Source organism: uncultured Maribacter sp., from assembly GCF_963974015.1.
Classification (GTDB): domain Bacteria; phylum Bacteroidota; class Bacteroidia; order Flavobacteriales; family Flavobacteriaceae; genus Maribacter.
Genome location: NZ_CAXBBZ010000011.1, coordinates 1 through 57,671, shown reverse-complemented (window position 1 = coordinate 57,671; position 57,671 = coordinate 1). Strand labels below are relative to the sequence as shown.

The 57,671-nt window shown below is 35.3% G+C and carries 56 protein-coding genes and 1 riboswitch (1 of these 57 running past the window's edge); of the genes, 37 read left to right on the top strand and 19 right to left on the bottom strand.

Features of this window, described 5'->3' with window-relative positions:
• Together thrA and AACZ41_RS13565 are read left to right on the top strand one after the other, a co-directional pair.
• On the top strand, nucleotides 1-468 hold the end of the coding sequence (gene thrA / locus AACZ41_RS13570; RefSeq protein WP_339629067.1) for a bifunctional aspartate kinase/homoserine dehydrogenase I. It extends 2,919 nt beyond the left edge of the window; the window shows 468 of its 3,387 coding nt (coding positions 2,920-3,387); its start codon lies off the left edge, out of view; the stop codon is at nucleotides 466-468.
• A 69-nt stretch (nucleotides 469-537) separates the two neighbouring features.
• Nucleotides 538-1,710: an aminotransferase class I/II-fold pyridoxal phosphate-dependent enzyme gene (locus AACZ41_RS13565; RefSeq protein WP_339629066.1), complete on the top strand. Its 1,173-nt coding sequence runs from the start codon at nucleotides 538-540 to the stop codon at nucleotides 1,708-1,710.
• Between the two features lie 71 nt (nucleotides 1,711-1,781).
• Here the strand turns inward: AACZ41_RS13565 and AACZ41_RS13560 are convergent, their stop codons facing one another.
• Nucleotides 1,782-2,309, bottom strand: a complete 528-nt coding sequence (locus tag AACZ41_RS13560; RefSeq protein WP_339629065.1) for a hypothetical protein — start codon at nucleotides 2,307-2,309, stop codon at nucleotides 1,782-1,784.
• Between the two features lie 89 nt (nucleotides 2,310-2,398).
• On the opposite strand from AACZ41_RS13560, the gene AACZ41_RS13555 reads away from it, so the two are divergent.
• The 18 genes from AACZ41_RS13555 (at nucleotide 2,399) to AACZ41_RS13470 (ending at nucleotide 23,294) form a co-directional block, all read left to right on the top strand.
• Nucleotides 2,399-2,809: an Rrf2 family transcriptional regulator gene (locus AACZ41_RS13555; protein ID WP_339629064.1), complete on the top strand. Its 411-nt coding sequence runs from the start codon at nucleotides 2,399-2,401 to the stop codon at nucleotides 2,807-2,809.
• Nucleotides 2,810-3,011: 202 nt separating this feature from the next.
• Entirely contained in the window at nucleotides 3,012-3,275 is a 264-nt protein-coding gene (locus AACZ41_RS13550; RefSeq protein WP_091626714.1) for a DUF2061 domain-containing protein, read from the top strand.
• A 15-nt stretch (nucleotides 3,276-3,290) separates the two neighbouring features.
• Nucleotides 3,291-3,914 (top strand): phosphoadenosine phosphosulfate reductase family protein, encoded by a 624-nt coding sequence (locus AACZ41_RS13545; protein WP_339629063.1) that lies wholly within the window; start codon nucleotides 3,291-3,293, stop codon nucleotides 3,912-3,914.
• Between the two features lie 48 nt (nucleotides 3,915-3,962).
• Nucleotides 3,963-4,913: a sulfate adenylyltransferase subunit CysD gene (gene cysD, locus AACZ41_RS13540; RefSeq protein ID WP_339629062.1), complete on the top strand. Its 951-nt coding sequence runs from the start codon at nucleotides 3,963-3,965 to the stop codon at nucleotides 4,911-4,913.
• A 105-nt stretch (nucleotides 4,914-5,018) separates the two neighbouring features.
• Nucleotides 5,019-6,266, top strand: a complete 1,248-nt coding sequence (locus AACZ41_RS13535) for a GTP-binding protein (protein ID WP_339629061.1) — start codon at nucleotides 5,019-5,021, stop codon at nucleotides 6,264-6,266.
• A gap of 116 nt (nucleotides 6,267-6,382) precedes the next feature.
• Complete coding sequence (locus tag AACZ41_RS13530) at nucleotides 6,383-8,473, top strand: nitrite reductase (protein WP_339629060.1); 2,091 nt, start codon at nucleotides 6,383-6,385, stop codon at nucleotides 8,471-8,473.
• A 43-nt stretch (nucleotides 8,474-8,516) separates the two neighbouring features.
• Nucleotides 8,517-9,320 carry a uroporphyrinogen-III C-methyltransferase gene (gene cobA / locus AACZ41_RS13525; protein ID WP_339629059.1) on the top strand — a complete coding sequence of 268 codons (804 nt, stop codon included), beginning with the start codon at nucleotides 8,517-8,519 and terminating at the stop codon, nucleotides 9,318-9,320.
• 118 nt (nucleotides 9,321-9,438) lie between these two features.
• Nucleotides 9,439-10,500 (top strand): NAD(P)/FAD-dependent oxidoreductase, encoded by a 1,062-nt coding sequence (locus AACZ41_RS13520; protein ID WP_339629058.1) that lies wholly within the window; start codon nucleotides 9,439-9,441, stop codon nucleotides 10,498-10,500.
• Nucleotides 10,501-10,657: 157 nt separating this feature from the next.
• A riboswitch (SAM riboswitch) is annotated at nucleotides 10,658-10,765 on the top strand.
• A gap of 79 nt (nucleotides 10,766-10,844) precedes the next feature.
• Entirely contained in the window at nucleotides 10,845-11,846 is a 1,002-nt protein-coding gene (locus AACZ41_RS13515) for a homocysteine S-methyltransferase family protein (RefSeq protein ID WP_339629057.1), read from the top strand.
• Between the two features lie 14 nt (nucleotides 11,847-11,860).
• Nucleotides 11,861-14,572, top strand: a complete 2,712-nt coding sequence (metH, locus tag AACZ41_RS13510) for a methionine synthase (protein WP_339629056.1) — start codon at nucleotides 11,861-11,863, stop codon at nucleotides 14,570-14,572.
• A 183-nt stretch (nucleotides 14,573-14,755) separates the two neighbouring features.
• A complete protein-coding gene (metF, locus tag AACZ41_RS13505) occupies nucleotides 14,756-15,709 on the top strand; it encodes a methylenetetrahydrofolate reductase [NAD(P)H] (RefSeq protein WP_339629054.1) in 954 nt (317 codons plus the stop codon).
• Between the two features lie 122 nt (nucleotides 15,710-15,831).
• Nucleotides 15,832-16,929: an acyloxyacyl hydrolase gene (locus AACZ41_RS13500; protein ID WP_339629053.1), complete on the top strand. Its 1,098-nt coding sequence runs from the start codon at nucleotides 15,832-15,834 to the stop codon at nucleotides 16,927-16,929.
• Nucleotide 16,930: 1 nt separating this feature from the next.
• Nucleotides 16,931-17,764, top strand: coding sequence for a head GIN domain-containing protein (locus AACZ41_RS13495; RefSeq protein WP_339629052.1), 834 nt, complete (start codon nucleotides 16,931-16,933; stop codon nucleotides 17,762-17,764).
• Nucleotides 17,761-18,882, top strand: coding sequence for a serine hydrolase domain-containing protein (locus AACZ41_RS13490; protein ID WP_339629051.1), 1,122 nt, complete (start codon nucleotides 17,761-17,763; stop codon nucleotides 18,880-18,882). Before AACZ41_RS13495 ends, AACZ41_RS13490 begins: the two co-directional genes overlap by 4 nt.
• Nucleotides 18,883-19,366: 484 nt before the next feature.
• The gene (locus AACZ41_RS13485; protein WP_339629050.1) at nucleotides 19,367-20,194 is read left to right on the top strand and encodes a prephenate dehydratase; all 828 of its coding nucleotides are present in this window, start codon (nucleotides 19,367-19,369) and stop codon (nucleotides 20,192-20,194) included.
• A complete protein-coding gene (locus AACZ41_RS13480; protein ID WP_339629049.1) occupies nucleotides 20,191-21,336 on the top strand; it encodes an aminotransferase class I/II-fold pyridoxal phosphate-dependent enzyme in 1,146 nt (381 codons plus the stop codon). Before AACZ41_RS13485 ends, AACZ41_RS13480 begins: the two co-directional genes overlap by 4 nt.
• Before the next feature lie 4 nt (nucleotides 21,337-21,340).
• Nucleotides 21,341-22,201, top strand: a complete 861-nt coding sequence (locus AACZ41_RS13475; RefSeq protein ID WP_339629048.1) for a prephenate dehydrogenase — start codon at nucleotides 21,341-21,343, stop codon at nucleotides 22,199-22,201.
• Between the two features lie 10 nt (nucleotides 22,202-22,211).
• Nucleotides 22,212-23,294, top strand: coding sequence for a bifunctional 3-deoxy-7-phosphoheptulonate synthase/chorismate mutase type II (locus tag AACZ41_RS13470; protein ID WP_091626675.1), 1,083 nt, complete (start codon nucleotides 22,212-22,214; stop codon nucleotides 23,292-23,294).
• A 45-nt stretch (nucleotides 23,295-23,339) separates the two neighbouring features.
• On the opposite strand, the gene AACZ41_RS13465 is transcribed toward AACZ41_RS13470, so the two are convergent.
• The 3 genes from AACZ41_RS13465 to AACZ41_RS13455 form a co-directional block, all read right to left on the bottom strand.
• On the bottom strand, nucleotides 23,340-23,972 hold the full coding sequence (locus AACZ41_RS13465) for a hypothetical protein (protein ID WP_339629045.1): 633 nt from the start codon (nucleotides 23,970-23,972) through the stop codon (nucleotides 23,340-23,342).
• A 59-nt stretch (nucleotides 23,973-24,031) separates the two neighbouring features.
• On the bottom strand, nucleotides 24,032-24,472 hold the full coding sequence (locus AACZ41_RS13460; protein WP_339629044.1) for a hypothetical protein: 441 nt from the start codon (nucleotides 24,470-24,472) through the stop codon (nucleotides 24,032-24,034).
• A 191-nt stretch (nucleotides 24,473-24,663) separates the two neighbouring features.
• Complete coding sequence (locus AACZ41_RS13455; protein ID WP_339629043.1) at nucleotides 24,664-25,476, bottom strand: hypothetical protein; 813 nt, start codon at nucleotides 25,474-25,476, stop codon at nucleotides 24,664-24,666.
• Nucleotides 25,477-25,576: 100 nt separating this feature from the next.
• Here AACZ41_RS13455 and rsgA point away from each other — a divergent pair, with 100 nt between their 5' ends.
• The 13 genes from rsgA (at nucleotide 25,577) to AACZ41_RS13390 (ending at nucleotide 40,692) form a co-directional block, all read left to right on the top strand.
• Complete coding sequence (rsgA, locus tag AACZ41_RS13450; RefSeq protein WP_339629042.1) at nucleotides 25,577-26,530, top strand: ribosome small subunit-dependent GTPase A; 954 nt, start codon at nucleotides 25,577-25,579, stop codon at nucleotides 26,528-26,530.
• The gene (dtd, locus tag AACZ41_RS13445; RefSeq protein ID WP_339629040.1) at nucleotides 26,527-26,979 is read left to right on the top strand and encodes a D-aminoacyl-tRNA deacylase; all 453 of its coding nucleotides are present in this window, start codon (nucleotides 26,527-26,529) and stop codon (nucleotides 26,977-26,979) included. Before rsgA ends, dtd begins: the two co-directional genes overlap by 4 nt.
• A gap of 79 nt (nucleotides 26,980-27,058) precedes the next feature.
• Nucleotides 27,059-28,951 carry a DUF3857 domain-containing protein gene (locus tag AACZ41_RS13440; protein ID WP_339629039.1) on the top strand — a complete coding sequence of 631 codons (1,893 nt, stop codon included), beginning with the start codon at nucleotides 27,059-27,061 and terminating at the stop codon, nucleotides 28,949-28,951.
• Between the two features lie 6 nt (nucleotides 28,952-28,957).
• Nucleotides 28,958-30,979: a DUF3857 domain-containing protein gene (locus AACZ41_RS13435; protein ID WP_339629037.1), complete on the top strand. Its 2,022-nt coding sequence runs from the start codon at nucleotides 28,958-28,960 to the stop codon at nucleotides 30,977-30,979.
• A 76-nt stretch (nucleotides 30,980-31,055) separates the two neighbouring features.
• On the top strand, nucleotides 31,056-33,032 hold the full coding sequence (locus AACZ41_RS13430; RefSeq protein ID WP_339629035.1) for a DUF3857 domain-containing protein: 1,977 nt from the start codon (nucleotides 31,056-31,058) through the stop codon (nucleotides 33,030-33,032).
• Between the two features lie 38 nt (nucleotides 33,033-33,070).
• Nucleotides 33,071-33,397, top strand: coding sequence for a nucleotide pyrophosphohydrolase (locus AACZ41_RS13425; protein WP_339629034.1), 327 nt, complete (start codon nucleotides 33,071-33,073; stop codon nucleotides 33,395-33,397).
• Between the two features lie 37 nt (nucleotides 33,398-33,434).
• On the top strand, nucleotides 33,435-34,664 hold the full coding sequence (gene aroA, locus AACZ41_RS13420) for a 3-phosphoshikimate 1-carboxyvinyltransferase (RefSeq protein WP_339629032.1): 1,230 nt from the start codon (nucleotides 33,435-33,437) through the stop codon (nucleotides 34,662-34,664).
• A gap of 78 nt (nucleotides 34,665-34,742) precedes the next feature.
• Entirely contained in the window at nucleotides 34,743-35,792 is a 1,050-nt protein-coding gene (gene queA / locus AACZ41_RS13415) for a tRNA preQ1(34) S-adenosylmethionine ribosyltransferase-isomerase QueA (RefSeq protein WP_339629030.1), read from the top strand.
• 99 nt (nucleotides 35,793-35,891) lie between these two features.
• Nucleotides 35,892-36,935, top strand: coding sequence for a 23S rRNA (adenine(2503)-C(2))-methyltransferase RlmN (gene rlmN, locus AACZ41_RS13410; RefSeq protein ID WP_339629029.1), 1,044 nt, complete (start codon nucleotides 35,892-35,894; stop codon nucleotides 36,933-36,935).
• A gap of 168 nt (nucleotides 36,936-37,103) precedes the next feature.
• Nucleotides 37,104-38,081: a polyprenyl synthetase family protein gene (locus AACZ41_RS13405; RefSeq protein ID WP_339629098.1), complete on the top strand. Its 978-nt coding sequence runs from the start codon at nucleotides 37,104-37,106 to the stop codon at nucleotides 38,079-38,081.
• 135 nt (nucleotides 38,082-38,216) lie between these two features.
• The gene (locus AACZ41_RS13400) at nucleotides 38,217-38,780 is read left to right on the top strand and encodes an RNA polymerase sigma factor (RefSeq protein WP_339629028.1); all 564 of its coding nucleotides are present in this window, start codon (nucleotides 38,217-38,219) and stop codon (nucleotides 38,778-38,780) included.
• On the top strand, nucleotides 38,767-39,519 hold the full coding sequence (locus AACZ41_RS13395) for a hypothetical protein (RefSeq protein WP_339629027.1): 753 nt from the start codon (nucleotides 38,767-38,769) through the stop codon (nucleotides 39,517-39,519). Before AACZ41_RS13400 ends, AACZ41_RS13395 begins: the two co-directional genes overlap by 14 nt.
• A 90-nt stretch (nucleotides 39,520-39,609) precedes the next feature.
• Nucleotides 39,610-40,692 (top strand): hypothetical protein, encoded by a 1,083-nt coding sequence (locus tag AACZ41_RS13390; RefSeq protein WP_339629026.1) that lies wholly within the window; start codon nucleotides 39,610-39,612, stop codon nucleotides 40,690-40,692.
• A 61-nt stretch (nucleotides 40,693-40,753) separates the two neighbouring features.
• On the opposite strand, the gene AACZ41_RS13385 is transcribed toward AACZ41_RS13390, so the two are convergent.
• Complete coding sequence (locus AACZ41_RS13385) at nucleotides 40,754-41,005, bottom strand: zinc-ribbon domain-containing protein (RefSeq protein ID WP_339629025.1); 252 nt, start codon at nucleotides 41,003-41,005, stop codon at nucleotides 40,754-40,756.
• Between the two features lie 69 nt (nucleotides 41,006-41,074).
• On the opposite strand from AACZ41_RS13385, the gene dnaG reads away from it, so the two are divergent.
• Nucleotides 41,075-43,054: a DNA primase gene (gene dnaG / locus AACZ41_RS13380; protein ID WP_339629023.1), complete on the top strand. Its 1,980-nt coding sequence runs from the start codon at nucleotides 41,075-41,077 to the stop codon at nucleotides 43,052-43,054.
• Nucleotides 43,055-43,130: 76 nt separating this feature from the next.
• Here the strand turns inward: dnaG and AACZ41_RS13375 are convergent, their stop codons facing one another.
• Nucleotides 43,131-43,760, bottom strand: coding sequence for a response regulator transcription factor (locus tag AACZ41_RS13375; RefSeq protein ID WP_339629021.1), 630 nt, complete (start codon nucleotides 43,758-43,760; stop codon nucleotides 43,131-43,133).
• Nucleotides 43,761-43,925: 165 nt separating this feature from the next.
• Nucleotides 43,926-44,714, bottom strand: coding sequence for an NAD(+) synthase (gene nadE, locus AACZ41_RS13370; protein ID WP_091626588.1), 789 nt, complete (start codon nucleotides 44,712-44,714; stop codon nucleotides 43,926-43,928).
• A 58-nt stretch (nucleotides 44,715-44,772) separates the two neighbouring features.
• Here nadE and gldB point away from each other — a divergent pair, with 58 nt between their 5' ends.
• Nucleotides 44,773-45,762 carry a gliding motility lipoprotein GldB gene (gene gldB / locus AACZ41_RS13365; RefSeq protein WP_339629019.1) on the top strand — a complete coding sequence of 330 codons (990 nt, stop codon included), beginning with the start codon at nucleotides 44,773-44,775 and terminating at the stop codon, nucleotides 45,760-45,762.
• Nucleotides 45,763-46,098, top strand: a complete 336-nt coding sequence (gene gldC, locus AACZ41_RS13360) for a gliding motility protein GldC (RefSeq protein WP_091626583.1) — start codon at nucleotides 45,763-45,765, stop codon at nucleotides 46,096-46,098.
• A 12-nt stretch (nucleotides 46,099-46,110) separates the two neighbouring features.
• Here the strand turns inward: gldC and AACZ41_RS13355 are convergent, their stop codons facing one another.
• Nucleotides 46,111-46,770 carry a hypothetical protein gene (locus AACZ41_RS13355; protein WP_339629018.1) on the bottom strand — a complete coding sequence of 220 codons (660 nt, stop codon included), beginning with the start codon at nucleotides 46,768-46,770 and terminating at the stop codon, nucleotides 46,111-46,113.
• A gap of 514 nt (nucleotides 46,771-47,284) precedes the next feature.
• Between AACZ41_RS13355 and AACZ41_RS13350 the strand changes: the two genes are divergently transcribed.
• Nucleotides 47,285-47,521: a hypothetical protein gene (locus AACZ41_RS13350; protein ID WP_339629016.1), complete on the top strand. Its 237-nt coding sequence runs from the start codon at nucleotides 47,285-47,287 to the stop codon at nucleotides 47,519-47,521.
• Between the two features lie 25 nt (nucleotides 47,522-47,546).
• Here the strand turns inward: AACZ41_RS13350 and AACZ41_RS13345 are convergent, their stop codons facing one another.
• From AACZ41_RS13345 to AACZ41_RS13295, 11 genes are all read right to left on the bottom strand, one after another.
• Nucleotides 47,547-48,134 (bottom strand): hypothetical protein, encoded by a 588-nt coding sequence (locus AACZ41_RS13345; protein ID WP_339629014.1) that lies wholly within the window; start codon nucleotides 48,132-48,134, stop codon nucleotides 47,547-47,549.
• A 48-nt stretch (nucleotides 48,135-48,182) separates the two neighbouring features.
• Nucleotides 48,183-49,043 carry a phytanoyl-CoA dioxygenase family protein gene (locus AACZ41_RS13340; protein ID WP_339629013.1) on the bottom strand — a complete coding sequence of 287 codons (861 nt, stop codon included), beginning with the start codon at nucleotides 49,041-49,043 and terminating at the stop codon, nucleotides 48,183-48,185.
• Nucleotides 49,044-49,139: 96 nt separating this feature from the next.
• Nucleotides 49,140-49,799: a transglutaminase-like domain-containing protein gene (locus tag AACZ41_RS13335; protein ID WP_339629012.1), complete on the bottom strand. Its 660-nt coding sequence runs from the start codon at nucleotides 49,797-49,799 to the stop codon at nucleotides 49,140-49,142.
• Nucleotides 49,800-49,938: 139 nt separating this feature from the next.
• Nucleotides 49,939-50,343, bottom strand: a complete 405-nt coding sequence (locus AACZ41_RS13330; RefSeq protein WP_339629011.1) for a group III truncated hemoglobin — start codon at nucleotides 50,341-50,343, stop codon at nucleotides 49,939-49,941.
• A gap of 9 nt (nucleotides 50,344-50,352) precedes the next feature.
• Entirely contained in the window at nucleotides 50,353-50,697 is a 345-nt protein-coding gene (locus tag AACZ41_RS13325) for a cupin domain-containing protein (RefSeq protein WP_339629010.1), read from the bottom strand.
• Nucleotides 50,698-50,800: 103 nt separating this feature from the next.
• The gene (locus AACZ41_RS13320; protein ID WP_339629009.1) at nucleotides 50,801-51,184 is read right to left on the bottom strand and encodes a DoxX family protein; all 384 of its coding nucleotides are present in this window, start codon (nucleotides 51,182-51,184) and stop codon (nucleotides 50,801-50,803) included.
• A gap of 137 nt (nucleotides 51,185-51,321) precedes the next feature.
• Nucleotides 51,322-51,828: a DUF2314 domain-containing protein gene (locus AACZ41_RS13315; protein ID WP_339629008.1), complete on the bottom strand. Its 507-nt coding sequence runs from the start codon at nucleotides 51,826-51,828 to the stop codon at nucleotides 51,322-51,324.
• A gap of 28 nt (nucleotides 51,829-51,856) precedes the next feature.
• Entirely contained in the window at nucleotides 51,857-54,799 is a 2,943-nt protein-coding gene (locus tag AACZ41_RS13310) for a DUF6493 family protein (RefSeq protein ID WP_339629006.1), read from the bottom strand.
• Nucleotide 54,800: 1 nt separating this feature from the next.
• Nucleotides 54,801-56,144: an SWIM zinc finger family protein gene (locus AACZ41_RS13305; RefSeq protein WP_339629005.1), complete on the bottom strand. Its 1,344-nt coding sequence runs from the start codon at nucleotides 56,142-56,144 to the stop codon at nucleotides 54,801-54,803.
• A 203-nt stretch (nucleotides 56,145-56,347) separates the two neighbouring features.
• Nucleotides 56,348-57,091 carry a zinc-dependent peptidase gene (locus tag AACZ41_RS13300; RefSeq protein WP_339629004.1) on the bottom strand — a complete coding sequence of 248 codons (744 nt, stop codon included), beginning with the start codon at nucleotides 57,089-57,091 and terminating at the stop codon, nucleotides 56,348-56,350.
• Between the two features lie 6 nt (nucleotides 57,092-57,097).
• The gene (locus AACZ41_RS13295) at nucleotides 57,098-57,592 is read right to left on the bottom strand and encodes an ATP-binding protein (protein WP_339629003.1); all 495 of its coding nucleotides are present in this window, start codon (nucleotides 57,590-57,592) and stop codon (nucleotides 57,098-57,100) included.
• Nucleotides 57,593-57,671: the final 79 nt, after the last annotated feature.

The following is a 57,671-nucleotide window of genomic DNA, read 5'->3' as shown; positions in this document are numbered from 1 at the left end:
ACAGAACCTGACCCAAGGGAGGATTTATCGGGTAACGATGTTGGTCGTAAATTATTGATTTTAGCGCGTGAACTCGATTTACATAATGAGTTTTCAGATATTCATATTGATAACCTTATCCCGAAAAAGTTACAAGATGGAAATGTAGATTTCTTCATGGAACATATAGACGTGTTGGATGCCAAGTTCAATGAAATTAAAAAGAATCAAAAGCCAAATCATGTACTTCGTTATGTAGGTGATTTGCATGGAAACCTGCAAAAGGAAAAAGGGGTTCTAGATGTGAAACTGATATCCGTACCAAAAGAAAGTGCTTTGGGGCAGGTGAAAGGTTCAGATTCTATTATAGAAATTTATACGGAATCGTACGGCGAAAATCCGCTTGTAATTCAAGGTGCCGGTGCTGGTGCAGCTGTTACGGCAAGGGGTGTATTTGGTGATATATTGAGGATAGCGGAGAAAGGGTGATTTAATATTAGAGGGTAGGAGTACTAGGTGCTAAATAATGGAAAAGTAAATTGAGAATAGAGTTAAAAGATGAAAGAGAACAATAATAGGTTTGAAACGAACGCGATACGAACGCAATTAAAACGGAGTGAGAATCTGGAGCATTCTGTTCCTTTGTATTTGACCTCTAGTTTTGTTTTTGAGGATGCAGAAGATATGAGGGCATCATTTGCAGAGGAGAAAGAGCGAAATATTTATTCAAGATACTCCAATCCGAATTCATCTGAGTTTATAGAGAAAGTATGTCAGATGGAAGGTGCAGAAAACGGCTTTGCATTTGCATCGGGTATGGCCGCAGTTTTTTCAACCTTGGCAGCATTACTGAATAGTGGAGACCATATCTTATCTGCTAGAAGTATATTCGGGTCAACACATTCATTGTTTAACAATTTCTTTCCAAAATGGAATATTGATCATTCGTATTTTAAGATTGACGAGCTGGATACAATAGAAAGTTTAATAACCCCGAAAACTAAAATACTTTATGCAGAAACACCTACGAACCCAGGAGTAGATGTATTGGATTTGGAAGAATTGGGTAAGATTGCAAAAAGAAACAATCTTATTCTAATTATAGATAATTGCTTTGCAACACCCTATTTACAGCAACCTATCAAATTCGGTGCAGATTTGGTGATTCATTCTGGCACAAAGTTAATGGATGGTCAGGGTAGAGTTTTGGCAGGTATTACTGTAGGTAGTACTGAATTGATGGATAAAGTCTATCGATTTTCTAGAATTACTGGTCCGGCTTTATCACCGTTCAATGCATGGGTACTTTCAAAAAGTTTGGAAACTTTGGCTGTACGGGTAGATAGACATTGTGAGAATGCATTGAAATTGGCAGAATATTTAGAAGCAAACGAGAAAATTAATTGGGTCAAATATCCATTTCTAAAATCGCATCCTAAATATGAGATTGCTAAAAAGCAAATGAAAGCTGGTGGTTGTGTAGTAGCATTTGAGGTAAAAGGTGGATTAGAAGCGGGTAGGGAATTTTTCGATTCCATTAAATTGTTATCCCTTTCTGCCAATTTAGGAGATTCAAGAACAATTGTTACGCACCCGGCATCAACTACGCATAGTAAATTGAGTGTTGAAGAGCGTGCAGCTGTTGGTATTTCAGATGGAATGGTACGTATATCGGTAGGGTTGGAACATATAGATGATATTATTGCCGATATAGCTCAGGCTCTGCAATAAATAGAAAATAGAAGTACAAAAAAAGCCCGGTAATTACCGGGCTTTTTTTTATATACTGGATTACTAGGAGTTTACTTTGTCAATGTCATATTATAAGTAGCACTAACGCTTGTAGTTGCTCCAAATATCTCTACAGTCTCATCTAATTTATATCTCAAAGACATTTTAGAATCGGTAAGTGCTATAATAGTAAAACCTACTTCTTCTTCACCAGTACCAAAATATAGGGTACTGCCATCTAATCTCCATTCATCTGATTGAAAAAAGTCTTCACCTTCCTCCTCCTCTGTTGATGTTTCGCCCATTATTGTAGTTGTAAGTACTGTGGTGTACGAACCTTCGCTTGTTACAATTTGAGGTTCCTCTGAAAAAGTTACAACCGTGTCAAAATCCTTTCCTACTGCATCAAAAGTGGTAGGAAAAGAAGTTCCGTCAAAATTCGTGTCAGACCTTCCGTCAGTTGCTTCTAATGCTGTTAAATTCCATGTACCAATAATTGAGGCTTCGCTAGCGTTAGAAACGCCATCTTCATCTTTAGAACATGATGAGAATACAAGGGTAAATACTGTGAAAATAGAGAATAAGACTACTTTTTTCATGAATTGTTTTTTTGTTTGAACCTTATAAACGATGAAATTGTATATTAAAGTATTTCAGCAATATTTTTTTATTTGGCTATCTTAGCATTATGCTCTCCAAAAAGACAAAATACGGGTTAAAGGCACTTGCCTATTTAGCTTCAAAAACGGATAAGAAACCTGTTCAGATATCAGAAATAGCTGAGAAGGAGAACATATCTCAAAAATTTTTGGAAAGTATTCTCTTGAGTCTCAGGAAAACTGGATTTTTAGGTTCTAAGAAGGGTAAAGGTGGAGGTTATTATTTGTTGAAAACTCCAGAAGAAATTTCAATGACCGATGTAATGAGAGTTTTGGAAGGTCCTATATCTATGGTGCCTTGTGTGAGTTTAAACTTTTATGAAAAATGTGATGATTGCCCTGATGAACAAGCATGTTCAGTACACAAACTAATGCTACAAGTACGTGATAGTGCTTTAGAGGTGTATCGAAACAATACCTTAAGAGATATTATCTCATAGATATCTCAGTTTTATGAAATTTTACTGAACTGAATAAATGTAATTCTACGAATTATTAAATTTTCAGGTTATTTTATTAATAATCTACTAAATCTATGGGGTATAAGAAAATTAAATACCTTTTAGGCGACCTACTTTGAAAATAAATTCTATTTTTGATAACTCTACTGAATTAGTAGGGTAATGATAATTGATTTAGAAAATGATTGCAGATCAACTTATTTTAAATAATAAAGAAAACAAAACAACGTATCAGGATGATAAAACATCTGAAAAACCAATACGCAGTATTGCCAAAGCTTTTAGTTGGAGAGTGATAGGTACAATAGATACCTTGATAATATCTTATATACTTACTGGTGAATTTTCGGTTGCTGCCTCAATAGCATCGATTGATTTTGTTACAAAAATGATATTGTACTTTTTTCATGAGCGTTTTTGGAACTTAATTAAGTGGGGCAAATAATAAAAAGATAATACTATGGCAATAACAGCGGCACAAGTTCAAAAATTGAATATTCAGTTTAAAGGCATTCCACCGGAAGAAATTATTTCTTGGGCAGTAAAACATGGTCAAACTCCAGTGGTGACTACCAATTTCAGACCTTATGAAGTAGCTATTTTGCATGCAGTATCTCAGGTAAGCGGTGATATTCCTGTAGTTTGGTGCGATACAGGCTATAATACGCCTAAGACGTATAATCATGCTGAGGAATTGACAGAAAAATTGAACTTGAATATTAAGTTGTATGTCCCTAAGCAAACAACCGCTCATAGAGATGCGGTAATGGGAATTCCACAAATTGATGACCCTCGACATGCAGAATTTACAGAGCAAGTGAAGTTAGAACCTTTTAAAAGAGCAATGGCAGATTTTAAACCAGATGTTTGGTTTACCAATCTTAGAAAAGGACAGACTGCCTTACGTGATAGTTTAGATATTTTAAGCTTGAGTAAAGATGGTGTATTAAAAGTGAGTCCTTTTTACCATTGGAACGATACGCAGTTAGATTCATATTTAAAAAAATATAAACTCCCAAATGAGCATAATTATTTTGACCCAACGAAGGTGTTGGAAAATAGGGAATGTGGATTGCATAGTTAATTGTAGGGAAAGAGAAGTATAAAGATAATTTATCTAAGAAAAAGAATAATGAGTAATACAAGTACGGAATTAGAATTAAAACCTGAACTTGAAATTTTAAAGGATACATCCTATATAAATGCGCTTGAGAATGAAGCAATTTATATTATTAGGGAAGTTGCGGCTCAATTTGAGAAACCGGTACTTTTATTTTCAGGTGGTAAGGATTCTATCACATTGGTTCGTTTGGCACAAAAGGCCTTTTGGCCTTCAAAAATCCCTTTTCCTTTAATGCATATCGATACAGGACATAATTTTCCTGAGACGATAGAATTTAGAGACCGATTGGTAAAAGAATTGGGCTTAGAATTGATTGTACGTAATGTGCAAGATTCTATTGACCAAGGTAAAGTGAAAGAGGAGTCGGGTAGATATTCAAGTAGAAATAGTCTTCAGACAACAACGCTGTTAGACGCTATAGAAGAATTTAAGTTCGATGCTTGTATTGGTGGTGCACGTAGAGATGAGGAGAAAGCCAGAGCCAAGGAACGTATATTTTCGGTACGTGATGATTTCGGTCAATGGGATGAGCGTAACCAGCGTCCGGAGTTATTCGATATGTTGAATGGTCAAATTGAACTAGGTCAGAATGTTCGTGTATTTCCAATATCTAACTGGACAGAATTAGATGTTTGGTCCTATATCAAAGATGAGGCCTTTGAAATTCCGTCAATTTACTTCGCTCACAAACGTAAAACTTTTTTTAGGGATGGAATGATTTGGTCTGCAGAAGATGATATTGTTTTTAGGGAAGACGATGAGGTGGTTGAAGAACGCTTGGTCCGTTTTCGTACGGTAGGTGACATGTCGTGTACGGCAGCGGTTTTATCTGATGCTGTAAGCATTGACAAAGTAGTGGAAGAAATAAGAGACTCTTCAATATCGGAACGTGGCGCACGTATAGATGATAAGCGCTCTGAGGCAGCCATGGAAAAAAGAAAACAACAAGGATATTTTTAAATTTTTCTATAGAAAATTTAGCATTTAGCTTTTGGCTATTAACCATTAGCGAACAATAATAATTAAAAAGCCATTAGCAAATTGCATAGGGCTCACAGCATAAAAATGGAAGTACTGAAAATAGCAACAGCAGGTAGTGTAGATGATGGTAAAAGTACCTTGATTGGAAGAATACTGTACGATACAAAATCATTGACTAGCGATAAATTAGCCGCGATTGAAAAAACCAGTAAGCAAAAGGGATACGATTATTTAGACTTCTCTTTGGCAACTGATGGTTTGGTAGCAGAACGTGAGCAAGGTATAACTATAGATGTTGCCCATATTTATTTCTCTACGGCAACAAAAAGTTACATCATTGCAGATACACCTGGGCATGTAGAATATACGCGTAACATGGTTACGGGAGCTTCTACTTCTCAAGCGGCGATTATTTTAATCGATGCTCGTAAAGGAGTTATCGAGCAGACGAACAGGCATTTTTTTATCAATAATTTATTGAGAATTAAAGATGTGGTTGTGGCGATCAATAAAATGGACTTGGTAAATTATTCAGAAGAAACCTATAACGCCATTAAAGCCGATTTTGAAGAATTGATGGCGAAACGTGATTACCAGGATCAGAAAATAACGTTTGTCCCAGTGAGTGCATTGAAGGGAGATAATGTGGTGAATAAATCTGAGAAGATGGCTTGGTATAAAGGTCAGTCGCTTTTAGAACATTTTGAGGCATTGGATAGAAAAGATATTTTTAATGTAGGTACGCCACGTTTTCCAGTACAATATGTTATTCGACCTAAAACGGATGAGCATCATGATTTTAGAGGATTCGCTGGTAAAGTGTATGGAGGGGAATTAAGTGTAGGTGATGAAGTAGTTGCGCTTCCGTCGCAAACTCGTTCTAAGATAAAGGATATATACTTCTATGATAAGAAGTATAGAACTGCCTCAAGAAGGTCGTCGGTAACCATCACTTTAGAGGATGAAATTAATCTTAGCCGTGGTGATATGTTAGTTAAGGTAGATGACTTGCCTACTGTTGACAAGCAATTAACAGCCACTATCTCTTGGATGGATTCATTGCCTTTGGCAGCTGGAAATAAATATATCGTTCAGCATGGTGTTAATAAAGTATTGGCAAAGGTTGAACAGGTTCATCATAAAATTGCACCAGATTATTCGGGAATCGATACAGAAACCGATTCGTTGGGCATGAATGATATTGCCCAAGTAAGTTTCCGTTTAAATAAACCGATTTTTTATGACCAATTCAAAAATCATAGAACTAACGGTTCATTTATCTTGATAGATACAAAATCAAATAGTACCGTAGGAGCGGGTTTTATTAATTAATAAACATATTGAACGGTTTATAACAAGCAAGATTTTTGTTTTTAACCTATTTAGTCCATAGGTAAAATAGACAATAAACTTAGTACATATTATTCAGTACTAAATACTAGAAAAGAATGCAGAGTTTTAGAACAGAAATAGAAAATCAGGTAGTTGCAAAAGATATTCTTGAATTAGAGCGAAAGATTCATGAGTTTCATGGCGGCAAATTAGACGAAGAAAAATTTAGAAGCCTTCGTTTGGCACGTGGTGTTTATGGCCAACGTCAAGAAGGGGTTCAAATGATTCGTATAAAATTACCTTACGGTAAGGTTACTTCTAATCAGTTGCTGCGTATTTGTGATGTTTCCGATGAGTATTCTACCGGTAGATTACATATTACGACACGTCAAGATATTCAGATTCATTATGTGGATTTGAACAGAACTCCTGAGCTTTGGTCACAATTGGAAAAGGATGATATTACCTTAAGGGAAGCTTGTGGTAACACCGTACGTAATGTAACCGCTAGTGAAACGGCAGGTATAGATGTTGATGAGCCTTTTGATGTTTCTCCGTATGCACATGCCATATTTCAGTATTTTCTTAGAAATCCTGTAAGTCAAGAAATGGGGCGTAAGTTCAAGGTTTCTTTCTCTGCAAGTGATGCCGATACCGGACTTTCATACATGCATGATTTAGGATTCATAGCTAAACTTCAAAATGGAGAGCCAGGCTTTAAGGTAATGTTAGGTGGTGGTTTAGGTTCTCAACCTAGGCATGCTGATGAATTATACAGTTACTTGCCAGCAGACCAAATTATTCCTTTAATGGAAACGGTAGTACGTGTTTTTGACCGTTATGGTGAGCGTAAGAGTAGGGCAAAGGCTAGAATGAAATTCTTGTTGAAAGATTTAGGTTTGGACGGATTCAAAGAATTATTGGCTAAGGAAAAAACAGCGGTTCCTTTTGATTCATTTCCGATTGATGCAAATGCATATCCAAAAATCAAGGTTTCTACTTTGGAAGTTCCAAGAGTAGAGATAGTCGATGCTGAAGAATTTGAGAAGTGGAATTCTACAAATGTGGTGCCACAGAAACAACCAGGCTATGTAGCTATAGGTATCAAGGTTTTATTAGGAGATTTTTATACGGATAAAGCTAGATTATTGGCAGGTTTAGTTCAAAAATATGCAGCCGGAGAGATTCGATTATCGTTGCGTCAGAATATTCTAATTCCTTTTGTCAAGGAAGAAAATATTGAATTTTTCTATACTGAATTGAAAAAATTAGGCTTTACGGACGTAGGTTATAATAAAGCATTAGACATCACTGCGTGTCCTGGTACTGATACGTGTAACTTAGGTATTTCGAGTAGTACAGGTATCGCAGAAGAATTGGAGCGTGTTATTAAAACAGAATATCCGGACTATATAAATAACGAAGATGTCGTTATAAAAATCAGCGGATGTATGAATGCTTGTGGTCAACATAATATGGCCAATATAGGTTTTCAAGGTATGTCTGTTCGTACAAAAGATAAATTAGTGGCACCAGCGCTTCAAGTTTTGTTAGGTGGCAGTACCGATGGAAACGGACAAGGTAGATTTGCCGATAAAGTGGTGAAAGTACCTAGTAAAAGAGGGCCTGAGGCATTACGTTTAATTTTGAATGATTTCGATGCAAATGGAGGCGATATGTCATTCCCGGATTATTATGCAGAAAGAGGACAAATGTATTTCTATGATTTTCTAACGCCACTATCTTCAGTTGATGATTTAACGGCAGATGATTTTATTGACTGGGGCAATTCAGAACGATACGAAAAAGCTATTGGCGTTGGTGAATGTGCCGGTGTGGTGATTGATTTGATTGCGACTTTACTTTTTGAAAGTGAAGAAAAAATTCAAAATGCGCAAGATATGTTCGATGCCGAGAAATGGTCGGCCAGTATTTATCATGCATATTCATCTATGGTGAATTCGGCAAAAGCGATGTTGACTTCAGAAAATACTAAAGTGAACACTCATGTGAGTATTATCAAAGACTTTGATGGGAAGTTCGTTGCCGATGGTAGAATCGATGTCGCTGGAGGATTTGAAAATATGGTGCTTCAATTGAATAAAAACGAACCAACAAAAGCCTTTGCAGCAGCTTATTTAAAAGATGCTAAATTATTTTTAGAAACTGTTGAGAAATTTAGACAACAAGAATTAGCAGAAGTATAATATGCATATCAATAATTTATCCAATCAAAAAACAATCAATTCAATGGTCGACGCTCCCTTCAAAAGGGTAGGGAGGTTAACTGTTGTTGGTGCAGGTCCTGGCGATATAGAGCTCATCACTTTAAAAGCCATCAAAGTTTTAGAGAATGCAGATGTGGTGTTATATGATGCTTTGGTGAATGAAGAGCTATTGACCTATGCCAAGAATGCCGAATTGATTTTTGTAGGCAAGCGAAAAGGTTGTTATGCTTATCAGCAAGAGCAGATCAACGAACTTATTGTAAGTAGGGCAAAATCTTATGGACATGTCGTACGATTAAAAGGAGGTGATCCTTTTGTTTTTGGTCGTGGATCAGAAGAAATGGAGTATGCAACATCGTTTGGTTTAGAAGTAGCCATGGTGCCTGGTATTTCATCAAGTTTGAGTGTGCCGGCTTATCAAAATATACCGGTTACCAAAAGAGGAGCATCAGAAAGTTTTTGGGTAATTACCGGAACGACAAAAGATCATAAATTATCTGCAGATATTGCCTTGGCTGCAAAAAGTAGCGCAACCGTTGTGATTTTAATGGGGATGTCTAAGCTACCTCAAATAGTAGCATTATTTAAAAGTGAAGGCAAACCCGACACACCAATTGCTATCATTCAAAACGGTACCCGGATAAATGAAAAGCTGGGCATAGGGACTATTGAAACCATTGTTGAGGTAGTGGAGAAAGAAGAATTATCTAATCCCGCTATTATTATAATCGGGGAAGTGGTGAGGCACAGAGATTCATTGATAAAGGCAAAGCTTGAATATTCAAGTGGTGAAAATGTTAGGTTGAGCACTGTTGAAACCTCTTAGATTTAATAGTATAAAGTAAGGAATAAATAAGTAATTAGTTAAAAGGATTTAGAACGTAGTGTTTATTGAGTTATAGATTTTGACTCAATATTAACTATTCAATACTAAATAAGGAAGTATGATTAAAACAGATATGCTCATCATAGGAGCGGGGCCAACCGGATTATTTACGGTCTTTGAAGCGGGATTATTAAAATTGAAAACGCATTTAATCGATGCATTGCCACAACCAGGTGGTCAGTGTTCAGAGATATATCCTAAAAAACCAATTTATGATATTCCGGCATTCCCAGAAATTTTGGCGGGTACCTTGGTGGATAATCTTATGGAACAGATTAGGCCTTTTGAACCTGGTTTTACATTGGGTGAAAGAGCTGAAACATTAGATAAATTAGATGATGGATCATTTGTAGTAACTACAAATAAGGGAACGCAACATAATGCACCTGTGGTAGTTATTGCTGGTGGATTGGGTTCTTTTGAACCAAGAAAACCACCCATTTCTAATATTGTAAATTTTGAGGATTCAGGTGTCGCTTATATGATTAAGGATCCTGAGGTATATAGGGACAAACGAGTGGTCATTGCTGGTGGTGGCGATTCTGCCTTAGATTGGGCGATTTTCTTAACCGATGTAGCTTCAGAAGTAACCTTAGTGCATAGAAGAGATGAGTTTAGGGGAGCATTGGATTCCGTTGAAAAAGCAGCTGAACTTGCCAAATTGGGTAAAATTAAATTGGTTACTAAAGCAGAGGTAAAGGAGTTACACGGTAAGGAGCATCTTGAAGCTGTGATCCTTAAACATACGGATAGAGAAAAGGAAGACACGTATTTAGAAGTAGACCATTTTATTCCATTATTTGGACTTTCTCCTAAGTTAGGACCAATAGGTGGATGGGGATTAGATATAGAGAAAAATGCCATTAAGGTTAACAATGCAAAAGATTACCAGACCAATATACCTGGGATTTATGCAATTGGTGATGTGAATACGTATGAGGGTAAGTTGAAATTGATTTTATCTGGTTTCCATGAGGCAGCAGTAATGTGTCAGTTTGCTTATCAACAAATCAATCCTGGAAAACGTTATGTTATGAAATATACTACCGTAGGTGGTGTTGAAGGATTTGATGGCTCTAAAAAAGAAGCTAAAAAAGAAGTTGTACAAAGTATAGCATAATGCTTTAGTACAATAAAAGAAACCTCTGATTCTTTAATGTTTTAGAGGTTTTTTTATGACGTATAATCAAAATTCCTCAACCCAAAAAGTATATGGATTTTTTTGGATTTGATCTGGTAGTGCCGTTACTTTGCAACTCGTTCATGAATAGATTGAAACGTTATCAAGAAAGGCGGAGGGACTAGACCCTATGAAACCTTGGCAACCCTTTCCCAATCGGATAAGAAGGTGCTACATTCTATCCTATTTTTGGGACAGATAACTCAAGAAAGAACACTTTCCTATCTTTTACTTCCTTGGTATCGTATTAATTTTAATGAACGTAGAACTTTTTACAGCGTAAAATGAAGGATATAAAGGAAATTTTAAAAGAACGAATTTTAGTATTGGATGGTGCAATGGGTACCATGTTACAACGCTATAAATTTCAAGAAGGAGATTTTAGGGGAGAACGCTTTAAAGATTGGGAACACCCTTTACAGGGTAACAATGATTTATTGTCCTTAACACAACCCGAAGCAATTGCTGATGTTCACCGCAAGTATTTTGCAGCCGGTGCAGATATTGTTGAAACCAATACTTTTTCAGGTACTACTATTGCCATGGCAGATTATCATATGGAAGAGTTTGTTTATGAACTCAATTATGAGTCTGCCCGTATCGCTAAAATGGTTGCCGATGAATTCACTAAAAAAGAACCAAATAAACCTCGTTTTGTAGCTGGGAGCATTGGCCCGACAAATAAAACGGCAAGTATGTCTCCCGATGTAAATGACCCAGGTTATAGGGCCATTTCTTTTGATGAGCTACGTATAGCTTATAAGCAGCAGGTTGAAGCTTTGTTAGATGGTGGTGCAGATTTGCTGTTGGTAGAAACAATTTTCGACACATTAAATGCAAAAGCTGCATTATTCGCCATAGAAGAAGTGAAAGAAGAGCGAAATATTGATGTGCCCATAATGGTTAGTGGTACAATAACTGATGCATCGGGCAGAACCTTATCTGGGCAAACAGCAGAAGCATTCTTAATATCTATTTCCCATATTCCTATATTATCTGTAGGCTTTAACTGTGCCTTAGGAGCCAGTCAGTTAGTGCCGCACTTAGAAGTGTTGGCAACTAAAAGTGAACATGCGGTTTCTGCACATCCAAATGCCGGTTTGCCCAATGCTTTTGGTGAGTATGATGAAACTCCGGATCAAATGGCAGAACAAATTAGGGAATATGTCGAAAAAGGACTGGTCAATATAGTGGGAGGCTGTTGTGGCACCACACCTGAGCATATTACAGCGATTGCCAACGTGGTAAAAGATTTCAAACCTAGACAATTTCCTGTTTTACAATAAGATCATTAGAAGTTATGAGCGGAAAAAACGAACAACGATTTCTAAAGTTAAGTGGCCTCGAACCATTGATTGTAACCCCTGAAACGAATTTTATTAATGTTGGTGAACGTACCAATGTGGCTGGTTCTAAAATGTTTCTTCGATTGATAAAAGAAGAGAAATTTGAAGAAGCGTTGGTTGTAGCAAGGGAGCAAGTAGAAAATGGTGCACAGGTTATCGACATTAATATGGATGATGGTCTGATTGATGGGAAAGAGGCCATGGTAAAGTTTTTGAACCTGGTCATTGCCGAGCCTGATATTTCTCGAGTTCCTATCATGATCGATAGCTCTAAATGGGAAATCATAGAGGCTGGTTTGCAAGTCGTTCAAGGAAAATGTGTCGTAAATTCCATTAGTTTAAAGGAGGGTGAAGAACAATTCATCCACCAGGCTAAATTGATTAAACGCTATGGTGCCGCTGTAATAGTTATGGCTTTTGATGAAGTTGGCCAAGCCGACAATTATGAACGTCGAATCGAAATTGCTAAGCGTTCATATGATGTGCTAGTTGATAAGGTTGGTTTCGCACCAGAGGATATCATTTTTGACCTTAATATTTTCCCTGTTGCTACGGGTATGGATGAGCATAAGCTCAATGCCCTAGATTTTATAAAAGCTACTAAATGGGTACGCGAAAATTTACCGTATGCAAGTGTCAGTGGTGGGGTAAGTAATGTTTCCTTCTCATTTAGGGGAAATAACCCTGTTCGTGAGGCGATGCATTCGGTATTTCTATATCATGCCATAAAAGCAGGTATGAACATGGGTATCGTAAACCCGAGTATGTTGGAGGTGTATGATGATATTCCTAAGGATTTACTGGAACGTGTAGAAGATGTTATATTAAACAGAAGGGAAGATGCAACCGAGAGATTACTTGATTTTGCAGAATCGGTTGTTGGAAAAACAAAAGAAAGTAAGATTGATTTGTCATGGCGAGAGGAGCCATTGCAAAATAGAATTACACGTGCCTTAGTAAAGGGTATTGACCAATATATAGTTGAAGATGTAGAGCAAGCGAGACAAGAAGCCGATAAGCCAATTGAAGTTATTGAAGGAAATTTAATGACTGGTATGAATGTGGTAGGTGATTTGTTCGGAAGCGGAAAGATGTTTTTACCACAGGTAGTAAAGTCTGCTCGGGTCATGAAAAAAGCGGTGGCGTATTTGTTGCCGTACATAGAAGAAGAGAAATTATTGAATCCGCAAGAAGGGGATTCTGATAATGCCGGTAAAATACTAATGGCAACCGTAAAAGGAGATGTTCATGATATTGGTAAGAATATCGTTGGTGTTGTTCTAGCATGTAATAATTATGAGATTGTAGATTTAGGGGTTATGGTGCCACCAGAAAAAATAATCGCAGCAGCCATTGAACATAATGTAGATATTATTGGTTTAAGCGGCTTAATAACACCCTCTTTGGATGAAATGGTTCATTTGGCCAAGGAGATGGAGCGAAAGAATTTTAAAATTCCGTTATTGATTGGTGGTGCAACAACCAGTAAGGCGCATACAGCGGTGAAAATAGATACACAATACAAAGAAGCTGTGGTTCATGTAAACGATGCTTCAAGGGCAGTTACCGTAGTAGGTGATTTGCTTCAAAAAGAAACGTCTGACGGATATAAAAAGAGAATTAAGGAAGATTATGATGTTTTTAGAACCAAGTTTTTAAACCGCTCTTCCAGTAAAACATACAAAACGATTGCTGCTGCGCGTAGAAATAAGTTTAAGATAGATTGGAACAAAAGTGAAATTTTTAAGCCTAATAAATTAGGAATTCAAGTTATTCAAGATTTAGATTTAAATCTATTGGTGCCTTATATAGATTGGACTCCATTTTTTAGAAGCTGGGAATTGCATGGTAAATTTCCAGCAATCTTAACCGATGATGTAGTTGGGGCCCAAGCCACAGAATTATTTGCTGATGCACAAGAAATGTTGAAGCAAATCATTACTAAAAAGCAGTTGAAGGCCAAAGGAATTTTTGGGTTGTTTCCTGCGAATACCATAAATGAGGATGATATCAATGTCTCCTTAAACGCAGTTGAAGGTCGAGAGGAAGAGGATTTTGTTTTCCGTACTTTACGCCAACAATTACAGAAAAGAGATGGAGTCGTTGATTACGCTTTGTCCGATTTTATCGCGCCAAAGGAATCTGGAAGGCAAGATTATTTAGGTTGTTTTTGTGTGTCCACAGGTTTCGGTACCGCTGAGTTGGCTAGCCAATATGAAAAGAATTTGGACGATTACAATTCTATTTTAGTAAAAGCATTGGCAGATCGATTGGCCGAAGCATTCGCCGAATACCTACATAAAGAAGTACGTATGAAACATTGGGGTTATGCTGCTAATGAAGAATTGAGTAATGAAGAATTGATTCATGAATCGTACAAAGGTATTCGTCCGGCACCGGGATATCCTGCTTGTCCGGATCACTTGGAGAAATTGACCATTTGGGATATTTTAAAAGTTAAGGAAACAATAGGTGTAGAACTTACGGATAGTTTGGCGATGTGGCCAGCGGCATCAGTAAGTGGGTATTATTTTGGAAATCCGGAAGCACGTTATTTTGGATTAGGTAAAATAAAGAAAGACCAAGTGAAAGACTTTGCGGATAGAAAGGGAATAGCTTTCGAAAAAGCTGAGAGATGGTTGTCTCCGAATATTGTAGATGCTTAATTTGCGTTAGGGATAGAAGCGGCATCTTTTCTATTTTTGCTCATGTTTGCCAAAATGAAAATAAGATTTAGAAATAGAAAAAATATAGCGTAAAGCCCGACCGTTAGGTAACGCCCAAAAAAGGAATAAAATAAAAGTTTAGAAGTAAAGTCGATTACGTATAAAACGACCAACTTAATTAAAATGAAAGTAACAGACCATATCACCAACGCACAAGGAAAGACCTTATTTTCTTTCGAAATTGTACCACCTGTGAAAGGGCGAAATATACAAGAACTGTATAATAACATAGATCCATTGATGGAGTTTAAACCTCCGTTTATTGATGTGACCACATCTAGGGAAGAGACTATTTATGTGCAGAAAGAGGGACTTTTAGATAAGCAGACCACACGTATGCGACCTGGTACCGTGGGTATTTGTGCATCAATTCAACATAAGTATAATGTTGATACTGTGCCGCATGTTATCTGTGGTGGTTTTACCCGTGAAGAAACGGAATATATGTTGGTTGATTGTCATTACCTAGGTATCGAGAATGTAATGGCGTTACGGGGAGATGCACGAAGTGAGCAAAAATATTTTGAACCTACAGATGGCGGACATCCATTTGCAATTGACTTGGTGAAACAAATTCAAGATTTAAACTGCGGTAAATATTTACATGAAACAATAGAGAGCGAATACTCAAGCGAATTCTGTATTGGTGTAGCAGGTTATCCTGAAAAACATCTAGAATCACCTTCCTTACAATCAGATTTAAAACGATTAAAGGAGAAGGTAGAAGCAGGTGCTGATTATGTAGTTACACAGATGTTTTTTAACAACCAGAAATATTTTGAATTTGTTGAGGCTGCGAAGAATATAGGGATTACAGTTCCAATTATACCAGGTATAAAACCTATTGCGGTAAAGCGTCATTTGCAATTGTTACCACAGGTTTTTCGAATAGATATTCCTCAAGATTTAATTGAGGCGGTAGACAGTTGTACTTCAAATAAAGATGTGCGTGCTGTTGGTATAGAATGGGCTATACAACAATCTAAAGAATTGAAAGAAGCTGGCGTGCCTGTTTTACATTACTATTCAATGGGAAAATCAGATAATATAAAAGCGATTGCTAAAGAACTTTTTTAGTTATAAAATAGAATCGGGTAAGGAGTACAAGGTATATGTTGGTATTGGTTTGAAGATGATAGAATAAAAGAACTTAATACTAATTACGCTCTACTAAATTCTAATATCTATTTTTGCTTTCAATGAATTTTAAGTTTCTTTTCTTCTTACTCTTTTCTATAACCTTTTGCTTTTCACAAGAAAGTACCGAGCTTAAGAAATACACCCTAGATGCAAATCAATTTTACGGGTCTATTATTCTGCATAATCCAGATATTTCACATTTAATAAACGCACATCCTGGGGGTATAATTTTAAGTTATAATCGTAAAACCTACGGCGCTGAAGCATGGGAGGAATTGTATAATTATCCAGATTTGGGCTTTTCTTTCATTTATCAGGATATGAATTATGAGACCTTAGGAAAGAACTATAGCTTATATGCCCATTATAATTTCTATTTTTTTAAACGAAATATGCAGCTAAGGGTAGGTCAAGGAATAGCTTACACAAGTAATCCGTATGATAAAACAACCAATTTCAGGAACAATGCCTATGGGTCCGATTTTTTGAGTTCTACGTATTTAATGTTCAATTACCATAAGGAAAACATTTTTAAAGGATTAGGTTTTAAAGCTGGTGTTTCAATAATTCACTATTCAAATGCTAATTTTAGGGCGCCTAATACATCAACAAATACCATGGCGTTAAATGCTGGTCTGGTCTATGACCTTGATGGTGGTACAGAAATTGAATACGTACACAGAGAAAAAGAAATGTTCACAGAACCTGTGCGATACAATTTTGCACTTAGAACCGGATTGAATGAAAGTGATGTTATAAATTCTGGTCAATATGGGTTTGTCGTACTTTCCGCTTATGCCGATAAGCGTTTAGGGCGAAAAAGTGCTATTCAAATGGGAACGGATGTCTATTTTTCAAATTTTTTAAAAGAATTGATTCGATATCAAAGCATCGCTTTTCCTGAAAATAATGTTGCAGCAGATGACGATTATAAAAGGGTAGGTGTTTTTGTAGGCCATGAACTGTTCATTAATAAAATGTCCATAATATCTCAATTGGGATATTACGTGTATTATCCTTTTGACTTTGAAGGGCGTATGTATAATCGTATGGGACTAAAACGTTATTTTGGTGATAAGGTTTACGGGGCAATTACCTTGAAATCGCACGGTGCAAAGGCAGAAGCCGTTGAACTTGGTATTGGAATAAGATTATAAAATGTCAGAAATTAGAAATCATATTATAGTATTTAAACAAATCGAGTTAGCCTTTAATAAAGGCAGGTGCAGTAGAGACCGTTTTGTTTTGTTTACTATTCTATTCTTAAGTATATCCTTCAATTCCTGCGACTCTGAAAATGTATCGGATTGTTTTCAAGATACCGGAGAAATTGTAAGGAATGAAGTTGAGGTAGAGGAGTTTGAAAGGATTACTGTTTTTGAAAACGTAACCTTAGTAATAAAGCAAGGAGATACACAAAAGGTAGAAGTTGAAACTGGTGAAAATTTGCGAGATGAAGTGGCAGCCATTGTAGAGGACGGAAGATTGATTTTGACAGATACGAACGATTGTAATTATGTGCGTAAGTATGGAGTTACCGTTGTACATGTTACCACTTCAAATTTAACCGAAATACGCAGTAGTACAGGTTTTCCTATTCGTAGTGATGGTGTTTTAAGCTTCGAGAGCTTAAGCTTATATTCTGAAAGTTTTACAAATTCTGAAGCGGAGACTACAGATGGTGAGTTTAATTTAGATTTAGATGTCTCATCTTTAAGAATTACGGTAAATGGAATTGCCTATTTTAATTTAAGAGGAAATGTAGAAAATTTCAATATAAATATTGCAGCCGGAGATTCTAGAATAGAGGCAGAAGAGTTGGTAGCCCAAAATGTAAATATTAATCATAGAGGCTCGAATGATGTACTTGTTGATCCGCAATTAAAAATTTCGGGTGTGCTTAGAGGCACAGGTGATGTTTTAAGTTATACCAGACCTGTTGAGGTCGACGTTCAAGAATTATATAATGGCAGACTTATTTTCGTGGAATGAATCCCATACTTAGATATCTGAAAAATGTATTTGCTGCCAAACGAGTTTTAGATGAAAATCTAGAATTGATGGGCTTGGTAAAAGCAGATTCGCTTTTACAAGATATGTATGCAAAAAATAAGTTTCCCGGTTTAGCAATTACCGTTCTAAAAGAAGGAGAGACCGTTTTTCAAAAAGGGTTTGGTTATGCTGATATAGAGCAAAAACAGTTTATAGATCCACGAAAATCTATCTTTAGAATAGCTAGTGTTTCCAAACCTATTGCTGCAACGGCATTAGCACATATGGTGCAAGATGGGATAATAGATTTAGATGAATCTTTCTACACCTATTTTTCAGATTATCCTAAGAAAGAATGGGATTTCAACATTAGGCAATTGGCAAGTCACACAGCAGGTATACGAGTATATAAGGGAAAGGAATATGGACTGAACGAACCTTTTTCAATCAAAGAAGGTTTAGGGGTGTTTAAGAATGACCCGTTAGTTTTTGAACCTGACACTGAATATTTATATAATAGTTTTGATTGGGTAATGATTTCTGCGGCAATGCAAGAAGCAAGCGGTATCCCCTTTGAGAAATATGTTCAAGAAAAGGTGTTGAAACCCTTAGGGATGCAGAATACCTTTTGTGCAAAATGTCATCTTGAGCGCCATCGAAAGATTGATGGTACTAAGCTGAAAGAGAGTACTGAATTTAAAGCATCTGAAAATGTAGTTAATTTTTACACGAAGTGTTTAACGGGTTTTAGAAAGGCAATTCCTGTTAATAATTTTTACAAACTAGCAGGAGGCGGTTATCTTTCCACATCAGCGGATATTGCCAAATTCGGACAAGCATATTTAAATAAGGGAATTGAGGTTAAAGCACAAATCCTTAATCAATTTTTAACTTCTCGAGAAGTTCATGGTAAACCAACGTACTATGGTTTGGGTTGGCAGGTAAGTGAAGATGCTAAAGGAAGAAAATTTTACGGCCATATAGGTAACGGAGTAGGAGGCTATTCTAATTTCTTTGTCTATCCAAAAGAGCAACTCGTATTTTCAATTTTAATTAATTGTACAAACCCTATAATACAACCGGAGCTAGATGCTGTTATTGATTGTTTTTTCAATTAACCAAACGAGTAATGATTACTTTGTTTTTGAAGTAGGTAAAAAATGGACGCATGAAATATATTATACATTTTAAATTAAATGAGTCAAATGGTTCAGCTGACATAAACTACTGAATTAATTTTACAGAAAGATAAATACAATTGAAGTTGTCATAAACTTAGGAGATGTTCGAGAAAATAATTGGTCTATTTTATTACCAGCCTAGCGCAAATCAATAAAGTTATGATTTACACAAAAACCATTTGTTTTGAGAAGGTAAATGTTAATTTTAAAAAAATATTCTCATAAATATCAGTTTTTAAATATAATTACTACATTAGCCAAAGTTTACAAAAGCAATGACAAAACAATATTTCTGGAACGGTTTTTATTTCTACTTCTTTTTTAAGAGAGGTACGGGACTGTTCTAGCATATTTTAAAAATAAAATAGAATTAAGTTCCGATATATGTCGGAACTTTTTTTTTGAAATTAATTGAGTAAAAGTGAGTTTAAAAATAGCCATACAGGGAATTAAAGGTTCCAATCATCACCAAGTAGCAAAAGATTGTTACGGAGATGATATAGAGCTTGTCGAATGCCTTTCGTTCGATGGGTTGGTTGATAAATTATTATCGAAAGAAGCGGATCAAGGGGTGATGGCTATAGAGAATTCGATTGCCGGATCAATTATCCCAAATTATGCTCTTGTCAACCATAACGACTTACATATTATTGGGGAATATTACTTAAACATTCATCATAATTTGATGGTGCTGAAAGGGCAAAAAATTTCAGATATTTCTGAAGTGAGTTCACACCCTATGGCATTATTGCAATGCAAGGAATATTTTAGACAATATCCGCATATTAAATTGGTGGAAGATGTCGATACTGCTGAAACGGCAAAACGTATTCAAGAACAAAAATTAGGTCATGTAGCAGCAATCGCACCTAACGTTGCGGCAGAATTGTATGGTTTGGACATCGTAGCAAAAGAGATACAGACCATTAAAAATAATGCAACCCGTTTTATCATTGTACAAACAAAAAACGATGCGTTGCCAGAGGCCGAAATTACGAAGGCTACCATTCGTTTTATTACCGACCATAAAAGGGGCAGTTTAGCGGCTGTGCTTAATGTTATGAGCGATTGCAGATTAAATTTAACGAAAATACAATCATTGCCAGTTATAGAAACACCTTGGAAATATGCCTTTTTTGTGGATGTAACTTTTAACGATTTTGCAGATTTTACAAAGGCAAAAAGTCTATTGAACATCATGGCAGAAGATTTTAAGGTTTTGGGTGAATATAAAAATGTGAGAGGATGATACAGACCGCTGATAGACTTAAAACTGTTCAGGAATATTACTTCTCTAAGAAATTAAGAGAGGTGCGCGGTTTAATGGCGCAAGGTAAACCTATTATCAATATGGGGATCGGGAGTCCAGATTTGACTCCTTCAGAACATGTATTGAAAGCGATACAGAATTCTGTGTTTGAAGCTGGTGCACATCAGTATCAAAGCTACCAAGGCTTACCTCAATTAAGAGAGGCTATAGCAAGTTTTTATAATAAGAGATTTGACGTAACTGCAGATCCTGCCACGGAAATTCTCCCATTAATGGGGTCTAAAGAGGGTATTATGCACATTAGTCTTGCATTTTTAAATGCAGGTGATGAGGTGTTGATTCCGAATCCTGGGTACCCGACATATACATCGGTAACTAATTTGGTAGGGGCTGTCCCAACATATTATGACCTTACAGAAGAGAATGGTTGGTTTCCAGATTTAGAGGTGTTGGAGGAGCAAGATTTGTCTAAAGTCAAAATTATGTGGTTGAGTTACCCACATATGCCAACAGGTGCTACCGCAACTAGAGAACAATTTGTGAAAATTGTAGCCTTTGCAAAAAAGCATACTATTCTGTTGGTAAATGACAATCCATATAGTTTTGTGCTGAATACAGATCCAGCAAGTATTTTAAGCATACCTAATGCTAAAGAGGTGTGTTTAGAATTGAATTCATTAAGCAAAACCTTTAACATGGCTGGTTGGCGTGTAGGTTTCGTTCTTGGAAGCGAAGAACATATCAATGCTATTTTAAAGGTCAAGAGTAATATGGATTCGGGTATGTTTTACGGCATTCAGAAAGGAGCAATAGCGGCATTGGAGAGCAGTGATGACTGGTTCGTTGAATTGAATAAGGTATATAGTGCCCGTAGAGAATTGATTTTTCAATTGGCAGATACGCTTGGCTGTTCTTATGATAGAGATGCTGTTGGCATGTTCGTTTGGGCAAAATTACCTGAAGGAAGTGTCGCATCTGAAGAATTTATAGATGACATATTATATAAAAAAGATTTATTTATAACACCAGGAACCATATTCGGGAGTAATGGAGAGGGCTATATTAGGTTTTCTCTTTGTATTACTGGTGATAAAATAAAAGAGGCAATCGCAAGATTTTAGTTTAATGAATGTATTTGTAATCGGTATAGGTTTAATTGGAGGTTCTTTAGCGAAAGACATAAAGTCTACGCAAGAAGATGTTACCGTGTATGGTATAGATTCTAATGACACACATTTGGCAGAAGCCAAAGATTTAGGAATTATCGATAAGAAAGCGAGCTATCAAGATTTGCAATTGGCAGATATGGTGATTGTAAGTATTCCGGTAGATGTAATGGTTAAAGAGCTTCCGAAAATATTGGATGCAGTTCATGAAGATTGTGTTGTTTTTGACGTGGGCTCTACCAAATCATTAATTTGTAAAACGTTGGAGAGCCATCCGAAGAGAAGAAATTTCTTAGCCTGCCACCCAATATCAGGAACAGAGTTTTCTGGTCCGTCGGCAGCAATTAATGATTTATTCAGAGATAAGACGAATATAATATGTGAGGTGGAGTTGACTGCTTTTAAGTTACAGGAAAAAGCATTGCAGGTTTTTCAATCCATCGGTATGCGCATTCGATACATGAATCCAGAAGCGCACGATAAGCACATTGCCTACGTATCACATTTGTCACATATCAGTGCCTTTATGTTGGGAAAAACGGTTATTGAGAAAGAGAAAAATGAACGTGATATTTTTGACATGGCAGGCAGTGGATTTGAAAGTACGGTGCGTTTGGCAAAAAGTTCACCAGCCATGTGGACACCTATTTTTAAGCAAAATAAAGAAAATGTAGTCGAAACATTAGACGAGTACATACATAATCTTACAGCATTTAAAGAATTACTGCTGCAAGACGATTACGAAGGTATTTACAATGAAATGAACAATACCAATAAGATAAAAGGAATATTAAAAGGAATACCGTTAAACAAGAAATAGAATAATTAAAATGGAAAATTCAAAACAAATGAGAACATGGTTGGATGATTTAAAACTAGACCATCCACTAGTAATAGCAGGGCCATGTAGTGCGGAAACAGAGGAACAAGTGTTAGGAATAGCACACTCCCTAAAAGATACCGATGTAAATTATTACAGAGCAGGTATTTGGAAACCCCGTACTCGCCCAGGAAATTTTGAAGGTGTAGGCGCATTGGGCCTTAAATGGCTTCAAAAAGTTAAGGCTGAAACAGGTATGAAAACTGCTACTGAGGTAGCAAATCGTGCGCACGTAGAATTGGCGTTAGAGCATGATGTAGATTTATTATGGATCGGTGCAAGATCAACAGTTAGTCCGTTTATAGTTCAAGAAATTGCAGATGCATTAAAAGGAACCGATAAAATCGTATTGGTGAAGAATCCGGTAAATCCAGATTTGGCTTTATGGTTAGGAGCTGTTGAACGTTTGGCTACTGCAGATATTAAAAATTTAGGAGTTATTCATAGAGGTTTCTCAACATACGAGAAAACTAAATATAGAAATATTCCAGAATGGCAAATGGCGATTGATTTGCAGACTAAATTTCCAGATCTACCTATAATCAATGATCCATCTCACATTACAGGAAATAGAGAAATGATTTTTGATGTATCACAAACAGCTCTAGATCTTAATTTTGACGGATTGATGATTGAAACTCATCATGATCCAGATAATGCATGGAGTGATGCTGCACAACAAGTAACGCCAGCCAAGTTAGTTCAGATTATGAGAGATTTGAAAATTCGTAAAGAAGATAACACGGAGGCTGAATACAATGCGAAATTAAACAACCTAAGAGCGAATATTGATATTTTCGATAATCAATTGATCGAAACTTTAGGTAAGCGTATGAAAACTTCAGATGCTATCGGTGAACTTAAAAAAGAGAAAAACGTAGCAGTATTGCAAAGCACACGTTGGAACGAAATTTTAGGAGCAATGATTCTTGAAGGAGAAAGCAAAGGACTAAGTGAAGAATTCGTTCTTCGTATGTTCAAAGCGATTCACCAAGAGTCTATTCGTCACCAAGAGAAGATTGTAAATTCTTGAGCATAAAAAAAGCCCGGTCAAATAGACCGGGCTTTTTATTTTCTATTATTTTGTATATGCCAATCGGCGTGATGCTTTCCGCATTAAGATATTTATAAGGTCCTCTGGACTACTTCCTAAACTTCCACGAACCTTTTTATTATAGTTCCATAATAAAATACCATCCTGGGCATTGTGGACGCTCATATTGATTACGGCATTGTTAGTTGATCCCCAGAACCCTATTAGAAGGCCAAGGGCTACAGAAGCACCTTCAGACATGGGTTTGTCAGTCTCATAGTCTCCTGATATAACTGCATCTACCCCTAAAATTTCTGCAATTTCTAAAGGAGTATATTCCAAAAGATTTTCATAACCAATATCTTGTTTGCCTAAAAGGGCATTGGTTGTTCTGGGATCCTGGATTTCAACACTTTGTAAGTCACCTCGTTTTTTACGTTTTAAAAACCAGGAATACATCGCTGTTTGTATACTTTCTCCTTCGGATTTTTCCAAACGGTCTAATTGTTCATTAGTCATATCCTTCATTTGTTTAGGTCTTAGTTTTACTTGGGCCTTAAATGGAACCATAGCAATAATTTTATGAGAGGCGGCAATGGCGTCAAAATCAGGATTTTCGTAAAGATTGGTTTGAGCAAATGTTAAAAAAGGTAAGAAAAGAAATAAAAGTTTTTTCATATTAATAATTTAGGGTAATCGATATTTTATAGTATATATTATTTTTTTTATTTTAATTTTTATCTTTTGAAAATATATCGGGTAATGAAAATACCAGATGAATCTCCTTTACCGCCATCACTTTCTACTGCACTGGTTACAAAGGCTAGTTCCCACCCATCTGCTACCATAGCGTTGATTTTGGAGGTGATTATAGCATCATTAGCGGCAATGTTTTGAAAACGGATACCACCAATATTAAAGAAGTTCAATAACTTAGTTTCATCAAAGTCTTTTACCCTAATCTCGTCTCTTTTCGATTTGTTACGGGTATTGTCATCTTCGGTTTGGGTAGAGGTATATTCTGCATAGTCCTTTTCCTCGTTACCATCAATAATTCTAGAACGTCCTAATCCGCTGGACACTATAGATTCTACACTGGTAATAACTTTAAATTCTTGTGCGCTTAAGCTTAAAGCGCCACAGATAACTAATAAAACACTAAAAATACTTCTTCTCATGATTTTGGTTTTTTTTTAAAAATTGGTCACCTATTTGATGATTATAAATTATTAACAGGTTAAATCTTGATTAATTGCATAAAACATGCTGAAACTTTGAGGTATATATGTTAATGTTGCGCTGAGAAAAAAAATAAGATATAAAAAACCCGATGTTTATACATCGGGTTTTATGTAAGAAGAATATATATTTATTGGATAGAGAAATCAAAGACAGATTGATTATCTCTTCCTTGTGGTACTTGTCCTTGGTAGATAAAGCAATATTCACCTGGCTCTAATGAATCAGGAGTAACCTTAAACTTGTTACCTTCAATTTCTTCAATTGCAAAGTTCAAAGCGTATTTTGGGTCAATGCCGCTACTACTAGTAATCCAGCTTTCTTTTCCTGTAATAACTTCTCTAAGGTTTTTATTTTCTTTTACAGTAAGTTTTACCAAAACAAATTCGTTCGGGTTACTGGCCATTCTAAACCACCAGTTAAAAATACCAGCATCACTACCTTGGTTGTTTTGCATATTGTCAACTTCAGTAACACTAGGGTCAAAAATAAAAGTAAACTCAGGCTGACTTTGACGTATTATGTTATTCGATCGAGTTTTTGGTAGTTGTGCTTTTTGTTTTGAGTTTATTAAACCAGAAACTAATTTTTGTGCTACAGCATTTGAATTTGCTCCAGAAAATACACTTGGTTGAACCAATTTGTCTTTTCCACTAGCATCCGTATAATAAATTCCAGTTTTAGATTTTGTGCTCTGTTTAGATTTCTCCATAATTAAAGATAAAATTTCAGAAGAAACACCTGCATTTTTCATTTCACCTAAAGCAGAAATAGAAGCATCGAATTTTACATCAGAGGTGTTTATTTTATCGATGATCATATAATCGTCGAAACCTAACTCTACCATCTGAACTACAGATTCGTTCGTGATTGTTTCTTGTGCGAATCCGATAGAGGTAATCGTAAATACCGTAAATAAGAATAGTTTTTTAATCGTTTTCATTTTTAAGTTATTGGTTAATGTTCCACGTTGTAATTCAAATTTATAGTATATTTTGTGTTGAAAGCAGTTACTTTGTATAAATGGAAGGTATTTTGCATAAATGGTAGGAATTGTATACAAATCTACAGGTAGTTGGTACACGGTTAAATCAAATAATGGTGATTTCTATAACTGTAAGATTAAGGGGAAATTTAGAATAAAAGGGATTAAAAGTACAAACCCAGTGGCAGTAGGTGACCGCGTTCACTTTGATGTGGAAACTATTGGAGATGATACGATTGGGATAATTCATGAAATTGAAAAACGTAAAAATTATATTATACGTAAGTCCGTAAATCTATCAAAACAGACACATATAATAGCGGCTAATCTTGATCAGGTATTTTTACTGGTTACATTGAATAATCCACCGACTTATCCCGTTTTTATAGACCGATTTTTGATTACGGCAGAAGCTTATGAAATTCCCACAGTGCTTCTTTTTAATAAAGTTGACACTTATAATCCCGAGGAAACTGATGAAATAAAGTTTTTAGCAGCATTATACCGTAAAATTGGGTATACCTGTATCGGAATATCTGCTGTGACAGGAAAGAATGTGGATACTGTAAAAGAAATGATGGTTGGCAAAACTTCCATGTTTTCTGGTCACTCTGGTGTAGGTAAATCTACTTTGGTAAATGCGATTGAACCCAATTTAGATATTAAAACAAAAAAAATATCTGAACAACATTTACAAGGTCAGCATACCACCACCTTTGCCGAAATGTTCGATTTAAGTTTTGATGCTCGCATTATAGATACCCCAGGTATAAAAGGTTTTGGTATTGTAGATATGGAGAAAGAGGAAATAGGAAATTATTTTCCAGAATTCTTTAAATTAAAGCAACACTGTAAGTTCAATAACTGCATACATATAGATGAACCTAAATGTGCTGTAAAAGATGCATTGGAAGCTGGTGATATTGCATGGAGCAGATATCAAAGTTATCTACAAATGGTAAAAGGTGAAGATGAGAATTATAGGGTCGATATACACGATGAGAAAAAATGAGGGTAGTTATACAACGTGTTTCCAAGGCTAGTGTTGCTGTTGATGGTAAAATAATAAGCGCTATAGGGTCAGGGTTGCTTATTCTTGTTGGTATTGAAAATTTAGATACACAAGAGGATATTGAATGGTTGTCGAATAAAATAGTGAACCTACGTATATTTAATGATGATCAAGGGGTGATGAACAATTCACTTCTCGAGAATAAAGGTGATGTAATTGTGGTGAGTCAATTTACATTGCACGCTGCAACAAAGAAAGGTAATAGGCCCTCGTATATAAATGCTGCCAGACCAGAAATAGCTGTGCCGATCTATGAAGCTTTTGTCGAGGCTTTAGAATTAAAACTTGGAAAAAAGGTCGGTACCGGAATATTCGGCGCAGATATGAAGGTTGAGTTGTTGAATGATGGTCCGGTGACTATTTTGATAGATTCAAAGAATAAAGTTTAGTATTCTGTAAATTTTTCCTACATTTTGTAAGAAAACAACTGTTTTTGTCGTTTGGATAAAAACCAGCCTACTGAATTATATGCGCTTATTATCATTTTTGTTATTGTTTACGGCAACTCATGCTGTATTTGCACAAGATTATAGCTTTTCCAAAATAAATCCTATCCTTTTAAAGAATGCCGATGCCGTAGTGCGTTTGGACGAAATGAGCATTTTAGTTAAATCTTCTGATTATATGGAGATAATTTCAACAAGAGTGGTGACGGTTTTAAATGAAAATGGGTCGAAACATGTAAATGCGATGGCATTTTATGATAAAGAAACTTCTATAAAAGACCTTGAAGCCATAATATATGATGAGAATGGCGAGGAAATAGATAAAATCAAAGAAAAAGATTTTATTGACCAGACTGCCACTGGCGAAGGCACACTGTATTCAGAATCTAGAGTGAAATTTCTTAGATACACTCCAGTAAATTATCCCTATACAATTGTATTGAATAAAAAGTATACAACCTCTGATACAGCATTTATGCCACGCTGGTATTTTTTAGATGGATATAAAATTAGTGTCGAGAAAAGTGAATTCAATTTAAATTTACCTTCAGGTATAAAGTATAGGTTTAAAGATAATAACCTAGATGCTTTTGGCGTAGAGCGGACTTCAAATGAAAATGGAATAAGATATAATGCTACCAATTTAAAAGCAATTGAATCAGAAGATTTTGACCCCGAGTTTAGAGATTTTGCACCTAACGTACAATTAGCTTTAGAAGATTATAATTTAAAAGGGGTAAGTGGGCATGCAACTAATTGGAAAGAATTTGGTAGTTGGGTTTATAATTCGCTTTTAGCAGAAAGGGGCGAACTAGATAGTTCAACGATACAAAGAATACAGGGTTTAGTAAAAGGGATAGAAGATCCAAAAGAAAAAATTAAAAAAGTATATCAGTTTGTTCAAGATAATACACGATATATAAGTGTTCAAATGGGTATTGGCGGTTGGATGCCGATTAGTGCTAAAGAAGTAGATAGGGTTAAATACGGCGATTGCAAAGGGCTTACCAATTATACAATGGCGCTATTAAAAGCTGTTGGTATAGAATCATATTATACCATAGTATCGGCAGACGCACAGATGAAAAGCTTAGATTTTGATTTTCCTTCATTGCAAGGAAATCATGCTTTTTTGAATGTTCCGTTAGAAGATGAGGAAATTTGGCTAGAGTGTACTAGTCAAGTAGTGCCAGCAAACTTTTTAGGGACATTTACAGATAATAGATATGTATTGAAAGTTGGACCAAATGGAGGTGAATTGGTTAAATCAAGACAATATCTGCCAGAACAAAGTAAACAGCGAACTATGGCCGAAATAAATATTGGAGAGGATAAAATCGATGCTCATATTGAAATTAAGAGTACAGGCATTCAATACAATCAAAAATATGGTTTGGCAAATGATAGTAAAGAAGATATTGAAAAATATTATAAACACTATTGGGACTATGTTAATGATGTTCATATTCTAAATCATGAACTTATTAATGATAAGGATAGTATTGTAACCACTGAAAAGGTAGATTTTAATACATCAGGTTATCTGTCAAAGGCAGGAGAGCGCATTCTATTTGCTCCAAATATGTTAAATAGAAATGAGTATGTACCAAAAAGAAATAAGGATAGAAACCGAGATATTGTTATTAAAAGAGGGTATTTAGATGAAGATGATTTTATAATAGAGCTACCAAATGGTTATAAGGTAGAGGCTAACTTAAAGCCAACAAAACTTAATAATGAATTTGGTGAATTTGAAGTTAGCGTTGAGCAACTTTCAGAATCTAAATTAAATTATAAACGAAGGTTGTTAATTAAGCCAGGAATTTTTCCAAAGACGTCTTACGACGACTATAGAAATTTCAGAAAAACCATTTCAAGAGTAGACGCTTCTAAAATTGTATTTATCAAAAAATAAAAATTAATGAAATTACATTTTACAATCATTTTCACTTCTATATTATTCACTATAAATGCACAAAAAAGTGAAATAAAATTTGGTAAAGTCTCAATGGAGGAAGTTGCTCAAAAGACACATTCGATTGATAATGAAGCTGAGGCTGCCATTTTATATAAGAAAGAGCGCTTAGTTTATGATTATCATTCAGAAAAAGGGTTTATGAACAGGAGAAAAGTTCATTTACGAATCAAAATATACAATAAGTCTGGTTTAGATTGGGCAACTAAAAAAATTTCATTGTATACCTCAAATTCTGGAAAGCAAAAAGCAGATGGTATAAAAGGGTATACTTTTAATCTTGAGGGCAATAAAATTGTAGAAAGCAAGCTAAAAAAAGAAAGTATATTTTCAGAAAATATAAGTGCTTACAGAAATCAAATTTCAATTACTATGCCCAATGTAAAAGTGGGAAGTGTAATAGATTTGGAATACGAGATTTCTTCTGATTTAGTGGGTTATATGGATGATTATCGGTTGCAGTACGGCATTCCATTAGATTTTGTGGAATTGAATATTGATGTGCCGGAATATTTCAATTTTAAACGATTTACTAGAGGTTTTTATCCCATATCTCTGCAAGAATCTACAAACAATAGAAGTGTACCATACAGCTATAAGGTTCAAAATAGACAGGGGTTAGCGTCAGTTGGCTCTAATTCTACAACTCGCAATGGTAGTCTTGATTTTTCTGAAAAACGTTATGAAGTATCGGCTAAAAATATTCCTGCATTAAAAGAGGTAGATTTTACAGACAATATTGAAAATTATAGAAGTGCATTAATTTTTGAATTAGAATCTACAAAATTTCCAAACTCTGGATTTAAAATATACAGTCAATCTTGGGAAGATGTTGCTAATACTATATATAAGTACGACGATTTTGGTGGGGAAATCGGTAAAGATCGATACTTTAAAGACGACTTAGATTTGCTAATTAAGGAGAATAAGGATACTCGAAAATTAGCATCCACCATATACAAATTTGTTCAAGATAGAATGACTTGGGACGATTATAATGGTGTAGGGTGTAAGAATGGAATTAAAAAAGCATATGATCAGAAAAGTGGAAATGTTGCAGACATAAATCTTATGCTTACCTCAATGTTTCGTTATGCAGGTTTAAATGCTAATCCTGTTCTAGTAAGCACAAAAGCCAATGGTATTCCTATATTTCCGACAACAAATGGATTTAATTATGTTTTGGCTGCCATTGAAAATGGGGATGATTATATGTTATTTGATGCTACTGAAAAAATGTTGGCTGAAAACGATTTGCCTAATCGCGCAATGAATTGGACTGGTAGGTTGGTAAGAGAAGATGGTACTTCTAAGCAAATTCCGTTAGTTCCCAAAGCTATTTCAAGCAAGCTTGTTTTTATGAATGCGCGTATTTTGGAAGATGGCAGTTTAGAAGGTGAAATGAAAACTCGTTTAACCAATAATTTAGCTTTTGAATATAGGGTCGATAATATAAGTAGAACAAAAGAGGAAATTTTAGAAGTTGAATCCAATAGACATTCAAGTATAGAAATAATAGATTTTGAGCTTAAAAATCAAATGGAACCTGTGGAGCCACTTGAGCATTCTATTACATTTATTAAAGAGAATCAAGTAGAGATAATTGGCTCTACATTATATTTTAATCCTTTGATATTCTTTGCCTTAAAAGAAAACCTTTTCAAATTAGATACTAGAGAATATCCAGTAGATTTTAATTATCCTTTTTCTAAAAAGCTTATAATAAACTATGTTATTCCAGATGGGTATAAGATAGAATCTATGCCAGATAATCTAAGATTAGGATTGCCAGATGAACTAGGTGTGTTTAATTTTGTTATGCAACAAAAGGGTAATTCCTTACAGGTTGTATGTACTTCTGAAATCAATGAGGCTATAATACCTGCGTATTACTACTCGGCTCTGAAAGAATATTATAATAAAATGGTTCAAAAACAGAATGAAAAGGTAGTCTTATCAAGAATATAAGATATCTAAGTGCTAATAAGTTTAAAAATTAATTGTTTCGCGTGGCCCTCGTACGACGAAAAAATATTCAATATAAATGCATAAAACTAATCAGTTTATTTACCTGTTACTTTTTTTAATTTGTGGTCGGGATGCGGTTGCTCAAGAGAAAATGGAACTTGGGACACTCACAGAATCAGAAAAAACATTTGCCTTATATGAAAAAGATACAACGGCATCAGCGGTCTATCTTTATGAATATGGCGATAATTATTTTGAAATTCGAGATGATTATATATGGCTAATAACTAAATACCACGCTAAAATTAAAATCCTAAAAAAGGAGGGTTTTGAATATGCGAATATTGAAATTCCATTATATCGTACTAAAGATAGAAAGGAAAAATTAGTAAATGTTAAAGCGATGACTCATAACGATCAGACAAAAATATATGTAAAAAAATCTGAGGTTTTTGAGGAAGAAGTCAGTGAAAAGGGATCTCTTATCAAATTTACTTTTCCGAATGTACAAGAAGGTTCTATTGTGGAGTATGAATACGAAATGCAGTCTCCATTTTATTTCAATTTTACAGGATGGAATTTTCAATCTGAAATACCAAAATTATATTCTGAATTTAATGCTAAAATACCAGGAAACTGGTTATATAATAGAAGTCTAAAAGGAGGGCTGAGTTTAGATGTAAATGAAGCTGTAATAGAAAAAGGATGCTTTAAGTTCCCTAACACAAAAAGAGATAGTGACTGTGAGGCACTTAAATATGTAATCAAAGATGTACCGGCCTTTAAGGATTCTGAAGAATATATGCTTTCATCTAATAATTATAGGTCTAAAATAGAGTTCGAACTATCTGAATATAAAAGCTTCTATGGTGGTACTGAAAAATTCACCAAATCTTGGGAAGATGTTGATAAGGAATTTAAAACTGATAAAGATATTGGTAGTCAGCTTCGAAAGAAAAATTTTTTTGAGAAAAATGTTGACCAAAAATTACTGACCGAAGGCGATGCTTTAACTCGAGCAAAGAATATTTTCCAATTTGTTAAAAACCATTTCACTTGGAATGAGGAGTTTGGTATTTGGCATGATAATAAGGTGAAAACAGCCTTCGATGATAAAAAAGGTAATGTGGCCGAAATAAATATTGCATTAATAAACTTGTTGAACGCAGCAGAGATAAAAACTGATATGATGTTATTGGCAACAAGAAAAAGGGGTTTGCCAAAGAAGACACATCCTGTAATGAATGATTTTAATTACCTAGTAGCAAAAGTAGATATCGATGGAGAAACCTATTTACTAGATGCCACAGATAAATACATGCCATTTGGTATGCTACCTTTTCGCTGCCTAAATTACTATGGTAGAGTAATGGATTTCGATAATGAAAGTTACTGGTATGATATTTTGCCAGAAACTTCAAATATTATGATGATACGGGCTCAAATGACATTGGACCCTGTAAACAAAATGCTTTCGGGTGTATTTGATTTTATTAATATAGGATACATGAAAGTTTCTCAAGATGAAGTATTGGATACGACAACGGAAGAAGAATATTTGGAAAAATTAGAAGAGGGAATTTCAGATGATTTTCATATAATCTCTCACGAAAAAAACCTAAAATATTCAGATGAAAAAAAGATTACAGAACGTTTCAATTTTGAAATAGAGAACATATTTCAAGGTGATAATATTTATTTGAATCCGTTTGTAATCAAGTTTTTTGAAAAGAACCCTTTTGTTTCTACTGAGAGAAATTACCCTATAGATTTTGGTCATCCCGCTAAGTATCAATACATACTTAACATGAAAATGCCTGAGGGTTATAAATTAAAATCCTTGCCTGAGGGTAAAAATTTTACTTTACCAAATAATGGTGGTTTGTTAAAATTAAGTGCAATTAATAATGAAATCGGGGCCCTTAATTTATTTTTTACTTTTGAATTGAATTCTGCCCATTACAGTAATGATTATTATTTAGGAATTAAGCAATTATTCAGCGAAGCGGTAAATAGCCAAAATCAATCTCTAATAGTTTTAGAAAAGATATAACGCTATCTTAAGAATTTTGAAATTTTAGAATAAGAATAATGAACATTGAAAACGCACAAGTAGCCGTAGATAATTGGATAAAGGAACATGGGGTTCGGTATTTCAACGAACTAACCAATATGGCACAATTAACGGAAGAGGTCGGTGAGGTAGCCCGTATTATTGCTAGACGCTATGGGGAACAGAGTGAAAAGGAATCGGATAAGAATAAAGATTTAGGCGAAGAATTGGCAGATGTGATGTTTGTGGTGCTATGTTTGGCCAACCAAACAGGTATTGATTTACAACAAGCTTTTGATAAAAAGTTAGATTTAAAAACAAAGCGTGATCATGACCGTCACCACGCTAATAAAAAGTTGAAATAACCGTATATTTGGCGTTCTATTTTTAATCCTATACGCTTTGAAACTTCACCTTACAGGTCCATCGGATAAACATCTCAACGAAACTATTACCATAACAGGTTCTAAAAGTGAATCTAACCGTAGTTTGCTATTGGCTGCATTGTATCCAGCGATCGGCATAGAAAACATATCGAATTCTGACGATGCCCAGGTGATGGAGAAAGGCCTAAAAATAGTAAACGGGACCGTAGATATACATCATGCAGGTACCGCTATGCGTTTCTTGACCGGTTATTTTGCCTCCCAAGAAGGAAAGGAAGTAGTATTGACTGGGTCAAAAAGAATGACCGAAAGGCCCATTAAGATTTTAGTCGATGCTTTAAAATCGTTGGGCGCAGAGATATCTTATGTACAGGATGAAGGGTATCCGCCTATAAAAATTAAGGGACATCGAATTGTAAAGAATAAAGTAAGTCTTCCTGCAAATGTAAGTAGTCAATATATTTCATCTTTATTACTGATTGCGCCAAGTCTTGAAAATGGATTGGAATTAGAATTGGTTGGTAAAATTACTTCTATACCCTATATCAAAATGACTTTAGGGTTACTTGAGCAAATTGGTGTGCAAACTTCGTTTGAAGGTAATTTAATTAAGGTGTCTCCTAAAACAAATGTAGAGCCTACAAAACTTGTGGTAGAATCTGACTGGAGTTCGGCATCTTATTTTTATAGCATATGCGCACTTTCAGACCCTGGCACCGAAATAACATTGTCCGCATATAAAAAAGAAAGCCTTCAAGGTGATAGTGTACTTGCTAAAATCTATACCTCTTTTGGTGTTGAAACCACCTATGGAGAAAATATAATTACATTAAAGAAGACAGATAAAAAGATTGACGCTAAAAATGAGTTCGATTTGGCCAATGCGCCGGATATTGCCCAGACCATTGCCGTTACGTGTTTTGGTTTAGGTGTTGGTTGTCATTTGATTGGATTGCACACTTTAAAAATTAAGGAAACCGACCGTTTAGAGGCATTGCATACCGAACTTTCAAAATTAGGGGCATCTATTTCGGTGACCGATAAAACACTTACCCTGACCCCGTCTAAGAAGATAATAGCTGATGTTGCAATTGATACGTATAATGACCATAGAATGGCTATGTCATTTGCTCCGTTGGCAATGCGCACCACTCTTTTTGTGAACGATGCAGAGGTGGTTTCTAAGTCATATCCAGATTTTTGGAATGACCTTGAACAACTTCATTTTGACATAAGGGAATTATAATTAGCGTTTTACTTGACAAGGCCTATCTGCAGATTGTATCTTTGCAGCCGAAATTTGCTACACTAAAATATAAGTTACATGAAATTATCAAACTTTAGTTTTGAGCTTCCTAAGGAATTATTGGCCGAACATCCTTCAGAAAATAGGGATGAGTCCAAATTAATGGTAATCCATAGGGACACTGGAAAGATTGAGCATAAGATGTTCAAAGACATGATCGATTATTTTGATGAAGGCGATGTCATGGTCCTGAACAATACAAAAGTATTCCCAGCCCGTTTATATGGTAATAAAGAAAAGACCGGTGCACGTATCGAAGTATTTCTTTTGCGTGAATTGAACGAAGAGCAACGTTTATGGGATGTTCTTGTAGATCCAGCACGTAAAATACGTATCGGTAATAAATTATATTTTGGTGATGATGAAACTCTAGTTGCTGAGGTTATTGATAACACCACATCAAGAGGAAGAACTTTACGTTTTCTTTATGATGGTGCATATGTAGATTTTAGAAGAAAACTTAGGGAATTGGGTGAAACACCTTTGCCTAAATATATAAAAAGAGAAGTTGAAGCTGAAGATGAATCACGTTACCAAACTATTTATGCTAAGCATGAAGGTGCGGTTGCTGCCCCTACTGCTGGTTTACACTTTTCTAAGCACTTATTGAAGAGATTGGAAATTAAGGGTGTAGACTTTGCGGAATTAACATTGCATGTTGGTCTTGGTACTTTTAATCCGGTAGAAGTTGAAGATCTTTCTAAGCATAAAATGGACAGTGAAGAACTGTTTATTGATGAGAAAGCTACACAAATTGTAAACAATGCGAAGTTGAAAAAACGACGTATTTGTGCTGTTGGTACTACTGCCATGCGTGGTTTAGAAAGTGCAGTTTCTTCAAAGCACACACTGAATACCTTTGAAGGATGGACAAATAAATTCATTTTCCCTCCATATGATTTTAGCCTTGCAAATGCCATGATAACCAATTTCCATTTACCTAAATCAACATTATTGATGATGGTATCTGCATTTATGGGTCATGATTTAATGAACAAAGCGTACAAAGAGGCTATTTTAGAAAACTATAAGTTCTATTCTTATGGTGATGCCATGTTAATTATATAAGTACGAGTCATTCCTTAAAACATAAGGAAATAATATCGAATCCCGCTTTATCTAACTATTTGGAAAGCGGGATTTATTTTAATAACTACCTTTAAAACTATGGAAGAGATAAAGAAAAAAGATATCCGGGCACTAACGCGTGAGCAGCTTAGGGATTTTTTCGTTTCCAATGGTGATAAGGCCTTTCGCGGAAACCAGGTTTATGAGTGGCTTTGGCAAAAGGCGGCCTATTCTTTTGATGTGATGACAAACCTATCGAAAGAAACTAGGGAGATGCTAGAGGCTAATTTTGTTATCAACCACATTAAGGTAGATTTAATGCAACGTAGTTCTGATGGTACAATAAAGAATGCGGTACGCTTGCATGACGATTTAATTGTAGAATCGGTTTTAATTCCTACAAAATCAAGAACCACAGCTTGTGTATCTAGTCAGGTGGGTTGCAGTTTAGATTGTAGATTCTGTGCTACGTCTAGGTTGAAAAGAATGCGGAATCTGAATCCTGATGAAATCTATGATCAGGTAGTGGCTATTGACAATGAAAGCCGACTTTATTTTGATAGACCGTTGAGCAATATAGTATTTATGGGCATGGGAGAGCCTTTAATGAACTATAACAATGTTTTAAAGGCGATAGAGAAGATAACTTCTCCAGAGGGTTTAGGTATGTCACCTAAGCGTATTACGGTATCAACATCCGGAGTGCCAAAGTTGATTAAGAAAATGGCCGATGATGAAGTTAAGTTTAAGCTGGCTGTTTCACTTCACTCTGCAATAGATGAAATACGTACTTCTATAATGCCTTTTAATGCAAAGTTTACATTAAGTGATTTACGAGAATCATTGCAGTACTGGTATGAAAAGACTAAAAGTAGAATTACCTATGAATATGTAGTTTGGGAAGGAATAAACGATGCTCAAAAGGATGTTGATGCATTAGTTGCTTTCTGCAGATTTGCACCTTCTAAGGTAAATTTGATAGAGTATAACCCAATAGATGATGGGGAGTTTAAGCAAGCAACAAATACAGCTATAGATCGTTACGTGAGTACGTTGGAAAAAAATAATATCGTAGTCACTGTCCGCCGTTCTCGTGGTAAGGATATCGATGCTGCCTGTGGTCAGTTGGCGAATAAATCTTAAATAGAAGCAAATAATAACTATCGCTTTTTTCAAATTCACACTTTTCTTAATTACAATAAAACCCTTTACTGAGCGTAGCCGAAGTAATCGACCAATAAACGATAACTGTGGTCTGAGTACTGTTAACTGCGTGCTTTTCGCTAATTTTGAGGTTCTAAGAAAGAACACCTGAAAATAGTATCGCAAATAAAGGAACCTGTCTACCAGGAAATGGAGTTGTTTGAGTCCAAGTTTAGGGATTCAATGTCATCTAAGGTTGCGTTACTTAATAGAATTACCCATTATATTGTAAATAGAAAAGGGAAGCAAATGCGACCTATGTTCGTATTTCTTACTGCCAAATTATTGAATAATGGCGCGGTTAATGAACGAACGTATCGAGGAGCTTCAGTAATTGAATTGATCCATACCGCTACTTTGGTTCATGACGATGTTGTTGATGAAAGCAATAAGCGTCGAGGATTCTTTTCTATAAATGCACTTTGGAAAAATAAGATTGCTGTTTTAGTGGGTGATTATTTGTTGTCTAAAGGACTTTTGTTATCGATTGATAATGATGATTTTGATTTACTGAAAATCATATCCGTTGCCGTACGGGAAATGAGTGAGGGTGAATTGCTTCAGATAGAAAAGGCACGAAGGTTAGATATTACGGAAGACGTCTACTACGAAATTATCCGCCAAAAAACAGCTACACTTATTGCTGCATGTTGTTCATTAGGGGCTTGTTCGGTTAAACCGGAAAGTGCTGATGTAGAAATATTTAGAAAATTTGGTGAATTATGTGGTATGGCTTTTCAAATCAAAGATGATCTTTTTGATTATGGAGCTCAAAAAATAGGGAAACCAACAGGAATTGATATTAAGGAGCAAAAAATGACACTTCCTTTAATTTATGCCCTTAACCATTGTACAAATAAAGAAAAAAGATGGGTCATCAATTCTATTAAGAATCACAACAAAGACAAACAGCGGGTAAAAGAAGTTATTTCTTTTGTTAAGGAAAAGGGCGGATTGGATTATGCCGTTACTAAAATGCTCGAATACAGAGATGAGGCACTAGAACTGTTGAGTATATATCCAGAATCTGACTATAAAGCTGCTTTAGAGTTAATGGTGAATTACGTGGTGGACCGTAAAAAGTAATTCTTATTTAAAAAATATTCCGATTTAAGCATCTGTAATACAGAGGTTTGAAAATTAATTTTAAAATTTATTTATCTTCAGGCAACTATTATAACTACTTCTGCGTCTAGTATAATAGAAGACCGAACCATTATTTTGAAAATTATACCATTTTATAAAAACGAAAAGCAGCTCATTAAAAGAGCAATCTCAGGTAACCGAGATGCACAAGAGCGTTTGTATAAAAAACATGCTCCAAAAATGTTGAGCGTCTGTAGACAATACATAAAGGATATTCATTTTGCGGAGGATGTAATGGTACAAGGTTTTCTAAAAATGTTCAATAAGTTGGATGCTTTCAAATTCGAAGGAAGTTTTGAAGGATGGTTAAAAAGAATAATGATCAGGGAAAGTATTTCATATTTAAGAAAACAACAGTTTGTGGTTTATGATGATGAGGTATATGAAAAAAATCAGTCTGAAGAAATTTCTCAAAGTACGGATTTAGACACAGAACATATTCAACAGCTTATAGATGCGTTACCGCAAGGGTATAAAATGGTATTTGTACTGTATACCGTAGAGGGTTATAAGCATAAAGAAATCGCAGAAATGCTTTCCATAACCGAGAGCACTTCAAAAACACAATTATTAAAAGCTCGAAAATTGCTGCAAGGGCAATTAAGAAAACAAAATAGTATAGGGTATGGAAACCGATAAATTTGAAAAACATATAAAAACTAAGTTTCAGGAGCGGGAGATACAACCGTCTGAAAATGCTTGGAAAAAAATTTCATTAGAACTGAATACTGATGATAGAAAAAAGAAACCTGTATACCTATGGGTGGGTATTGCAGCTAGTGTTATGGTTTTGGTAGGTATTGCACTATTCTACTTCAACGGTGGCAATGATGTAAATGAGATAAAGTTTGAAGTTGTTGACACCGATAATAAAGAAGCATTAGAAGAGAAGATAAAGACGGAGTCTGTACCATTTTTAGAGAAAGAACCAGAAGTTGTAGCTAAGAATGATGATTTAGAGAAAATTAATAGTGTTGTAGATAAAAAGCAAGAATCAATAAAGAACAAAGAAATCATCAGTATTGAAGATGAGATTGAAGTTGCTTCTGTAGAGCGTGTAGTGTCTGAAAAGAAAGGGGATAAATTAGAAATTTCTGATGATATTATAAACACCAAAGTGGCGGGTATAGTTGCTCAACTTGATGTGTTGGAACAGTATAGTGCTATAACTGATGCAGAAGTAGATTCGTTATTGAAACGGGCACAAGATGAAATTTTACGAGATAAATTATTTAATACAGATAAATCTGTCGATGCAATGGCTTTGTTGACAGAGGTTGAGGGTGAGCTTGATCAATCCTTCCGAGACCAAATATTCAATTCTTTAAAAGCCGGTTTTATTAAAGTGCGAACGGCTGTCGCTGACCGCAATAATTAATCTAGTACAAATCGTTTTATCCTTCATCGCCATAAATTACTTTGGGGACAGGGAGCGGAGTTTTATTCATCAAAAAAAATCAAAATCGAAATGAGAACAATTACAATGTATTTAGTTGGTTTAGTAACCCTATTAACCATTCAAAATTTATCTGCCCAAGAGGGTTATGAGAAAAAAGTGGGAATATTGAAAGAGCAAAAGGCTGAAATTACCCTACAAGAAAAGGAAGCTTTAAAATTGGAAATAGAAGCAATTGCCAAACAATTGAAAAATGGCGAAATTACAGAAGAGGAAGCCAATACCTTGAAAATAAAAGCTGCCGAGAAAAGGGCTTTGAACATTGAAGATAGAATTTCGATTATAGAGAATAAAATTTCACTTTTAGAACGTAATAGTGGTCACGTACAAGAATTAGATACCTTGAATTACAAGTTCGCCGTTCAAATTGGGTTCGGTAAAGATGACGGCCAGAATGCTAAACTCTTTGGTTTTCGCTTGAATGAAAACCCAAATAGAAGGAAAATTACATATGATCGAAGAACCTATTCAGATTTTGTAATGGCTATCGGTCTCAATAATGCTATCGTAGAAGGCCAGTCTTTAAATGATTCGCCTTATAAAATAGGCGGAAGTCGATTTTTTGAAATGGGATGGCAATGGCGTACACGTGTATTCAAAAATTCAAATTTTGTGAGGTTGAATTATGGATTTTCATTCCAGTTTAATGGATTAAAACCAAAGGACAATCAATATTTTGTTGCGCTCGACGATGGACAAACGGAGCTTCAGGAATTCGAATATGATTTAAGCAAATCAAAATTCCGTATGGATAATTTAGTATTCCCAATGCATTTTGAATTTGGACCTTCAAAGTTGAAAACTACTGAAGAAACCATGCGCTATTCGTTACGAAATCAGTTTAGATTAGGATTAGGTGGCTATGCTGGTTTTAATATGGGTACCCGTCAAAAATTGAAGTATGATCGTAATGGAGATAATGTCAAGGATAAATTGAAACGTGGCTATAATACCAATGATTTAGTCTATGGTTTAAGTGCGTATGCTGGTGTTGAAGGTGTTCTATTATATGTGAAGTACGATCTGAATCCTATTTTTAAAGATGCTGCCGTTGAACAGCGAAATATTTCTTTAGGATTGCGTTTCGATTTGTAAGTTAAATATTTTCATCAATCAATTTAGCTGTGGTACCGTGATTAAAAATCGGTTACTACAGCTATTTTTTTATTCTCGATAGTTCACGATGCATCTCATCGGTAAACTCATTTTCATAATACCCACGCTTACAATGACTACATTCAATAGTGGTGTTACTAGAAATTTTAAAGAGTTTTATCCAAAATATATGGAAATAGTTTTTCAGTGTAATCGCTGTTAGGGTACCTCTTTGTTGGCAATAAGGACAAGTAGCATTAAAAAGCTTTATAGTTTCCGGTTTACCTGGTCTTGTGCCAAAGAATAGAATCATAATTAGTACTTTTGATGTTCTAAATTAAGCATAAAAGATTTCGCTAAACGCTATTTTAGAAAGCTCTTTATGATTTCAAAAAACACCATAGATCAAGTTTATGAAACTGCCCGCTTAGAGGAGGTGATCGGTGATTTTGTACAGCTAAAGAAATCAGGTTCTAACTTTAAAGGACTTAGCCCCTTCACTGATGAGCGTTCGCCTAGTTTTATGGTATCACCGGTGAAACAGATTTGGAAAGATTTTAGTAGCGGAAAAGGCGGAAATGTGGTGGCTTTTTTAATGGAGCATGAGCATTTCACCTATCCTGAGGCTATAAAATACCTTGCTAAAAAATACAATATAGAAGTAGAGGAGACAGAGCAGTCTAATGAAGATAAAGAACAGGCCAATGAGCGCGAAAGCATGTATTTGGTGTCAGAGTTCGCTCAAACCTATTTTAAAGAAATGTTATGGGAAACCGAGTTGGGCAAAGCGATAGGTTTAAGCTATTTTAAGGAACGCGGTTTTACTGATGAAACCATCAAAAAATTTGAATTAGGATACTGTTTAGATCAGTGGGATGGTTTTACTACTGCCGCTTTAGACAAAGGCTATAAGCTAAATTATTTAGAAAAAACCGGACTGACTATTGTTAAGGATGACCCTAACAATCCAAATAGTTCTAGAAAGTTCGATCGTTTTAAGGGTAGGGTGATGTTTCCTATACATTCCATGAGCGGCCGGGTGTTAGGTTTTGGCGGCCGTATATTAACGAATGATAAAAAGGCAGCTAAGTATCTCAATTCACCCGAAAGTGATATCTACCACAAGAGTAAGGTCTTGTATGGTATTTATTATGCAAAGCAGGCAATAGCAAAAGAAGATAATTGCTTTTTGGTAGAAGGGTATACCGATGTTATTCAGTTTGCACAAAGAGGAATACATAATGTGGTATCATCAAGTGGTACGGCTTTAACATCAGAGCAAATTCGGCTAATCAATAGATTAACAAAAAATATAACGGTCTTGTTCGATGGTGATGCAGCAGGATTAAGAGCATCATTAAGAGGAATCGATTTGATTTTGGAACAAGGTATGAACGTTCGCGTCTGTACATTTCCTGAAGGGGAGGATCCAGATAGTTTTGCCAAGAACAATGAACTCGATGAGGTTACTGCGTATTTAGAAGCCAATTCGAAAGATTTTATTCAGTTTAAGGCATCGCTATTGGTAAAGGAAGCTAATAACGACCCTATAAAGCGAGCAGACACGGTTAGGGATATTGTCAATAGTATTGCCAAGATTCCTGATCGTATTCAAAAGGAAATCTACATACAAGAGTGTGCCCAGATTATGAATATCTCCGAAGCTGTTTTGTTCAATACTTTGGCACAAATAGGCAAGAAAGAGACCGCCGATGTTCAAAAACAACAAAAAGAAGAGCAGAAAGCTTTTGATGTTGTTCATAATGAAGAAAAGCGTGAGAAGGTAGATGTTCAATATGTGTTAGAGCGTAAGATTATAGAATCGCTTATGCTTTATGGAACTCATAAAGAAGAATTTGAAGATTTGGTACTTAAAGAGAATGAGTCGGGTGATTTAATATTGGAACCTGAATCAATGGAAATAAAGGTATATGAGAAAATTTATCTAGACCTTCAAGAAGACGAGATTGAGTTGGCAAATGAAGATTTTCGAAAAATGTATACCAAGCTCATAGTGGCACTGAACGAAGAAGAAGAATTTTCGATTACTACTTTTGTAAATGGTCTTGATCAAGATATGGCAAATCAGATATCTTCTATATTAATGGAAGAGGAGCGCTATAAATTGGATAATTGGGAGAGCAAGGAAATTTATCCGAAGAAAAAGGAAATCGGTGTGGCCCAATTAGTAAGTGAGACCATTTTAACCTTACGCTGTTTTCTTATTAAAAAGCGAATGGGCGCGTTGCAGAAAACAACTGAACAGTCGAATAAAGATAATCGTGAAGCTTTAGAAGAGATTATGAACTACATTCAATTGAACAAGCTTTTAAATCAGAAACTAAATAGAGTATTGTCATAATATAAAAAAGGCTGTAAATAAAAAAGACCCACAATAAATAGGTGGGTCTTTTTTATTTTATGACAGTTGTATGAATTTAGTACAATTCAAGCGCTTTTGCCTGCTGTAATAAATCCACCATATTATCAACATTTAATTTTTTCATTAAACGTGCTTTATAGGTACTAACTGTTTTTTCGTTTAGGTTTAAACCTAAAGCAACTTCTTTATTTCTTTTACCACTAGCTAAAAGTTTTAAGACTTCTATTTCTCTAGTAGAAAGTTTTCTAAAGAATCTTCTAGGTTTTTTAGTGCCTTCATCAAAAGCAAGGCGTTGTGCCAATTCATTGGTGATGAACATACTGCCTTCACTTACTTTCGTTACTGCTGCCGTAATATATTCTACACCAGATGATTTTGATAAATAACCGAAAGCACCTGCTCTAATGGCGCTAAGGGCATATACATCTTCAGATTGACCGCTATACATAAGTACTTTTACGTCAGCGTAATCTTTTTTAATTTTTCGTAATGCTGCTATTCCATTTATTTCAGGAATATCCATTTCTAGCATGACTACATCGGGGGTTGTGTCTTTAAGTTTTTCGAAAAGTTCTTCGGTAGTTGCTACCTCATCGATCAGTTCAAAACCCTCAGCGGCTTCTAGAACCTTCCTTACTCCCATTCTTACTATAGGGTGGTTGTCCGCTATTAAAACTTTGATCATTAAATATTTTTTTATAGATTTTAGCGACCTTTTTTTGTCTGAAAAGACAACATGCAATGTAAGGCTTAAAATTCTAAATTAGAAGTCAAAGTTGCACTATTTTGCTGTTACCGAATAATTAAACGCTATTTATTCGATTTAATTACTTGATTCTTAGATGAGTTGTTATTTAAGGTGTTTTGGGATCTCACAAACGGGAATTGGTAACATTTTATGTTTGTTCATAGTGTTCAATCTCATGAAGATAGCAAAAACCTCTTGTTTTCTACCCTCAAAATCATCGATTGTTTTGCCTTCGTCTTTCATGTTCATGGCCCATTCTAGTTCAGGGTACGAGGCACCGATTTGGTCTTCATCAGTTCTATCATCACCCCAAAGTCCGTCGGTAGGTGCAGCCTTAATAATTTCTTCATTAATACCTAAAACTTCGGCAATGTTGTATACTTCAGTCTTCATTAAATCGGCTATCGGACTTAGATCAACACCGCCATCGCCATATTTAGTATAGAAACCTACCCCGAAATCTTCTACTTTATTTCCTGTTCCTGCAACTAAATAGCGCTCTAATGCGGCAAAATAATATAAGCTCGTCATACGAAGTCTAGCCCTAGTGTTGGCTAATGACATAAAACGTTCTTCTTCGTTTTCAACAGAAGGGAATGCATCAACAAGGCTATCGAATACAGGAGTAAGGTTTACCTCACGTCTACTAACATTCTTGAAATTCTTCTGTAACCACTCTATATGTCTTGATGCCCTATCAGATTGGTTTGCTGCTTGGTGTATCGGCATTTCCAAACATAATAGGTCTAATCCTGTTTTGGCGCAAAGTGTTGAAGTAACTGCAGAGTCTATTCCCCCAGATATACCGATAACAAAACCTTTTTGTTTTGCATTCGTAGCATAATCCTTTAACCATTGTACAATGTGGTCAATTACCTTTTCAGTCTGCATACCGTTCCAATTATTTATTAAAATCAATTAACTTTGCCTTAAAAATAAGTTGAACACCGTGAATAATAAAATGTATTGTAAAATACTTGCTAGGGTCAAACCTATTTTTATACTATTATCAGTTTTTCTCATTCTTTTTAGCTGTAATGATAGTGATAAGGTAGCGCAAGAAATAGAGGCTGTGCCGATAGATCTTAAAATCGCAAGATTTGATCGTGAGTTTGCATCGGCTGGTGAAAAAGGCTTAACGGCATTACGCAAAACGTACCCTTATCTATTTCCGGCGCCAGATAGTGTGTGGATTGCCAAAATGGAAGATTCACTTCAAATAGAACTTTTTCAAGAAGTGGGTAATGCTTTTCAGAGTTTTGAAGATGAGCAAGAAGGTTTGGTACAACTATTTAAGCACATCAAATATTATTTTCCAGAGTATAAGGTACCAAAGGTTATTACGGTAACGAATGATGTCGATTACAATAACAGAATTATATTGACAGATAGTATTTTGTTTGTAAGCCTTGATAATTACCTAGGTCCTGAGCATAAGTATTATGGGGGTTTTCAGCGTTATATAGCCCAATCTTTAGACCGTAGTTATTTGGTGAGTGATGTTGCCAGTGCTTTTGCCAAACAAGTAGTGCCACGACCAAGAGACCGAACTTTTCTTGCCCGAATGATTTATTTCGGTAAAGAATTATACTTGAAAGATAAGCTGATGCCTAATGTAGAAGAGCGCAAAAGAATAGGTTATTCTGAGGAAGATTTAACGTGGGCAATTGCCAATGAAGAGCCTATGTGGCGAAATTTCATTGAAAATGAATATTTATATAGTACCGATAATAAATTGAATCAACGGTTTTTAGAGCCTGCTCCGTTTTCAAAATTCGGATTGGAGCTTGATAATGAATCTCCCGGAAGACTAGGGCGATATGTTGGTTGGCAAATTGTTAAAGCGTTTATGGAAAATAATGACGTAAGCTTGAAACAATTATTGACCATGCCAGAGGAAGAAATATTTAAGAAATCAAATTACAAACCGAGAAATTAAATGGCAGATTTACATACTTCAGAAATAACTTTACGAGTAGGATTAGATGAAAATAGAATTCCTGAAACATTGAACTGGTCTGCTCAAGACGGTGGTATAGAAAATCAGGAGGCAAAAGCAATGCTTTTATCTGTGTGGGACAGTAAGAACCAAGAATCTTTGAAAATTGACCTGTGGACGAAGGATATGCCTGTTGATGAAATGAAAACTTTTTTCCATCAGACGTTGGTTTCTTTATCCGATACTTTTTTGAAGGCTACCCAAGATGAAAAAATGACGGCCACCATGAAAGATTTCTGTGAATACTTCGCAGAGAACTTAAATCTGAAGGAATAAGAACAGGTAGTATTACGCTGTTTTTGGCTTTAGTGTTCCTTTTACTTTTTTAATCCAGTAGATGATATAAACGGTTCCTAAAACGGTCGGGATCATCCATGCCCAAAGGGTATCGTATTTCATTCCAGCGACTATGAATGCTGTAATCGACGCAATTAAGGCACCAAGCATTCTACTAAGGTGATTAATTAGCCATAGCTTTCTGTTTTCTAAAGTTTTCTTGAATAATGTATAGTCTCCATAAGGTAGGAACACGCCTATCGATCCGAAGAAAAGGAACAGTAAGCTATGCGAAAACTCATGGATGAGTCCGTTGATGCCAAAACCGATCATCAATAATGCGCTAGCGGCCATAATGCCCGAAACTAATTTATCTATTATATTGGCTTCTGTCTTTTTTACCGATTTAAAAGTGAGTGCCCTGTTACCTGCCAATACCATGTATATGGTGAAAATACCGATTAAAAATAAAAAGTTATTAATGTGATCGGGCATTCTTGCGACTACCAAAGATATCGCAGAGCTAATGATCATCGACCAGGTAAACCATTTGCCTAAACGTTTGTGATGTAGATTTCCCTTTCGTACTAGAATACTACCTATTCCGGTAATAAGTCCTAATCCGCCAAAAAAGGCGTGTATGTAAATGAATAGTTTAATAGTGTTCTCCATGGTAGGTTGGTTGATCGTTATTCAAAAATGTATATATAGTGCATATCATTGAAATCTAAAAAACCGAACTGTAGATTTTACTAGCTGAAATGGAATTTAGCAATTGACAATTAAGTATTGTAATCTTGAGATGTCGGTTCGAGTGTTTTTTAGTTGAAGTGAAACGTAAAGGAAAAATTACCTGCCCGCAGGCAGGCAGGTATCTAAAACAGGTTTGGAAAATGCATGGTTCTCGTTACAAATTTTATCGTACCTCCAAAATTCACTCGAACTGACCATTATTTTTGCTAATAAATTCTTTTAAGAAGAACCGTTATGACAAATATGCTTGTTATCTACATCGGTTAACGACACCTTTTATCGCTGAGGTGTTTTTAGGTGCGATGTCGTTTATCGACAAGATTTTGCACTTTATCTAGGTACGTGTAACGTAACGAGTAAAAGGTGTTTTTGAGCGATTCACAACCTAGTGATTGAAGGGCTATTGCGTTCTTTAAGTGTAACAACGCAAGTCATGAAAACAATAGTAACAATCATTTTTATCATCTTCTTAGGAACCACTGCTCAAGCACAAACTGCTGACACCGATGTAAAAGCTGAAGCTATTGAAATGACTATCGTAACTGGAACAACGTACGAGTTAAACCTTGAAGCTAAAACGGAAGTAGCACGTTTGTACAAATCAAAAAATTCTAAAATTAAAAAGGAATTGAATTTCATTACTAAGGCTAACAAACCTAAAATGGCTTAATTCAATCGAAGTTTATTACTAGTACTTAGTCTTTTGATTTTTTAGGTTTACAACTAAGACAAAAATCGGATAGGGCATTTATCTCTTGTTTTACCTTATTGTGCTCTTTTTTTAGCATCACGGTATCTTTACCGAAATTGGTGGCCTTAAAAACTTGTGCACTTACCGTATTCATTTCTTCTTGAAGTTCGTTGAAAATAGGCTGAAATAATTTGGAGTCGCTAAAAGCACCTTTTTCCTCATAAATCTTCTTGCGTATTTTTCTGGCATACAGCTCTACCAAATCAAAATCATACCTACCAAAGAGCAATAGCTGATTTGCGGTTACCGAATCTGGAGCGATCAACACCGCTAGATTTTTTTGAAAAATGGCTCTAACCTTGCTATTGAAATTTTTGGTGAACATAAAAGACACCGAGTTCATATTAAAACTGAAATCGATTTTAGAGCCCGAATAGATAGAATAGGAGGTAAGCGATGGATCGATCTCCGATTCGGGAGACTGGTAGTCACTAAGTTGAAGTTCGTAATCTGGATTCCATTCCATCGGTTCTTGGCCGAAAAGGAACACAGTAGCACATAAAAAGCATAATAATAAAGTGTATTTTTTCAAGTAATGTAGGGTTTAAATAGGTATCGAAAATACAGAAAAAGTGAATTCCTAAATGATAATATTATCCCAATTCACCACATCGTTATGTGAATGCGTAAAGCCGATGGCACGTTCTTTTGCAATGGTGTCAATATCTCTATATGCCGCAACATAGGTCTTGCGCCATTCTTTCGATTCATTACCTGCAGAACCATGTACAATACGTTCGTCGTGTATGGTCATACTGCCTCTTTTTACGGGTAGGTAAACAATTTTATCATCTTCACGTTCTTCGATCACTAAGGTGTGGCTTTCATCTCGTGAAACCTTGCCATCTTTTCTTTCGTTACTATACGACTTAGGGAAATGCTTGCGCAATTCCGGTTCTTTATTTGTGCCCGGTAATACCTGTAAACACCCGTTAATTAGGTCAGAATCTGTAAGCGCTAGAGAAAAGGTAGCTGTCCACGTATTTTCTGTTTTTGGCCAGTAGCCTAAATCTTGGTGCATGGCAAATTCGGCACCTTTTTTACTTGGTTTTTTGGCTAAGAATTGTTCGTAATCCATCGCCGATTTTCCATTTTTATACAATTGGTCCGCTATACGTTGTGTTATTTTATGGTAGATGTTATTTTCTAATTCTTTACGGTAGGTACTGGGCAACATAGCATTCACCAATTGAAAATCTTCCATAGGTGTACCATAGGGTTGCGACATATCACAAAAATCTTTCTTCATGTGTTCTGCTTCTTTTCCTAAAACAAAATGGTCGAACCATGGATCTAGAAACTGCATCTCTTCTTCGGTCAATACATCATTTATAACGACATAGCCGAGTTCATGAAACTGCTCGATTTCTTTTTCATTGATAATGTAGTTAGTGCCTATTCTACGATGGCTACCAGAATCTGGGTTGGTAATGCGTTCCATGCACGGTATTTTTTAAGTTGAGGATTATCAAGTTACGAAATTTGAGGATTCCGTTACATGTAATATCAATTATTTAGCGATGCAGGCGTATCGAACCTACAGCTTAAATTCAGTTTGGGTTACATCTTTGTCAAAAATATGTGGGTAATGCTCACGTGCATTTTTAACCATAAATTCAACGGGTACATCTTCAAAATGGCCATAATCCTCAAGATATTCCATAAACAAGTTACCTTCTTTATTGAATTCTTGTAATACCGCATCGTTTTTACCATCAAAATCTAAAGGTGCCACGTTGAGCATAGAACATAACGATGTATTAAAAGTCGGTGAAAGTTTAAGCCATTTGTTATTGATATAGGCATCGACCATACCATGAGGGGTCAGTTCGTTAGAGCCGAATTTTTCTATTAATCGTTCTACACCAATATGGTTTTTAACTTTGGCCAAGTGAATTCTAGAAGGTATACCAACAGCGCGCAGGCAGGCGATCAATACTATCGATTTATCGATGCAATGCCCTTCGGTGCGTTTGGCAATTACACTGGCCCTGTAATTTTCTTTTGTAAAACTTAAAGTATAAGGATTATACCGCCATGAATCTCGAACTTTTAAATAAAGCTGTATGGCTTTTTCTTGTTCAGATATAGAATCTTGGGTAAAATCGGCGACTAGATTTTGAATTTCTATGGTCTCGTAGTCAAAGAAATAAGTAGGTGAAAGATAATCTACAGTGTTAATTTTAGAATCTTGCATTATTTGATTTTCATATTTAAAAGTAATACGGGCTCAATACTTCTTATAATAGGATCTCTCGTGAACGTTGTAGTCTCTAAGATACAAATTCAAGTTTAAAACCTGTCGCCTACCGATAATTGTTACGGTCAACTGAGAACTACCCTTTTCTATATTCCTCGGGTCGGTTTTGCCAAATGTGAATATACTGCCCTGTAGACATTCTGCGGGCCATATCTTTTGCTCTAGTGGCCAATTCCCCTTCATAAAGTTCGTCAATAGTTTCGAACCACAGTTGTAGCCATTGGGCAAAATGAGCCTGTGATATGGTATGGTTAAGGTTTTTATCGACATTAACGTGCTTGGCTGAAGGGCTCCCTCTAAACGTGCGGACCCCAAAAAGGTTAGATTCCCAAAAATCGGTGAGTTTGCTCAGGTGTGCTGGCCATTGTTCATGGGTAATATGACCATTAAAAATAGGGCCCAGCATTTCGTTTTCCCTTATTTTGCCATAAAATGTATGTACCAATACGCCTACATCGTCTCTATTGGTGATATCGTTCATAGTATTCTTTTATGATTTCGCTACAACGTCTTTTACACGGTCGGCGGTATCTTGTTTTGAAAGTGTTAACCGCACAATACTGTCTGTAGTTGCGGTCAGATCATGTGGAATGTTTCCTTCAAGAGTAAGCATCGCTCCTTGTTTTAAATCGTGCACGTTGCCTTCCACGCCAAATGCGATTTCACCCTCTAAGATATGTACAATAATAGGAAAGGGCGCTTTATGCTCTTTCATCACTTGTCCTTGTTTCATTAAAATGCGTATTTCTTTAGAGAATGAAGTTTCCAATAGCACTTTTATGACCACTTTAGTGTCGTTGAAATCTAGGTTTTCTCTAAATGATGCAATGTTCATACAAATGTTTTTGCAATGATAATAACAAGCATATTTTTAAACTATGATTCTTCTCATAGTATTCTAATTTGCAAGGCAAAAATACCCATGGCACAGATATAAATTATAACAATGCGCGCAACTTTTCATTCCGCAACCAAATACTTGCCCACACGAGTATTCCGAAGATAGCGGGGAAAAGAATGTTGGTCAAGGGGTCGTTATGTATTACGTGCGTAGCGACTGCACCACCAAGCCAAGCAGTAAATAAAAGTCCGCCAATAAAGGTCGTTTTAGGAATAGCGTACAGAACGGTAGAGATAAATAAAATAATGCCAAGATATAGCACTGAATCTTCAGGATAGCCAAATTCCACGGCACCTTCTACGGCCATTTCCGTTTGTGACAAATTATTTACTGCTCCCATTAAAAATAGCAGAACAACGATGCCTTGTAGCATATAAGAAGTCCACATAACGCCTTTAGGTATTTTTTTTACAGTTTCCATACGAGTAAGATCTTAATTAAAATTATACATACCATGTACTGGAAATTTCTAAATACCGATGTTTTAGATAAGGTAGGTCTAGGTTTATTTTGCGATATTTTTATGTGCTGCTATCGAAAATAGAAAGTGCTATCGGTTTATTTAAATAGGAGTCCGTTTTCAGCGTCGAATTGCGCTTTTTCTTCCTCTGATAATCCATCGCGTAGCACTCGAATCGTATACCCGCCTACAATCAAATTATTTTCATAATACATCCAATCACTAATTTTGTCGGGGTCGACGGTAATCGTATCCCCTAATGCTATCGCATTGGTATACACCGGTTCGTTACCGACAATGCCTATAAAATCGGAGTCAATCAACTGAATGTCTTGTATCCAAATATGTTCACTACCACCATCATTAGTTTCAAATTTCTGTTTTAGGGCAAAAAAACCGAAATCAGGATTATCGCTTTCAAGCGCAGTAGTAAATTCTTGCATCGAACTTTTAGCCTTTTCAATGGCATCGTTCATTTTGGCGTTGTCATTTTTTACATTGTAGACATTAGGTTCACCCGCGCGTTCTACTTTTGAAGGCCTATTTTCTTTACACGATGAAAGCACTAGAAGTGCGATTGCGATGTAGGTAACTATTATTTTCATAGGTGTATAAAGGTTTGTTTGTTATTATCTAGAAATGTATTTCAATTTTATCTATTATAGATTTTAGCGTTTTTGTTTCTTTCCATAGATTCAGCTTAACTTTTGTTGGTTCACTAATTTCAATTTGCGGAAAACTTTGTTTTAGTTCTAGAAACATTTCTAATAACTTTTTAATACCCCTAATTGGAGTGTTGTTCATGCTGCCAATCATATGGTCTAAAAAAACAAATAAAGATTCATTTTGTGCTCTAGAAACATTAAAAAGATTTGTGGATAATAAATCTGTAAATCGTTTAAGCGGAGCGTATTCTCCCGATTCTAATTTTCCGACAATTGCACCTAAATGTTCATTGTTGATTTTATTCTCAAAATTTGCTTTAATCCATATTTCTGCAGAAAGCTCCCTTGCGACCTTATCACTGCATAAAATACCTGAGGCTAAAAATAAATAGGTAGATTCTTTATAATCGCTTCGATGCCAAATTTCATAAAGACCTTTCAGTAAATTAATCATATTTTTTTTACTGCTCTCATCTGAAAATGTAGATTCTTTTAAGTTGTTATGTATAACTTGACTTAAGAACATACTAGGGTTATTCGGCGAGAGAAATAAAAACTTTACGTCATCATTTGGTCGTATTGTAGTATAATACCGTTGCTTTTTAAAATACATAAAATTGTAGATACTACTAACCTTTGAGCTTTTCTTCTTAAAATTAAAAATGTTTTTAAGATTTGAAATAATAGAGTCTGGGTCATTATTTTGAAGATTAAAATTTCTAAATTTTAATTCTTTTCTAATCATTTTTTTCTGCACCTGTTTACTTTGTGCATAATCATACTCTTTATAAAAATGTTCAACTGAATTACATTGCCAATCGTAAGTGCCTTTCTCTTTTACTAGAGAATTACCAATCTGTTCTTGAAAATATGTAATTTCAATCTCTTTATTTCTACTCAATACACTCTGTATCCAAAATTCTGGTCTATTAATACTGCAGCTACTAATGGCTACTAAGCCAAAATGGTAGTTAAGTACACTAATGATTTCATCATCCTTAATTTCATTAATGTTTTTTAAAGTATCTGTTTTTAGTATATCTGCTTGTAAGCGGCCAATAGCTATTTGAAAATCATATAAGTTAAACTCCTCACTAATATTTTGAAAGGCCAAAATTCTTTCTATAAAAATCTGTGGGTCTATCCAACATGGTAAATGCGTTGGTGTAGACAACAAATCTAAGGTTAAGCCATATTTAATAAAAGATTTAGATTTTATAAATATGGAATGATGTATTTGATAAATAAAGTCAGGTATAGATTGACTCTCAATCTCTTTTAACTGAGAATTAAAGTCTCTGAATTCTTTAAGCTTGTTGATTTTAACCGTCTTGTATTTTTTATAATTTTCAAGTTCGGACGGATATTTTTTCAATAATATCTTGGCAAAATCATTAATATAATACGCTGCTTCTACCTCTAAATTTCCAATTTGACTATTCCAATCGAAGCTCATAGAAAGGTCGAAGCAACGAATGAAGATGGGCTCTAATTTTGCGACATTAGTTTTATTTAAGAGCACACTCAATTTCGGTAAGTAGCTTAAGAGTAAATCGATATGATAAACTTCATTGTTGTCAATTGCTTGACTCACAAAAAAAATTAAATCATCGAATGTTTCATATGATTCAATTTTATTTTCCTCAGATATAACTTTCGGTTCTACAACCTCATAAACTGGGTCTTCAATATCATGGTCTTGACTTGATATTAGATATTCTTTTAAGATTTCATTTGGGGAATGAAATAGGGTATTTGAATATAAATTAATTTCATCTACCAGTTCTTGATTTTTTGGATCACCATATTTTTCAATTATTTTGGCAGCCCTTAACTGTATTTTATCATCAACGTTTAGTAATGCTTCAGCCACTTTTAAACATCCATTAACTCTAGAAGATTTTTGCGTTTTAATGATTTTTTCCAAAATCATGAGTGTTGAATTAACAACAGATTTCGTTTCAGAATTTAATAATATGGTTGCATTCTCAATAAAAATCTCACTCTTGAATTTTTTATGATCAGCAACCGTTTTAAAATACTTTAAAACAGTATTTATAACTTTTGAATGTGGTGAGTTCAGCGCTGCAAAAAATTCATTTTGTAAAGCTAAAATCTCATCTTGTGTTGGATTTAATTTAAGTAGTAAATCAAAAAACCACCCGCTTAAAGTTTTATTAAAGCCTTTTGTAGAAGTGAAAATGGTTGCTGTTAAAACTTTACCTCTATTTATTTTATTTTCATTAGTTAAGTCAACGATGGTGTCTATCCAAATGTCATTGCCTTTGCTATAATTTTCTAGATGTAAGTAATTATAATAGTTATTGATGCTAGACTCCTCTTCGAACAAAAACCAAATGTGCTCATCTAGGGTTTCTTTGTATTCTAGTAGTACATCAGGTTTATAGATACTTAAGCGCTTTTTATCATCCCACTTATATTCGATGATTGCGCTTGGTAGTTTATTCAGAATTAATTCATGCGATGGCTCTAATAGGCCGTCTTTGTATAGACTAATTGCCTTCGAATAGGTTAAATTCCAAGGCATGTTTTCATTTATTAAATCACCAAACCATTTTGGGGTATACCACGGTATAATGTTTTCTAAATAATCATCACTTACTGATAGAGAGCTAACATTGAAAAATCCTTTTTTAATGTCTGTTTTATTAAAACAAACGTATCCAGCTTTTTGTACTAACTCTCTCTGTTTTTCAGAATAGTTGTATTGGCTGGTATAAGACATACCATATTTCGATTTTTTCTTTACAGTATATTGCTCAAAAATCTTTTCCTTAAATTTTTTTAAAAAGGGAACAAGATCTCTCTTGTCTTTTGGGGAGAGTTTCTTTAAAAAAGGGATAATATCTTTCTCCTTTAATACAATTTCTTCTAATTCTTTTTCAAGCATATTAATTCGCTTTTGCTTTTTTAATTACAGCTAAAATATGTTTGCATGCACCTCGTTCACCTTGGTTCTTACTAAACCAAGTACATGTACACTTTTGCAATTCATCTTTTATAATAACATAATGTTGTACACCACTACCTTCAACCTTGGCTTCTATTTCATTATCCCTTTTTAAAGTAATTTCAACTTTATTTTCTTCAAGTAGTTTTTCAGCACCTTTTAATCTAGGGTTTAACGATAAAATTCTATCTAACTTAAATGGTAGTCTTCTATAAAAGAATCCGTTTTTTTCTAAATCAAAACCTAATAATCCCATTGCCGATAATTTGGTCGAAAGTTTTTCTATTTTCGAAATATCGATACCTTCTTCAACTGACATTAAAGCAGGATTAAACTGTTGATTGGTGTATGAATAGTTATCAAATGCTTGAATTAAGGAGTCAGGTAAATCTTCTATTAATGATTCTAGAGCGGCACCTTCACCAGAGAAACCTCTCCAAAAATCTCTAGAAATCGAGAAAACAAAATTCAATTCATTAAAACAAAGAATAAAAGTAACTGACTGCATGTCTTTATGTGGGTAGACTTTTAGTTCATTAATTAAGGGGATTAGCGGTTGTAATAATTTCAACCTATGAATACCACCAATACAAACGGCATTTGCAGTTTTTAGAGGACTAAACAAATACCTGCTACCTCTATTTATTAAATAATAGTCGGTTTTTATTTTTCCATTAGGTATTGTTTTGAATAATTGTATGGCTTGAATTCGATTTAGGGTTTGTGCATAATCTGATTCTGAAAAATAGTGTTGAACCGTTGTAAGGCCTTTAATCCATTTACTAGGTAAAGGCACTTTTTTTTCTATAAAACTCGAGCCTTCTTTATGGAAGCCAACTTCCTTTTGGCCAACAGATAAAATAAGGTCATCGTTTTTTTTGATCTTACCCAACTCAGAAATCAAAGGGGTGTTAAAATCTACATTGGTAGTACCGTTTTCAATAAACTCACCCTCTTGTCCATTTTCCAGTACATCAACTCTTGCATATACACCAGCGCAATGAGAAAAACCTTCAAATCGAATTTGATTGTTTCCAGCAGTTACGATAGGGTCTTTTAATAATGCTAATTGAAAGTGAGATAGGTTGAAACTAGATTGAACCGTATTTGAAAGGGTTATGAGGCATCTTGATAATTCGTATGGATTATTTAATTTACCCCAGAAAAAACAGGGGGAATTGCCTTTATCTACTTCATTAAATTTTGATAATAATAAATTCTCTTTACCCTGTTCTTTTTTAATGCTAGAAAGTGAATTGTATTTGTAATTTAAAGTTTCTGACATTCGGTAAAATTTGGTTTAGTATTAAAATCTAATTAGCTGATAACTTGTTCGACATAAATAGTCTGTAAAAAGATACTCATTTTTGGTTTTAAAGGAACTTTGAAATTCTGATAACTCAATAACTTCAATAGCATCTTTACATTGTTCTGCCAAAAATATTTTTGGTCATTGCTTCGTTTTAGGTTAAACTTTTAATACTTCGGTTACCCATTTCTTAATTCCTTCGGGTTTTTGCTATTACGTGGGTCTTGTTGCAAAACTTTCGCTGTCATTCGATAGAATGTAGGCGAATAGGAGTAAAACTCATGCGGTTGCTCAAAGAAGGTTTCTATGGTGATGGAAAATAGCTCCATTAAATTGGTGCCACCATATTCCCTAAAAATTTTATAATCACCGGCTTTAACTGCTGGTATTTTTTTAATGGCCAATGCCTTCCATGTGTTAAGGTCACTTTCGTTGAACGTACGTGACAGATAAGAGCGCTTGGCGTTTTCGATAATTAGGCAATGGCAGAATTCGTGAATGGCAATATTTAAACCGTCATCGGTGATGACAAAACCTTTTTCTACCGCAGGCCACGAAAGATTTACACGTTGGGTAAACAGGTTTACATCACCGTCGAAAAAGATAGCTCTACCCGTGTAGGAGTAGGAGGTCGGTGTAACAAAAACTTCATTGAATATATTCAGCACATCTTGTCGTAGGCCAAAGGTAATTTGCACAAAGGCACTACAGATCACCAGTTTCATTTCTAGGGTGAGTTCAAAACCTTCTTTAGCGTCAAAATCGGTGGTGTAGAGGAAGAGTAACGTTCTAACTACAAACGATTTTTTATTGCTTTCGGATAGCCCTGTATAATAGGTGCTCCATTTGCTTAGAAATTTATGACATTCTTGTTTGCTTTTCTGTCGTAGAAAAAGACCAATAAACCGGTGTTTTATATTCAAATGAAATTAGGGTTTCTCTGTGATGACGATACCGCCAACAACTTCTTCTTTGCTGGGTGGCTCGAACCAATTTTGCATGAAGTTAAAGTTTTCTTGGGTTACCTCAAATTCGAACGTGTCTCCTTTTTCGGTATTGCGTTGTTGTATGCGTTGCCATCGCGTTTCTTTAGAAACAGCTAAAAAATGAAGTTTTATTTTGAAGTCATTGGCTTTAGCAAATTGCCGAAACTTTTCTCGGTGGGCAAATTTCGAAAGGCCTAGGTCTAGAATGCTATCGGTGTTCGATTGCTCTAACTGCTGCACCAAGTTCATGATAATGTGCTCCGACCGTTCTATGCGCTCTAAAAACCATTCTAGGCCGTCGTTTGGGGTTTTGTCCGGTAAAAATAGGGTCTTGTTCCACGTATCGATAGAAAAGAGCACCCCCTTGGTTTTCTTTTTCAATGCATTTGCATAGGTGCTTTTACCGGATCCTGTATTTCCAACGATGAGGTGTAGCATGGGGTTTGGTTCTCAATTTTCACTACGGTCTCGGCTCGTATGTTTGGTTCTTAGTTTGAAGATACTATAATTATATAAA

What these genes read in the sequence shown, in the direction of transcription:
- AACZ41_RS13545 (WP_339629063.1), top strand. Translation starts at nt 3,291, where the DNA reads ATGGCAATAACAGCGGCACAAGTTCAAAAATTGAATATTCAGTTTAAA.
- AACZ41_RS13390 (WP_339629026.1), top strand. Translation starts at nt 39,610, where the DNA reads ATGAGAACAATTACAATGTATTTAGTTGGTTTAGTAACCCTATTAACC.
- AACZ41_RS13470 (WP_091626675.1), top strand. Translation starts at nt 22,212, where the DNA reads ATGGAAAATTCAAAACAAATGAGAACATGGTTGGATGATTTAAAACTA.
- rsgA (WP_339629042.1), top strand. Translation starts at nt 25,577, where the DNA reads ATGGTAGGAATTGTATACAAATCTACAGGTAGTTGGTACACGGTTAAA.
- AACZ41_RS13325 (WP_339629010.1), bottom strand. Translation starts at nt 50,697, where the DNA reads ATGAACATTGCATCATTTAGAGAAAACCTAGATTTCAACGACACTAAA.
- AACZ41_RS13455 (WP_339629043.1), bottom strand. Translation starts at nt 25,476, where the DNA reads ATGAAAACGATTAAAAAACTATTCTTATTTACGGTATTTACGATTACC.
- AACZ41_RS13465 (WP_339629045.1), bottom strand. Translation starts at nt 23,972, where the DNA reads ATGAAAAAACTTTTATTTCTTTTCTTACCTTTTTTAACATTTGCTCAA.
- AACZ41_RS13535 (WP_339629061.1), top strand. Translation starts at nt 5,019, where the DNA reads ATGGAAGTACTGAAAATAGCAACAGCAGGTAGTGTAGATGATGGTAAA.
- nadE (WP_091626588.1), bottom strand. Translation starts at nt 44,714, where the DNA reads ATGCAGACTGAAAAGGTAATTGACCACATTGTACAATGGTTAAAGGAT.
- AACZ41_RS13350 (WP_339629016.1), top strand. Translation starts at nt 47,285, where the DNA reads ATGAAAACAATAGTAACAATCATTTTTATCATCTTCTTAGGAACCACT.
- AACZ41_RS13490 (WP_339629051.1), top strand. Translation starts at nt 17,761, where the DNA reads ATGAATCCCATACTTAGATATCTGAAAAATGTATTTGCTGCCAAACGA.
- AACZ41_RS13555 (WP_339629064.1), top strand. Translation starts at nt 2,399, where the DNA reads ATGCTCTCCAAAAAGACAAAATACGGGTTAAAGGCACTTGCCTATTTA.
- AACZ41_RS13295 (WP_339629003.1), bottom strand. Translation starts at nt 57,592, where the DNA reads ATGCTACACCTCATCGTTGGAAATACAGGATCCGGTAAAAGCACCTAT.
- cysD (WP_339629062.1), top strand. Translation starts at nt 3,963, where the DNA reads ATGAGTAATACAAGTACGGAATTAGAATTAAAACCTGAACTTGAAATT.
- AACZ41_RS13550 (WP_091626714.1), top strand. Translation starts at nt 3,012, where the DNA reads ATGATTGCAGATCAACTTATTTTAAATAATAAAGAAAACAAAACAACG.
- dtd (WP_339629040.1), top strand. Translation starts at nt 26,527, where the DNA reads ATGAGGGTAGTTATACAACGTGTTTCCAAGGCTAGTGTTGCTGTTGAT.
- AACZ41_RS13310 (WP_339629006.1), bottom strand. Translation starts at nt 54,799, where the DNA reads ATGCTTGAAAAAGAATTAGAAGAAATTGTATTAAAGGAGAAAGATATT.
- AACZ41_RS13440 (WP_339629039.1), top strand. Translation starts at nt 27,059, where the DNA reads ATGCGCTTATTATCATTTTTGTTATTGTTTACGGCAACTCATGCTGTA.
- AACZ41_RS13495 (WP_339629052.1), top strand. Translation starts at nt 16,931, where the DNA reads ATGTCAGAAATTAGAAATCATATTATAGTATTTAAACAAATCGAGTTA.
- AACZ41_RS13355 (WP_339629018.1), bottom strand. Translation starts at nt 46,770, where the DNA reads ATGGAGAACACTATTAAACTATTCATTTACATACACGCCTTTTTTGGC.
- AACZ41_RS13330 (WP_339629011.1), bottom strand. Translation starts at nt 50,343, where the DNA reads ATGAACGATATCACCAATAGAGACGATGTAGGCGTATTGGTACATACA.
- queA (WP_339629030.1), top strand. Translation starts at nt 34,743, where the DNA reads ATGAAATTATCAAACTTTAGTTTTGAGCTTCCTAAGGAATTATTGGCC.
- AACZ41_RS13320 (WP_339629009.1), bottom strand. Translation starts at nt 51,184, where the DNA reads ATGGAAACTGTAAAAAAAATACCTAAAGGCGTTATGTGGACTTCTTAT.
- AACZ41_RS13375 (WP_339629021.1), bottom strand. Translation starts at nt 43,760, where the DNA reads ATGATCAAAGTTTTAATAGCGGACAACCACCCTATAGTAAGAATGGGA.
- metF (WP_339629054.1), top strand. Translation starts at nt 14,756, where the DNA reads ATGAAAGTAACAGACCATATCACCAACGCACAAGGAAAGACCTTATTT.
- AACZ41_RS13315 (WP_339629008.1), bottom strand. Translation starts at nt 51,828, where the DNA reads ATGAAAATAATAGTTACCTACATCGCAATCGCACTTCTAGTGCTTTCA.
- AACZ41_RS13500 (WP_339629053.1), top strand. Translation starts at nt 15,832, where the DNA reads ATGAATTTTAAGTTTCTTTTCTTCTTACTCTTTTCTATAACCTTTTGC.
- AACZ41_RS13425 (WP_339629034.1), top strand. Translation starts at nt 33,071, where the DNA reads ATGAACATTGAAAACGCACAAGTAGCCGTAGATAATTGGATAAAGGAA.
- AACZ41_RS13395 (WP_339629027.1), top strand. Translation starts at nt 38,767, where the DNA reads ATGGAAACCGATAAATTTGAAAAACATATAAAAACTAAGTTTCAGGAG.
- metH (WP_339629056.1), top strand. Translation starts at nt 11,861, where the DNA reads ATGAGCGGAAAAAACGAACAACGATTTCTAAAGTTAAGTGGCCTCGAA.
- AACZ41_RS13435 (WP_339629037.1), top strand. Translation starts at nt 28,958, where the DNA reads ATGAAATTACATTTTACAATCATTTTCACTTCTATATTATTCACTATA.
- AACZ41_RS13515 (WP_339629057.1), top strand. Translation starts at nt 10,845, where the DNA reads ATGAAGGATATAAAGGAAATTTTAAAAGAACGAATTTTAGTATTGGAT.
- gldC (WP_091626583.1), top strand. Translation starts at nt 45,763, where the DNA reads ATGGCAGATTTACATACTTCAGAAATAACTTTACGAGTAGGATTAGAT.
- AACZ41_RS13480 (WP_339629049.1), top strand. Translation starts at nt 20,191, where the DNA reads ATGATACAGACCGCTGATAGACTTAAAACTGTTCAGGAATATTACTTC.
- AACZ41_RS13430 (WP_339629035.1), top strand. Translation starts at nt 31,056, where the DNA reads ATGCATAAAACTAATCAGTTTATTTACCTGTTACTTTTTTTAATTTGT.
- rlmN (WP_339629029.1), top strand. Translation starts at nt 35,892, where the DNA reads ATGGAAGAGATAAAGAAAAAAGATATCCGGGCACTAACGCGTGAGCAG.
- AACZ41_RS13520 (WP_339629058.1), top strand. Translation starts at nt 9,439, where the DNA reads ATGATTAAAACAGATATGCTCATCATAGGAGCGGGGCCAACCGGATTA.
- AACZ41_RS13560 (WP_339629065.1), bottom strand. Translation starts at nt 2,309, where the DNA reads ATGAAAAAAGTAGTCTTATTCTCTATTTTCACAGTATTTACCCTTGTA.
- dnaG (WP_339629023.1), top strand. Translation starts at nt 41,075, where the DNA reads ATGATTTCAAAAAACACCATAGATCAAGTTTATGAAACTGCCCGCTTA.
- AACZ41_RS13565 (WP_339629066.1), top strand. Translation starts at nt 538, where the DNA reads ATGAAAGAGAACAATAATAGGTTTGAAACGAACGCGATACGAACGCAA.
- AACZ41_RS13305 (WP_339629005.1), bottom strand. Translation starts at nt 56,144, where the DNA reads ATGTCAGAAACTTTAAATTACAAATACAATTCACTTTCTAGCATTAAA.
- AACZ41_RS13340 (WP_339629013.1), bottom strand. Translation starts at nt 49,043, where the DNA reads ATGGAACGCATTACCAACCCAGATTCTGGTAGCCATCGTAGAATAGGC.
- AACZ41_RS13460 (WP_339629044.1), bottom strand. Translation starts at nt 24,472, where the DNA reads ATGAGAAGAAGTATTTTTAGTGTTTTATTAGTTATCTGTGGCGCTTTA.
- cobA (WP_339629059.1), top strand. Translation starts at nt 8,517, where the DNA reads ATGGTCGACGCTCCCTTCAAAAGGGTAGGGAGGTTAACTGTTGTTGGT.
- AACZ41_RS13475 (WP_339629048.1), top strand. Translation starts at nt 21,341, where the DNA reads ATGAATGTATTTGTAATCGGTATAGGTTTAATTGGAGGTTCTTTAGCG.
- AACZ41_RS13335 (WP_339629012.1), bottom strand. Translation starts at nt 49,799, where the DNA reads ATGCAAGATTCTAAAATTAACACTGTAGATTATCTTTCACCTACTTAT.
- AACZ41_RS13530 (WP_339629060.1), top strand. Translation starts at nt 6,383, where the DNA reads ATGCAGAGTTTTAGAACAGAAATAGAAAATCAGGTAGTTGCAAAAGAT.
- AACZ41_RS13385 (WP_339629025.1), bottom strand. Translation starts at nt 41,005, where the DNA reads ATGATTCTATTCTTTGGCACAAGACCAGGTAAACCGGAAACTATAAAG.